Raw genomic sequence first — 56662 nt, forward strand, 5'->3', positions numbered from 1 at the left:
GACACGCCCGACCAGGTCGCCGCGCATGCGCAGGGCGTCTACCAGCAGACGGTGGTGACCAAGATCATGCCGATGAACAACTCGACCGGCATGACCGATGCCGAGCGTGCGCTGATCGCGAAGTGGTTCGAGGGCGGCGCCAAGACCAACTAGCCCGTGCGGCCCTCGCGGCGGGCCGTGGACAATCCGGGCAACGGAGACCGAATGCAATGAATCCATCCAAAGCCCTGCCCGATCCGCACGCCGCGCCGCGCGATTTTCTCGAACAGCTCTACCGCATCGCAGTCCGGCGCGCGCTGCCGCTGGACAGCATGGGCGCCTATCTCCCGCAGCCGCCCAAGGGCCGCACGCTGGTGCTCGGTGCCGGCAAGGCCGGCGGCTCGATGGCACAGGCGCTGGAGGCGCTGTGGCCGGCCGATGCGCCGCTCTCGGGGCTGGTGGTCACGCGCTACGACCATATCCCGCCGCGGCCCGAGGGGCTGGCACAGCGCATCGAGATCGTCGAGGCCGCGCATCCGGTGCCGGACGAGGCAGGCCTGAAGGCCGCCGAGCGCATCCTCGCGCTGACGAAGGGCCTCACGGCCGACGACCTGGTGCTGTGCCTGATCTCCGGCGGCGGCTCGGCGCTGCTCACGCTGCCGGCCGAAGGGCTGACGCTGGCGGACAAGCAGCGCATCAACAAGCAGCTGCTCGAATCGGGCGCCCACATCGGCGAGATGAACTGCGTGCGCAAGCACCTGTCGCGCATCAAGGGCGGGAGGCTGGCCGCCGCCTGCGCGCCGGCGAAGGTGGTGACGCTCACCATCAGCGACGTGCCCGGCGACGACCCGGCCGTGATCGCCAGCGGCCCGACGGTGCCCGATGCGACGACCTGCGCCGATGCGCTGGCCATTCTGGATCGCTATCGCATCGAGGTGCCGCCTGCCGTGCGCGCGCAGCTCGAAGACGGCACGCTCGAAACACCCAAGCCCCATGACGCCGTGTTCAAGGGCCATGCCACGCACCTCATCGCCACCCCGCAGCAGTCGCTCGAGGCCGCCGCCGCCGCCGCGCGCGCGGCCGGCATCGAGGCCCACATCCTCAGCGACGAGATGGAAGGCGAATCGCGCGAGGTCGGCAAGGTGCATGGCGCGTTGGCTCGCGCCGTGGCATTGCGCGGTGCGCCCTTTGAGAAGCCCTGCGTCATCCTGTCGGGTGGCGAGACGACCGTCACCATCCGCCCGCGCCAGCCAGGGCAGGCGAAAGGACGCGGTGGCCGCGCCGGCGAGTTCTGCCTCGGCCTCGCGGGCGCACTGGCCGGCCAGAAGAACGTCTGGGCACTGGCGGCCGACACCGATGGCATCGACGGCGTGGAAGACAACGCGGGCGCCTTCGTCACGCCCGACACCCTGGCGCGCGCCGAAGCGGCGGGGCGCAAGCTGGCCGATCACTTGGATCGCAACGATGCCTACGGCTACTTCGATGCGATCGGCGATTTGTGCGTGACGGGGCCGACGCACACCAACGTCAACGACTTTCGGGCCTTGCTGGTGTTGTAGCCCACTGGCACCAAGCCAATCTACTGGCCCCCTCGACGCCCCGCACGCCTCGCCCGCCCCGCCGCCATGGGGAACAACGCCATCGCCTCTTCGCGTACGGCTTCCACCAGCCGCAGCCTGAGCGAGGCGCGTGACCAGATGAGCCCGACGCGCCGCGGCTCGAAGGGCAGGGGCAGCGGGATGCGTGCAAGCCTCAATCCTTCGGGCCAGGGCCGGATCCAATCCGGCACGAGCGAGACACCCAGCCCCCGGTCCACCATGACGGCGATCGGGCCCAGCGCGTTGAGCTCGAAGCGCTCGCGCGGCTTGATGCCGGCCTTGCGCAGGTACTGGTCGGCCAGCCGGCCACCCCACTGCGTGCGGTCGTAGCGGATCAGCGGCTGGTTCGCAAGCAGTTCGTGCGGATCGGCGTTGCTCCACCTGGCAGGCGCCAGCACCACCAGGGGCTCCTCGCGCAGCAGCTGCCAGCCCAGGGTCTTGGGCAGCGCTACCGGCGACTGCAGCACGATGGCGGCGTCGAGCTCGCCGCGCTGCACCGCCGGGTGCATATCCACCGAGTAGCCGGGCTGCACGTACACGTTCACGCCCGGATAGCGCTTCACCAGGCCGGCCAGTATGTCCGGCACCATGCCCAGCAGCGCGTTGGTGCCGGCACCCAGGCGCAGGTCGCCCGACAGCGTTGCGTCGTTGGCCACCGTGCGCAGGTCGGTCACCTGGGTCAGCAGCTCGCGGGCGCGCTCGACGATGCGGTCGCCCGACTCGGTGGGCGTCACGGTGCGGCCCATGCGCTTGACCAGCGGCGTGCCCATCTCGCGCTCCAGCGCACGCACCTGCTGGCCCACCGCTGCGGGCGTGAGGTTGAGCCGGCGTGCGGCTTCGGCCATGGAGCCGTGCTCGACGACGGCCACGAAGCTCCTGAGGAAGTCGGTGTTCAAGGCAGGCCCCCAAAGTAAAGAAAATCTTCCGTCTGAAGATAGCATCACACGGTTTTTCTTTTCGATGCCCACGCGCAGACTGTGCCTCAATTCTTGAGGAGAAAGCAGAATGCGCAGCAAGCTTTTCGTTCCCGGCTCCCGTCCGGAGCTCTTTGCCAAGGCGCTGTCGGGCCCCGCCGACGCCTTGTCCTTCGACCTCGAAGACGCAGTGACCGAGGAGCGCAAGAACGAGGCGCGCACCAAGGTCGGCGAACTGCTGCGCTCGCCCGCGGCGCGCGCCTCGGGCAAGACGCTGATCGTGCGAGTCAATGGCATTGATACGCCGCACTTCGAAGCCGACGTCGCAGCCGTGGCGTGCGACGGCCTGCACCTGTTGAACCTGCCCAAGGCCGAATCCGTCGAGCAAGTACGCGCCGCCGTGGCCGCGCTCGCAGCCGCCGAGCGGGCGAATGGCGTGACCCGGCCTGCGCGGCTCATGCTGAACGTGGAATCGCCGCGCGGCCTGCGCGAGGCCGCAGCGATGGCGCAGGCGGACGCGCGCGTGGCCGGCCTGCAGCTGGGCTTCGGCGACCTCTTCGAACCACTGGGCATCGTGCGCCGCGACGCGGCCAATGTGCATGCCGCGATGTTCGCGATGCGCATGGCGGCGGGCGAGGCCGGCGTCTTCGCCTACGACGGCGCCTTCGCCGACATTCACGACGCGCAGGGCTACGTGGCCGAGGCCCGGATGGCGCGGCGGCTCGGCTACCTCGGCAAGAGCTGCATCCATCCGAGCCAGGTGACCCTGGCGCACCAGGTGTTCCGCCCGCTGCAGGCCGAGATCGAGCGTGCGCAGCGCATCATCGAGGCGGCGCGCGACGCGCAGACCCGCGGCGTGGGTGCCTACATGGTCGACGGCCAGATGGTGGACGGCCCCTTCGTGCGCGGCGCCGAAGGCGTGCTCGCGGATGCGCGGCGGCTGGGGCTGCTGCCCGAGCGCGGCGCGTCGACCGCGATGCAAGACGCGACAAGCAAGTTGGAGACGACATGATCTTGCCCGGCCTGACCCGCGCCGCCCCTGTACGCCGGCGCCGCATCGCGGGTGCGCTGGCGACCCTGCTCGGTGCCGCGGCTTTCTGCGCCGGTGCACCGGCGCAAGAGGCCTGGCCCTCGCGCCCGATCACCATCGTCGTGCCCTATCCGGCCGGCGGCTCCAACGACGTGTTCGCGCGCGCGATGGGCCGGCGCCTGTCGGAGGTCCTGGGCCAGCCGGTGCTGATCGACAACAAGCCGGGCGCGGGCGGCACGCTGGGCACCGGCATCGTGGCCAAGGCGGCGGCCGACGGCTACACGCTGGTCGCGGTGTCCTCCAGCTTCGTCACGAATGCCGCGGTGCAGCCGCGCCTGCCCTTCGACCCCGTCAAGAGCTTCGCGCCGGTCGCCGTGATGGCGCAGGGGCCCTTCGTGGTCGCGGTGCGCGCCGATCTGCCGGCCAGGACGCCTGCCGAGCTGGTGGCGCTGGCCAGGCGGCAACCCGGCAAGCTCAACTACGCCTCCTCGGGCCCAGGCAGCACCAACCAGTTCGCGACCGAGCTGCTGAAGTCCAGCGCCGGCGTGTTCATCACCCACATTCCCTACCGCGGCATGGCGCCTGCCACCACCGACCTGATGGGCGGCACTGTCGACGTGCTGATCGCGAGCAGCTCCTCGCTGCAGCCGGCGCTGCGCTCGGGCAAGGCGCGCGCGATCGCCATCACCAGCGTGGAGCCTTCGGCCACGGCGCCCGAGCTGGTGCCGATGGCGCAGGCCGTTCCGGGCTACAGCTTCGGCATCTGGTGGGGCGTGCTGGCGCCCGCCGGCACGCCGCCTGGCGTGGTGCAGCGCCTCAACAGCGAGATCAACAGGATCATGGAGGGCCCCGAGATGAAGGCCTTCCTGTTGCGCGAGGGCGCCGAGCCCGCGGGCATGACGCCGGCGCAGTTCGCCGCGCAGATCCAGCGCGAGATCCCGTACTGGCAGAAGGTCGCCAAGAACGCCGGCATCTCGGCCGAATGATGGCGCGCGTGACAACGACGAACCAGGACGAAGAGGCGCAGCGCGGGCCGCTCACCGGCATCCGCGTGCTCGACCTCAGTGCCTACATCGCGGGGCCGTATGGCTGCACGCTGCTCGCCGACATGGGGGCCGCCGTGCTGAAGATCGAGCCGCCCACCGGCGACAACCTGCGAAAGTACCCGTCAACGCTGGAGGCCGAGAGCCGCGCCTTCATCGGCGTCAACCGCAACAAGAAGGGCCTCGCGCTGGACCTGAAGAAGCCTGAAGGCCTGGAGGTGCTGCACCGCCTGCTGGCGCAGGCCGACGTGCTGGTCCACAACTTCAGGCCGGCGGTCCCGCCGCGGCTGGGCATCGGCTACGAACAGTTGCGCGAGCGCTACCCGGCGCTGGTCTACTGCGCCGTCACCGGCTACGGCGAAGAGGGCCCGCTCAAGGACAGGGCCGGCTACGACCAGGTGCTCCAGAGCATGACGGGCATCACCGCCATGCAGGGCAAGCCGGGCGGGCCGCCGGAAATCGTCTACGGCTCGGTGGTGGACTACTACGCGGCCTCGATGCTGGCGATGGGTGTGAGCGCCGCGCTGGTGGAGCGCGCACGCAGCGGCCGGGGGCAGTACGTGGGCGTGTCGCTGCTGCGCAGCGCGTTGGCGATGCAGTCGGCGCGCCTGGTGTGGGCCGAGGGCGAGGGCCGCGAGGTGGGGCGCGACATGCGTTCCGGCGGCGTGACCGGGCTGCATCCCACGCGCGAGGGCTACCTGTACCTGTCGGCCAACACGGCGCATTTCTGGGCCGCGCTGTGCGAACGCACCGGGCTGCAGGCGCTGGCCACGGACCCGCGCTACGACTCCGTGCGCAAGCGGGCACGGCATGCGGCGGAGATCGTGCCGCAGCTGCGCAGCGCGTTGCAGCGGCACAGCGCGCTCGAGTGGGAGGCGATCTTCGGCGAGGCCGTGCCCTGCGCGGCGGCGCGCGCAGTCGAGGACATGTTCGTGCACGAGCAGGTGCTGGCCGAGGGCATGGTGTCGGACTTCAGCCATCCGGAGGTCGGGATCTATCGCGGCTTCGACAAGCCGGTCAAGTTCGGCAGCACGCCGGGGCCGAAACCTTTTGCTTCACCGGGCTTCGGGCAGCATTCGGCCGACGTTCTCGCGGCGCATGGCTATGAAGAAAAGGAGATTGCGCGGCTGCGTGCGCTGGAGGTGCTGCCGCAGCGGATGGCGTGAGGAGGGCTGCCGAGCCCCCGCATTCATCGGCGATGCGCCTTCGCCAAGGCCGCCAACCCGGCCAACACATAGCGCATCAGGTCCTCGAGCAGGCCCTCGCTGTCTTTCGCCATTGCCGGCAGCACCTTGCGGGGGATCTCCTTCGGCGCGACCAGCATCACGATGCAGGGCAGCACGGAGAACACCAACGCGCGTTGCACGGCGGGATGCTCCGGCGGCAGTTCCAGAATCTCTGCGAGCAGGCCGAGCAGCAGCTTCGCCTTGGGCTTGACCGCTTTCTCGACCAAGGCCGGTGCGAGCGGTCCCGGTGACATCATTTCCCGCAGCACCACGCGAAAGCCCCAGGGCGCGCTCCCGCGCGAAGAGGGGGCGAGCATGTGCCCGAGCAGTGCGCGCAGCTTGTCGCGCGGATCGCCGAGCGTGCGCGTCATCTCGACAAGTTCCTCCACGCTCACGATGTGGCGGTGCGCCTCGATCAGCACCTCCTCGTACAAGGCCTCGCGGCTGCCGAAGTGGTAGTTGACCGAAGCCATCGGCGTGCCGGCGCGCTCGCAGATTTCCTTGCTGGTGGCATCGGCATAGCCACGCTCGGCGAAGACCTGGCCGGCGGTCTCGAGCAGCAGCGCGCGGGTGGCGGATCCATCGGGGCGGGGTGCACGCACGGTACGCGTGGCAGGGGCCTTTTTTCTCATGGCAGTAGGCATGGCAAAGCAAAAGGTGCGCGCGGAACTCGGGATTGAGTTTGAATTTAAATTCAAATTCGCTAAGATCCAGTCTACTGCATCGACGACACCCCCGGCGCGAAAGCTCACCCATGAACAAGAAACCCCTCATCCTCGGCGGCATCGCAATCGTGGCGGCGCTCGCCGCGGCCGCGTGGTACTTCAACCGCAAGCCGGCCGATGCCGACAGCCTCGTGCTGTACGGCAACGTCGACCAGCGCCAGGTCTCGCTGGCCTTCAACGGCAGCGATCGCATCGGCAAGCTCAACGCGGAGGAGGGCGACCACGTCAAGGCTGGCCAGGTGCTCGGCGAGCTCGACACCCGCACGCTGGAGCTGCGCGCTGCCCAGGCCCAGGCGCGGATCGGCGTGCAGGAGCAGGCCCTGCTGCGCCTGAAGACCGGCAGCCGCCCGGAGGAAGTCGCGCAGGCCCGCGCCAGCGTGGCAGCCGCCCAGGCCGATGCCGAGCTGGCCGGCCAACAGCTGGAGCGCCTGCAGGGCATCCGCCAGACCACCGCCGGCCGTGCCGTCAGCCAGCAGGACCTGGACAGCGCTCTGGCCCGCCGCAAGGTCGCACAGGCGCAGCTGGAGAACGCGCGCAAGGCCCAGCAGCTGGTGGTGACCGGCCCGCGCAAGGAAGACATCGCGCAGGCCCAGGCCCAGCTCGAAGTGGCACGCGCCGAGCTCGCGCTGCTCGGACGCCAGCTCGAGGAAGCCGAGCTGCGCGCGCCCATCGATGCCGTGGTGCGCGCCCGCCTGATGGAGCCCGGCGACATGGCCTCCCCGCAGCGCCCCGTCTACACGCTCGCGATCACCGACCCGAAATGGGTGCGCGCCTATGTGGCCGAGGCCGACCTCGGCCGCGTCAGGCCCGGCATGACCGCCACGCTCTCGACCGACAGCCATCCCGGGCAGCCGCTCGCGGGCAAGGTGGGCTACATCTCGTCGACCGCCGAATTCACGCCCAAGACCGTGCAGACCGAGGAACTTCGCAGCAGCCTCGTCTACGAGATCCGCGTGCTCGCCGACGACAAGGAAGACCGCCTGCGGCTGGGCATGCCCGTCACCGTGCGCCTCCCGCTGAACGGCAGCGCGACGCCGGTCGCCGCGGGGCGCTGATGAATGCCGCCGTGCCCGCGCTCGTTGGCCACGGCCTGCACAAGCGCTTCGAGCTCAAGGGCGCGAAGCGCACGGTGCAGGCAGTAGCCGACGTGTCGCTGGAAATTCCCGCCGGCACGCTCAGCGCGCTGGTCGGCCCCGACGGCGCCGGCAAGACCACGCTGCTGCGCCTCGCGGCCGGCCTGATGCGCGCCGACGAGGGCACGCTGCAGGTGCTGGGCATCGACGTGGTCGCCCATCCGCAGGCCGTGCAGGACCGCATCAGCTACATGCCGCAGCGCTTCGGCCTCTACGAGGACCTGAGCGTGCAGGAGAACCTCGACCTCTACGCCGACCTGCACGGCGTCCCGAAGAAGGAGCGCACCGGGCGCTATGCGCGGCTGATGGAGATGACCGACCTCGGCCGCTTCACCGCGCGGCCCGCCGGCAAGCTCTCCGGCGGCATGAAGCAGAAGCTGGGCCTGGCCTGCACGCTGGTGCGTTCGCCGCAGCTGCTGCTGCTCGACGAACCCACCGTGGGCGTGGACCCGCTGTCGCGTCGCGAGCTGTGGGAGATCGTGCGGCAGCTGGTCGACGAGGAGCGGCTGAGCGTGATCGTCAGCACCGCCTACCTCGACGAGGCGGAGCGGTGCGGACGGGTCTTCGTGCTGCACGAGGGCCGCCTGCTGGCGCAGGGCACGCCGCAGCAGCTTCGCGACGAGGCGCGCGATCTCTGCTTCATCGCGAAGCCGCCCCATGGCATGCCGGCGCGCACGCTGCAGGCGAAACTGCTGGACGCGCCGGCCACCATCATCGATGCGGTGCCGCAGGGCGGCGAGGTGCGCCTGATTCGCCAGCCCGGCACCGACGGCGAGCTGCTGGCCGCGCTGCTCGACGGCGCGCCTTGCGAGCCCGTGCCGTCGCGCCTGGAGGACGGCTTCATGGTGCTGCTGCGCGCTCAGCAGCAGAAGACCGCGGCACCGAGCGCGACCGCCGCCGGCGTGACAGTCCCCGGTGCTGCGGGCGAGACCGTGATCGAGGTCAAGGACCTGGTGCGGAAGTTCGGCGACTTCACTGCGGTGGCCAGCACCAGCTTCAGCGTGCGCCGCGGCGAGATCTTCGGGCTGCTCGGCCCCAACGGCGCGGGCAAGACGACCACCTTTCGCATGCTGTGCGGCCTGCTGCCCGCCAGCAGCGGCTTCCTGCAGGTGGCGGGCGTGAACCTGCGCCATGCGCGGGCGCAGGCGCGCGCACGCATCGGCTATGTCTCGCAGAAGTTCGCGCTCTACGGCAACCTGACAGTGCAGGAGAACCTCGAGTTCTTCGGCGGCGCCTACGGCCTGCGCGGCGCGCGCCTGCGCGAGCGCATGCACGCCGTGCTCGACCAGTTCGATCTCAGCAGCCAGGCGCAGTCCGCCAGCGGCCTGCTGCCGGGCGGCTTCAAGCAGCGCCTGGCGATGGCCACCGGCCTCCTGCACGAGCCCGAGATCCTGTTCCTCGACGAGCCCACCAGCGGCACCGACCCGCTGGCGCGGCGCGAGTTCTGGCGCCGCATCACTGCGCTGGCGGAGGCCGGCGTCACGGTGATCATCACCACCCACTTCATGGAAGAGGCCGAGTACTGCGACCGCATCGTGATCCAGGACGCCGGCCGGCTGCTCGCCATCGGCACGCCGCAGGAGGTGCGGCAGCAGGCGGGCCGTGCGCCGGACATGGAAGAGGCCTTCATCGGCATCGTGACCCGGTCGCGCGAGCGGAGGGCTGCAGAATGAGCGGCTTCCGCTCCAGGCTCGCCGCCCTCACGCGCAAGGAAGCGCGCCAGCTGCTGCGCGACCCGAGCAGCCTCGCGATCGGTGTCCTGCTGCCCATCATCCTGATCCTGATCTTCGGCTTCGGCCTCTCGCTGGACGTGAAGAACGCGCCCCTGGCCGTGGTGATGGAGGACAGCTCGCCCACCGCGATGGGGGCCGTTGCGGGCCTGCAGCTCACGCCCTACATCTCGCCCGTGATGCTGGGCTCGATGCACGATGCCGAGCTGCTGATGCGCGAGCGCCGGGTCGACGGCATCGTGCGCGTGCCCGGCGACTTCTCGCGCCGGCTGGCGGCCGGCGATGCGCGCATCCAGGTCGTGGTGCACGGCGCCGATGCCGGACGCGCCAGCATCGTGCTGCGCTATGCGACGGCGGCGCTGCAGCAGAACGCGCAGCGCCAGGCCGATCGCGTCCAGCCCGGTGCGGCGATCGGTCGCGTGAGCGTCGAGCAGCGGCTGTGGTTCAACACCGCCAACACCAGCACCTGGTACCTGGTGCCGGGCCTCATCGTGCTGATCATGACGCTGGTCGGCGCCTTCCTCACTGCCTTGGTGATGGCGCGCGAATGGGAGCGCGGCACGCTGGAGGCGCTGTTCGTCACCCCCGTGCGGCCCGTCGAAATCCTGCTGGCGAAGATCATTCCGTACTTCGGCGTCGGCATGGTCGGCCTGGCGCTGTGCCTGCTGGCCGCGCGCTTCCTGTTCGAGGTGCCGATGGTCGGATCGCTCGCGCTGCTGGTGCTGTGCGCCATGCTCTACATGCTGGTGGCGGTGGGCATCGGGCTGGTGATCTCCGCGGTCACGCGCAACCAGTTCCTGGCCAGCCAGGTCGCGCTGCTCGCGAGCTTCCTGCCCTCGCTGATGCTGTCGGGCTTTCTCTTCGACCTGCGCAACGTGCCCGTCGCGGTGCGCGTGGTGGGGCAGGCGCTGCCCGCGACCTACTTCATGGAGCTGATCCGCACGCTCTTCCTGGCGGGCGACGTGTGGCCGCTGGTGCTGCGCAATGGCGCCATTCTCATCGCCTATGCCGTGCTGCTGCTCGGCGTGGCCCGCGCGACCACGCGCAAGACGCTCGACTGAGCCCGGCCGCCATGAATGCTTCCTCCATCGACACCGTGCTGCGCATCCTCAACCTGTGCCGCAAGGAGTTCCTCGCCGTGCTCAAGGACCCGGCCAGCCGCGTCATCCTGATCGTGCCCGCGCTCATGCAGAGCCTGCTGTTCGGCTATGCCGCCACCTACGACCTCAACCAGGCCGACTACGCGCTGCTCGACCGGAGCCACAGCGCGGCATCGACTGCGCTGGTGGCCAAGCTCGACGGCACCGGCGTCTTCCACCGCGCCGCCACCTTGCGTACACCGGCCGACATCAAGCCCGTCATCGATGCGCAGGACGCGCTCTTCGTGATCCACATCGGCCCGCGCTTCGAGCAGCAGCTGCAGGCCGGCGAAGAGGCCGCGGTGCAGCTCGTCGTCGACGCGCGCAACTCCAACACCGCCGGCTCCGCTGCCGGCTACGTGAGCGCCCTGGTGGCCGACTTCAACGCGCAGTGGCGCGCGCAGCACGGCGGGGCGCCGGCGCCGGTGCGCATCGACTCGCGCGCCTGGTTCAACCCCAATCTCGAGACGCGATGGAACCTGATGCCCGGCATGATCGCCGCGCTCAGCATGCTGCAGACCCTGCTGCTCACTGCACTTTCGGTGGCGCGCGAGCGGGAGCAGGGCACCTTCGACCAGTTGCTGGTCACGCCGCTCACGCCCACCGAAATCATGATCGGCAAGGCCGTGCCGCCGGTACTGATCGGGCTGGTGCAGTCCACCATCGTGCTCCTGGTCACGCTGCTGTGGTTCGAGGTGCCGATGGCGGGCTCCCTCGTCACGCTCTATGCGGGGCTGGCGTGCTTCACCATCGCCAGCGTGGGCATCGGGCTGTCGATCTCGGCGGTGTCGGCCAACATGCAGCAGGCGATGCTCTACACCTTCGTGCTGATCATGCCGCTGATGCTGCTGTCGGGGCTGACCACGCCGGTGCGCAACATGCCCGAGGCGCTGCAGATCGCGACGCTGGCCAATCCGCTGCGCTTTGCGATCGACCTGGTGCAGCGCGTCTACCTCGAGGGCGTGGGCCTGCTGACCGTCTGGCACAACCTGATCCCGCTGGTCGTCATCGCGGCTGTCACGCTGCCGCTGGCGGCCTGGCTGTTCCGCAACCGTCTTGTCTGAAAGAGCGCGACATGAAGAACCCGCAACGCTCCTCCTCGTTCCTGTTCCGCTGCGCCCCCTGGATGGCGGCGCTGATGCTGGCCGGCGGCTGCGCGGTCGGGCCGGAGTTCAAGGCGCCCACGGCCGAAGCGCCGGCCGATTTTTCGGTTTGGCACGGTGGCTCGGCGGAGCTGCTCGATGTGCAGGCCCGCGATGCAGCGGGCACGCCCATCGGCTGGTCCGCGTTTGCCGATCCGGTGCTCGATGCACTGATGGCGAAGGCGCTCGAGGCCAACCACGACCTGCAGACCGCCGCGCTGCGCTTCGCCCAGAGCCGCGTTCAGCGGCAGCAGGCGGAGGCCCAGCGCGGGCCGCAGCTCAACGCGAGCGCGGGCGTGGCGCGCCAGCGGCAGAGCGAGTTCGGCTCAGGCACGCGGCTGATCGATGCGCTCAATCCGTCGAACCGCGAGCAGCTGATCGGCGCGTTGAGCGAGCCGCACAGGCTCTACCAGGCCGGCTTCGATGCCTCGTGGGAGCTGGACCTGTGGGGCCGCGTGCGTCGTGCCATCGAAGCGGCCGATGCCGATGTCGCCGCGTCACGGGCCATGCTGGCGCAGGTGCAGCTGGCCGTGCAGTCGGAGCTGGCGCGCAACTACTTCGAGTTGCGCACGGCGCAGCGGCAATTGCGCATCGCGCGCGCCGACATCGCTGCGAGCGAGGAGACGTTGACGCTCGTGCGGGCACGCGCCGACGGCGGCATGACCACCGACCTCGATGTGCGGCGGCAGGCCGCCCAGGCCGCGGATCTGCGCGCGCGCCTGCCGCAACTGCTGGCGCAGGAGGCGCAGGCGATCAACCAGATCACGCTGCTGCTCGGCGAGCGGCCCGGCGCGCTGCAGGCGCAGCTCGCGGCGCCCGCCGAGGGCCCCGCGAGCGCCTTGCCCGACCTGTCGCCGGGCCTGCCTTCCGAGGTGGCGCTGCGCCGTCCCGACATCCGGCGCGCACAGGCGCAACTGCATGCGGCCACCGCGAGCATCGGCGTGGCGATGGCCGACCTGTACCCGCGCATCACGCTCGGTGCTAACTTCGGCTTCGAATCGGTCGGGAGCCGCAACTTCGGCGAGTGGGGGAGCCGGCAATGGTCCGTCGGGCCCAGCCTGCAGCTGCCCATCTTCGATGGCGCAAGGCGCCGCAGCACAGTGACCTTGCGCGAGCTGCAGCAGCAGGAAGCCGCGGTGGCGTACCAGCAGACCGTGCTGAAGGCCTGGCACGAGATCGACGATGCGCTGAGCGCCTATGCCGCGGAGCGTCAGCGGCACCTTCAGCTCGTCGACAAGGAGCGGCAGAGCAGGGATGCCTGGGAGCTGGCGCGGGTGCGGTACGAGCATGGGCTGACCGACTTCCTGGTGCAGCTCGATGCGCAGCGCACGCTGCTGCAGGCGCAGCGCGACCAGGTGGACAGTGGAGGGCGGCTGGCGATGGATCTGGTGATGCTGACCAAGGCGCTGGGCGGGGCCGGGGGGCCGAACACCGCGCTGCCCTAGCGCGATCGGGTCTCTGGCATGCTGGCTCCTGCATGAACCTGGACCCTTTCGTCAGCGTCGATGGAATCCCCTTCTCGGTCTCGCGCGAGGAGATCGTGAAGATGCGAGGCCGGCCCGTGAGTACAGGCCGGAACGCCGTCGGACTTAACGAGCTCGACTACCAGTCGGTGGTCTACCGGTTCCAGGACGGCGGGAGGCTGGAAGAGATCACCCTGGAGGCGCGGGTGGTCAGCTTCGGCAATGTGGCTGTGCCCTTCGATGCGCTGGCGTCCTTCGTGCGGCGCGAGGATCCGGAGGTGTTCGAGCGGGCGGGCTTTGTCGTCAGCCCCCGCTTCGGCCTGGCCTTCGACCCCGATGAGCCGCCGTGGGTGACGGCGCTTGCGGCGCATTGCCTCGATGAGTGGCGGGCTCTGTGAAGTGCGCTCTCTGGCAGGATTTGCGGCTACCTGGTCCTTGCGTTGCGGAGGGATCATTCGTAGGCTCCCAGACTTTCTCGATTGAAAGGAGAAATTCATGGGTACCAATACAGTCAGACTCCATCGAGTCATTGCCGCGAAGCCGGAAAAGGTCTATCGGGCGTTCATCGACGCCGACGCCAAGGCGCGGTGGCTGCCGCCCAATGGCTTCACCGGCAAGGTCCACAGCATGGATGCCAAGGTGGGCGGCAAGTACAAGATGTCCTTCACCAACTTCACCACGGGCAAGAGCCACTCCTTCGGCGGCGAATACCGCGAGCTCGTGCCCAATGAGCGGGTGCGGTACACGGATGTGTTCGACGACCCGAACCTGCCCGGAGAGATGCACGTCACGGTCACGCTGAAGCAGGTCCTGGTCGGGACCGAGCTGAACATCGTCCAGGAAGGCATTCCCGATGCCATCCCGTTGGAAGCGTGTTACCTCGGGTGGCAGGAGTCGCTGCTGAACCTGGCGCGGCTGGTCGAGCCGGAGATCAACGACTAGCCGTTTGGGGTGATGAATCCCTCGCCCATGACGGGAGTTGCCCATGACACCGGCTGATCTCTCCGCCCTGTACCTCGAGTACATCGCTTGCCTCAACCAGCAGGATTGGGCGGCGCTGGGGCGCTTCGTCGACGATGAGGTGAGCCACAACGGCCGGCAGTTCGGGCTGTCCGGCTACCGGCAGATGCTCGAGAGAGATTTCCGGGAGATCCCCGATCTGCATTTCAGCGTGGCGTTGCTGGTTGCCGAGCCACCTCGTGTCGCGAGCCGGCTGGAGTTCGCATGCACGCCGAAGGCAAGCTTTCTGGGGCTCCCGGTTAACGGCAAGAGAGTCTCTTTTGCCGAAAACGTGTTCTACGAATTCCGGGGACGGAAGATCTGGCGAGTCTGGTCGGTGATCGACAAGGCTGCGATCGAAGCGCAGCTTTGATGGGTGCTGTCCGCGACCCAATCTGGTAGGTCCGCAAGAGATCCATTGAAAGGAGATGACCGCCAGATTCGCGCGACAAAAAGCCAGTCTTTATTTGCGGGAGGCTCGACTACAGTCCGCGGCACCCAAAAAGAAACGAGCTTCCCGAATGAATAAGAAGACCGCTGCATTGCCAGCGTATGCATCGAGATCGCATGCATCGATGCCGTCCCATCGCCATGTGTTCACGCGGATGTTGAGCCGCACAGTTCTCGCCGCTGGTCTGTGCGCCGTTGCTCTCGCAGTCCATGCCGGTTCGGTGAGCTACAGCTACGACGCGCTGGGCCGCCTGGCCAGTGCCGTCTACACCGACGGTAGCGTCACCACCACCATCACCTACAGCTACGACGCCGCAGGCAATCGGACCTCGGTGGCGACCACGTCGCCATAGCGTCGGCGCGCTGTCGCAGCCTGGCCCGGGAGGGCAGGGCTGCTCGCTTTCTTTCCATCAAAACAATCGGGGAGTTTCCATGTCCAAGCTCGCGCGCGCGTGCGCCGTTGCCGTGGCCGTTGCCACATCGCTTGCAGGCGGCATCGCTGCTGCGCAGATCCAGGGAGGTGTTGCGCGCAAGGCTGCACCGGCCGCCATCGCCCTCGGCGTTCCCGTTGCCAAGGCCACTGTCAACCAGCGATCGTCCGCGTCCGCTGGCTCGGGCAGTCCATTGAGCTTTGCCAGCGGCCAGCCCGCGCTGCGCTACCAGGCGGTGGACCTGCCCAGCAGCAAGGACCCCGTGCGGCGCGAGGCCGTCAAGGACGGCGCCAAGGAAGCCAATGTCTCTGCTCGCGGTGCCAGCACAACTGCCGGCGCCGCCAACGCCACCGGCGAGTTCGCCCCCGCCCCCGGCGTCCTTCGCGCCAACATGCCCCCGGTCACCTTTGCCGATGCCCAGCGCATCCTCAAGTCCAGGGTGCTCCCCGCCAACCTCAACCAGGGTGTCACCGCGGCTCCCAAGACCGCCAAGACCTCCACCTTGGCCACCAGGATGAAGATCGCCGGCGACGCCGCCGCCTCCGGCCCCGCCTCCATCGCCGAGCTCGCCCGCGCCTTGCGCCACCACCCCGACCTCATCTACCAGTACGTCCGCAACAACGTCGAGTACTACCCCACCTTCGGGCTGCAAAAGGGCGCGCTCGGCGCCGTGCTCGACAACCAGGCCACCGCCCACGACCAGGCCACCCTGATGGTCGAGCTGCTGCGCGCCTCGGGTCTCGAGGCCAACTACGTGCGCGGCATCGCCAGGCTCAGCGCCGCGCAGTTGGGTGAGTGGTGGGGCGTGAACACCGCCAATGCCTGCGGCGTGCTGTCCCTCCTGGGCCAGGCGCAGATCCCCGTCTACGAGATCAACGCCACCACCGCCGGCAGCTGCCCCGGCACCGTGGCCGCCTTGACCGATGTCTCCATCGAGCACGTCTGGGTCAAGACCCGGATCAACGGCAGCTGGTACGTCTTCGACCCCAGCTACAAGCCCCACACCTTCAAGGCCGGCATCGACCTCGCCAGCTGGAGCGGCTACAACGCCGCCAACTACCTGGCCTCGGCCCAAAGCGGCGCCACCGTCGGCACCGACTACGTCCAGAACATCAACCGCAACAACATCCGCTTCAACCTCGAGAAGTACGCCGGCATCCTCGCGGGCTCCCTGCGCACCTTGAAGCAAACCGCCACGCTCGATGACGTACTCGGCGGCAAGACCATCACTCCCTTCTATGGCGCCTTGCGCCAGACCTCGCTGCCGTACCAGAACACCGCCTGGGGCAGCGAGGAGCTGGCCGAGCTGCCGGGCTACATGAAGCCCACCCTGCGCGTGCAGTACCAGGGCATCGACCAGACCTACACGTCCGATGCCATCTACGGCAAGCGGCTGACCCTTACCTACAACGGTGCGAACCAGCCCATCCTCAAGCTCGATGGCGTTGCCGTCGGCAGTCCGGGCACGGCCGTGACACCAGGCGCCTCGACCGCCGTCACCTTCACCGTCACCCACAACGCCTACGTCTCCACCTGGGCCAACCACAGCTTCACGCAGAAGATCCGGGGCGGCGGCACCAACACCTTCCTGATCGCCAACGGCTGGGGCCCGGCAGGCCGCGGCCCGGCCGAGAACTACCGAAGAGTGCTCAGCGACCTCAAGGCCTCCGGTGCCGCAGACGCCTCCGAGCCGCTGCTGGGCTCCACCCTGGCCGTGATCGGCGCCCAGTGGATCGCCCAGAACACCCATGCCGGCAGCATCACCGAGCGGATCGCCGACACCACGCTGCTGCACCAGCACCAGGTCGGCATCGTGGGCTACACCGGCAGCGCCTACGTGGACCTGCCCAGCAATGTGCTGGCGGTCGCCAACCTCGCGGGCAGTGTCGACAAGGAGAGCGCGGCATTCGCCAACTGGGCCATGCACCTGAGCATCCTGGAGTCCACGGCGGTGCAGCAGACGACCGGCGTGCCGGCGGTGTCCACGGTCAAGCTCATCGACATCGCTTCGGCGGCCGGGCAGCGCATCTACAACGCAACCGCTGCCAACTACACCAGCGCCGTGCAGCCCAACCTGGTGAACTGCGGGGCGCATCTCGGCAACTTCAGCAGCTATCTCAACTCAGGCCTGCGCCTGATCCTCCCGGCGCGCTGCGACATCGCCGAGAACAGCTGGGCGGGTGCCGGCTACTTCACAGTGGGCTCCGGGCTCTACCTGGGCTCCGTCATCAGCGACGGGCTGTCGGGTGGCTTCGCCACGTATCCTCAGTCAGAAAAGATGCTCCCTGAGGTCGTGGTCCCGGCCTCCCGAGAACCACTCACCCTGATCCAAGCCGGCCTGCAACTCCTCGGCGACCCCATCGACATGGTGCAGGGCCACTTCCTCTACAACCACGAGGACCTCAACGTCGGCGTCGGCAGCTTCCCGCAGAGCCTGGGCTTCCAGCGCCTGTACAGCTCCGGCATGCGCAACCAGAACGGGCCTCTTGGCAGGGGCTGGACCCACAACTTCAGCGCCACCGCCGCTGTCAACTCCGACGGCTTCCAGGCCATGGGCGAGGACTCCGCGCTGGATGCCGTGGGCACCATCGTCGAGCACAAGGCGTCCTTCGACCTCCTGATGGACCCGGCACGGCCTCTGGCCAAGCTCGTCACCGCCAGCCTCGGCCAGCGCTGGTTCGGCGATCAGCTGATCAACAACACCGTCGTCGTCACCCAGGGCCTCAACGCCGAGGTCTTCGTCAAGCTGCCTGACAGTACCGGTCGCTACAACCCGCCGCCCGGCAAATCCGGCAGGCTGACGAAGAGTACCGACGGCACCTACGCCTACGAGGCGCTCAACCGCGCAGTGTTGAAATTCAACGCCGCCGGCAAGGCCGAGACCTACACCGAGCCCAGCGGCGTCCAGGCCAAGTTCACCTACTCCGGCAACGACCTCACGCAGGTGCAGAACAGCCTGGGCCGCACGCTGACCTTCACCAACACCAGCGGACGCATCACCCAGGTGAGCGATGGAACCCGTTCCGTGAGCTTCGGCTACGACGCGGATTCGAACCTCGCCACCTTCACCAACACACTGGGCCAGAGCACGACGTTCTCGTACGCCCTGCCCGGGCAGATCCGCAGCATCTACAACCCAGCATCGCCTTCGACGGCCACCCTCACCAACACCTACGACAGCCTCGGGCGCGTGAAGAACCAGGTGAATGCGCGGGGCAAGAGCTACGACTACTACTTCGCCGGGTCGCGAACCGAGGAGATCGGCCCGGGCGGCACGGCCCGCACCAGCTACCTCGACGGGCAGGGCAATGTCCTCCAGTCCAGCACGCCCGCGGGCAACTGGACCCTCAACACCTACGACGGCCAGTCGCGCCTCATCCGCAAGCAGCTGCCCGAGGGCAATGCCACCGAGTACGCCTACGACGACGCCACCTGCACCATCCCGGCGTTCCGCTGCACGCACAACGTCCAGAGCATCACCGGCATTGCCAAGCCCGGCAGCGGCCTGGCCAACCGGGTGCAGCGCTTCTACTACGAAAGCGCCTTCAACAAGATCGAAAGTGCCTACGACGCGCGCAACCAGCTCACCCGCTACACCTACACCGCGCAGGGCCTGCCGCTCACCATCACGGCACCGGCCGATGCCGCCGGCGTGGCGCCGCAGACCACCTACGCGTACACCGCCTTCACGCCCAGCGGCTATCCGAGCTTCTACCTGCCGAGCGCGCAGACCGTCAAGACCAGCGCCAGCAACAGCGTGGTGACCGCCACCACCTACAACGCCGCCAACAAGTACGTGCCGCAGACCAGCACGGTCGATGCGGGCACCGGCAAGCTGAACCTGACGACCAGCTTCACATATGACGTGACCTGCAACCTCACCGGAGTCGATGGGCCGCGCACCGATGTGGCCGACTCCATCGTCACCAGCTACGACGCCGAGCGCCGGCCCACGCAGGTCACCGATGCGATGGGCAAGCAGACCCGAATGGCCTATGACGCCGATGGCCGCCCGGTCAAGAGCGCGGCCCAGCAGGGTGCCCAGTGGCTCGTGAGCTGCAGCCGCTACAGCGAGACCGGCAAGGTCACCCGGGCCTGGGGGCCGGCGCTCACCAGTGCGGCCACCACCTGTCCTGCCGAGGCTGCTCCGGTCCCCATCACCGACACCGCCTACGACGACCTCGATCGGCCCTCCCGCGTCACCCAGTCACTACCTGCGGCCGACGGCGGCAATCGCGTCACCGAGACCGTCTACAACGCCGACGACACCGTGCAGGCCGTCAACAAGGCCGTGGGCACCGCCCTGACCCAGACCTACATCACCTACACCTACACGCCCAACGGCAACGTCGATTCGGTCAAGGACGCCAAGAACAACCTGACCGTCCACACCTACGACGGCTTCGATCGGCTCGCCAGGACGTACTACCCGCTGCCGGCTACCCCTCTGTACGCCAATGCGAACGACTACGAGGAGAACGCCTACGACGCGAACGGCAACATCACGGGCCTGCGCAAGCGCAATGGCCAGACCGTCACCCAGAGCTGGGACAACCTCAACCGGCTGACCGCCCGGTCCTATCCGAACACCGCCGACAACGTCCAGTTCGGCTACGACCTGCGAGGGCTGCGCACCTCGGCCCAGTTCGCCAACGGCACGCACGCCATCAGCTACGCCTGGGACAACGCCGGGCGGCTCGCGAGCACCACAGCCGGCGGCAAGACCCTGAGCCACCAGTACGACGCCGCGGGCAACCGCATCCGCACCACCTGGCCCGATGCGTTCTACACGACCACCAGCTACGACGCGGCCAACCGGCCGAGCGCCATCCAGGAGAACGGCAGCGTCAACCTGGCCAGCTACGCCTACGACGACCTGGACCGGCGCACCACCGTGACCTTGGGCAACGGCACCACCATCCGGCATGCCTACGACAACCAGGGCGCACTGGCCATGCTGAAGAACTTCCTCGCCTCGCCGTCGCAGGAGGTGCAGTACAGCTACGCGCGCAACCAGCTGCGCGAACTCAAGAGCGTCTCCTGGACCAACAACCTGTACCAGTGGAACGGGGCCACGCCGGTCACGAAGAGCTACACCAGCAACGGGCTGAACCAGTACACCGCGGCGGGCGGGGCAGCGCACGCCTATGACGGCAACGGCAACCTCACGGGCGACGGCACCTGGAGCTATGGCTACGACCTGGACAACCGGCTGAAGACGGCGAATAAGGCGGGGACCGCGGCGAGCTTGAGCTATGACGCCGAGGGAAGACTCAGGCAAACAGCCATCGGATCAGCCACGACGAGCCTGCTGTACGACGCCGCGAACCTGATTGCCGAGTACGACGCGCCGGGCACGACGCTGCAAAGACGCTACGTGCACGGCCCCGGCACCGACGAGCCGATCGTCTGGTACGAGGGATCAGGCACCACCGCCAAGAACTGGTTCTATGCGGACCACCTCGGCAGCATCGTGGCCACGGCCAATGCGACAGGCGCCTCCACGGGCATCTACAGCTACGGGCCTTACGGCGAGCCGAACACGACAACCGGCCCGAGATTCAGGTACACCGGCCAGCAGCTCATCGGTGAGCTGGGGCTGTACCACTACAAGGCGCGCTTCTACTCGCCGGGCCTGGGTCGGTTCCTGCAGACGGACCCGATCGGCTACAAGGACGACGTCAACCTGTATGCCTACGTGGGCGGCAACCCCGCGAACCGGACTGACCCTTCTGGATTGATCGCCCGCGAAGCTGTGGAACTGGCCGCTGGTCTCGGAGGCGCCATCAGGGACGGCTGGAGCGCTTCAGTGGCAGCGTTCCAGAATGAATCTCTGGGGGACATGGCGCTCAAGACCGTGGAAGGACTTAATCCGACTGTGGGTGCCGCTGCGGGTGCCGGTGTTAAATTGCTGGGCGCAGCGAAGGAAGCAACGCCACTCGTGAATGGCGCAATCAGGATAACTGAGAAAGGCATGGCGCACGTCGTTGAGCGACATACCGTCAACGACATTGCGAAGTTCGCTGGCAAGAGTAAGTTCAACGAAGGTGAGAGCTTGCCAGCTCTGATCACTTCGGGGGCGCAGCAGCAGACAGTTCAGCAGGCCAATGGTAATTTCGCCCGCACGTGGGATGCTGGTCGCTCCATCGGGATCGATCGTGGCACTGGTCAGCAAACCTCAGTCATGACCGTAATTACCCGTCCGAATGGCGAGTTGGTCACAGCGTTCCCCGGTCGCCCGTAGGAGGTTCTATGTCTCTCGATTTTGCGATTCTTGGTCAGAACGGAGCACCAGAGAAGACCGTGTCGCTGGGTGTCGATCTGCACCATGAACTGATCACCGCCGCCGCTGCTCGTGCGCTTGGTCGCTTCCAGGACTTCGAGGACTACTACGAAGATGCGGAGATTGCCGCCGATGATCTTCCGGAGTTGGCTGAACAGGTTCAGTTACTTCGTGCCGAAGTCGCGTCGATTGATCTACAGCGGTTCCTCGACGGATTGAGCGAGTTAGTAGCGGACGCAATCGCCGATCACAAGGCGCTTCATGCGATAGCGGACTAATCCCATTTGGCAAACATAAACCATTCACTCTGCAAACCCGCGATGAGACTTTCTCTGTTCCTGGTCATCTTTACCCTCATTCTGTCTGGCTGCGCCAAACCTCAGAGGTATTTCATAGGTGACTCGCAGAGCCTGAGCCACGAGCAAGCTGTAACAGCTCTTAAGAAACAGTCCATCTCGTGGAAGGGTCCGCTTGAACTGGACCAGCCAACTCAGATCGTGCACGCCGTGCCATCCCCGTATCCGCGCGAGGCAATACGAGCAGGACTGGAGGGAAGAGTCATTGTCGAAATGGAAGTGGACGAGCGCGGAAACGTTGCGCGTACAACGATCATCGGCGAGTCACCCAAGCTGCTCGTAGACGCAGCGGTCAGCGCCGTCAGTCAATGGAAGTTCCGGCCTCACACCTATCGCGGCGCACCAGCCAAGGTACGGCTTCGTCAGCCAATCACTTTCCAGCTGGAACCGCGGGAGGACCCCGCACCCACCCAGTAACAGAGCCGAACCCGCCCATTCCCCACGCCTCTACCCCAACACATCATTCACCTGCGCATTGAACTCCGCCTGCCCCAACGCCACCCCGATCTCCCTCGGCAGCGCATCCCTCACCGAAAACACCCCCAGGATCTTCGTCCCCGACACCAGCGGCAGGTGCCGGAACCCGCGCTCGAGCATCAGCACCACCGCATCCGACACCAGCGTCTCCGGCGACACGCAGATCGGGTTAGGCGTCATCACCTCGCGCACGGCCGTGCGGTCCGGATCGAGGCCTTTGGCCAACACTCGCGTCATCAGGTCGCGCTCGGTCAAGATGCCCAGCAGGATGTCCGGCGGCTCCATGACGAGCACGCTGCCGCAGTTGGCGCGGGTCATCGCGCCGGCGGCGTCGCGCGCGCTGGCATGCGGCCCGAGGCTCAGCACGTGCTTGCGCGATATGGACTGAAACACAGTACGTTCTTCCGCCATGGTGCGCCCTCCAGCAAAAGCGCGATGTTGCGACGGGCCGGCGCTCAGCGCAAGGAGGCGTTGAGTTTTTCCAGCGCCGCCGCGCCCGGGCACAACTCGCCAGGCCCCAGCTGATTGAGCGGGCGGGCACTGGTGTTGAGCGCCGTATGCAGGTCGGTGGCCAGCGGATCGACGTACAGCAGCCCGGTCACGACCTCGCCCATCTCCTGGTGCCGCTGCATGTGCGCCATGGCAGCGTGGCGGTCGCCGGGGTTGTAGCCGGCGTGCAGGCTGCGCAGCCGCAGCAGGGTGCCGTCGTGCTGGCGCACGTCCATCACCTCTCCGGGCGCCATGTCCACGCTGATCTCCTCGCGGCTGTGAATGAAATCGATGCGGCTCACCGCCTCGTTGTGTTCGCGCACGTAGTCGTAACTCTTGGTGCTGCCCGGATGGTTGTTGAAGGCCACGCAGGGGCTGATCACGTCGATGAAGGCGGCCCCGCCGTGGCTGATGGCGCCCTTGATGAGCGGCACCAGCTGTGCCTTGTTGCCCGAGAAGCCGCGCCCGACGTAGGTAGCGCCCAGTTGCAGGGCCATGGCCACGAGGTCCACCGGGCTGTCGGTGTTGATCGCGCCCTTCTTGCTCTTGGAGCCCTCGTCGGCAGTGGCGGAGAACTGGCCCTTGGTGAGGCCGTAGACGCCGTTGTTCTCGACGATGTAGGCCATGCGCACGCCGCGTCGCATGGCGTGAGCGAACTGGCCGAGGCCGATGGAGGCCGAATCGCCGTCGCCCGAGACGCCGAGATAGAGCAGGTCGCGGCTGGCCAGGTTGGCGCCGGTCAGCACGCTGGGCATGCGGCCATGCACGGTGTTGAAGCCGTGCGAGGCGCCCAGAAAATAGTCCGGCGTCTTGGAGCTGCAGCCGATGCCCGAGAGCTTGGCAACGCGGTGCGGCTCAATGTCCAGCTCCCAGCAGGCCTCGATGATGGCCGCCGAGATCGAGTCGTGGCCGCAGCCGGCGCACAGGGTGGAGATCTTGCCCTCGTAGTCGCGCCGCGTGTAGCCGACCTTGTTGGTGGCCAGGGTAGGGTGGCGCAGCTTGGGCTTGGCGAGATAGGTCATGCGGTTTCCCCCTTCACATGCGCAGCGATGGCGCCGGTGACGAAGCGCGCCGTGATGGGCGTGCCGTCGAAATGCAGCACGCGCACCAGCCGGGCCGGGTCGATGTCGAGTTCGTTGATCAGCAGGCTGCGCATCTGCGCGTCGCGGTTCTGCTCCACCACGAAGACCTGGTGGTGTTCGGCCAGGAACTGCACCACGCTCTGCGGGAAGGGAAAGGCGCGCAGCCGCATCGCGTCCAGGTGGATGCCGCGGGCCTCGAGCGCTTCCAGCGCTTCATGCATGGCCGGGCTGGTCGAGCCGAAATAGATCACGCCCAGGTCCGTCGCCTGCGCAGCCGGCCTCAGCACGGGCTGCGGCACCATCGTGGCGGCGGTCGCGAACTTCTTCAGCAAGCGCTCCATGTTGTAGATGTAGTCGGGCCCGCGCTCCGAGTAGCGTGCGTAGGCGTCGCGCGTGGTGCCGCGCGTGAAGAAGCTGCCCTTGGTCGGGTGCGTGCCGGGCAGAGTGCGCCAGGGGATGCCGTCGCCGTCCACGTCCTTGTAGCGGCCGAAGTCGCGGCCGGCCTCCAGCTCCTCGGCCGTCATGACCTTGCCGCGGTCGTAAGTGCGGCTGTCGTCCCATTCGAAGGGCGCGCACAGGCGCTGGTTCATGCCGATGTCCAGGTCGGTCATCAGGAACACGGGGGTCTGCAGGCGATCCGCCAGGTCGAGCGCGGCAGCGGCATGCTCGAAGCACTCGTGCGGGTCCTCGGGGAACAGCAGCACGTGCTTGGTGTCGCCGTGGGACGCGTAGGCGCAGCACAGGATGTCGGCCTGCTGGGTGCGCGTGGGCATGCCGGTGGAAGGCCCGCCGCGCTGCACGTTGATGAGGGTGACCGGGATCTCGGCGAAGTAGGCCAGGCCGATGAACTCGGTCATCAGCGAGATGCCCGGGCCCGAGGTCGCGGTGAAGGCGCGCGCGCCGTTCCACCCGGCGCCGACCACCATGCCGATGGAGGCCAGCTCGTCCTCGGCCTGCACGATGGCGAAGCGGTTCTGGCCGGTGGCCGGGTCTACGCGGAACTTGGCGCAGTACTTCTGGAAGGCCTCGGCGACCGACGAGGAGGGCGTGATCGGGTACCAGGCCGCGACCGTGGCGCCGCCATACACGCAGCCCAGCGCCGCGGCGCTGTTGCCGTCGACGAAGATGCGCTCGCCCACGCGGTCGGCCCGCCGCACCTGCAGCCCCACCGTCTCGCGCAGGTGCTCGCGCGCGAAGTCGCAGCCCAGGTGCAGCGCCTGCACGTTGGAGGCCAGCAGCTTCTCCTTGCCCCTGTACTGCTCGCCGAGCAGCTTCTCGACCACCTGCGGCTCGATGCCGAGCAGCACGGCGAGCGCGCCTACGTAGACGATGTTCTTGAACAGCTGCCGCTGGCGCGGATCGTGGTAGACCGCGTTGCAGATCTCGGTCAGCGGCATGCCGATCACGCGGATGTCGTCGCGGAACTTCGAGGGCGGCAGGGCGCGCGTGCTGTCGTAGAACAGGTAGCCGCCGGGTTCCAGCTCGGCCACGTCGGCGTCCCAGGTCTGCGGGTTCATCGCCACCATCATGTCGGTGCCGCCGCGCCGCCCCATGTAGCCCTGCTCGGAAACGCGCACCTCGTACCACGTCGGCAGGCCCTGGATGTTGCTCGGGAAGATGTTGCGCGGGCTCACCGGCACGCCCATGCGCAGGATGGCCTTGGCGAACAGCTCGTTGGCCGACGCCGAGCCCGAGCCGTTGACGTTGGCGAACTTGATGACGAAGTCGTTGATTGCCGTGATCGCAGGCGTGGCTCCCACGTTCACCGAGGGGACCGGCGCGCCTTTGGGCGGAAGTGTTGCGCTCATCGGACAACCTCCGCGCCATGCGCTGCGGTGCCAATCGACCTGGGAGCGGCCCGGCGTCTCATGCCGGCACCCCCTGCTTCGGCGCAAGCTTCGCATCGCGGCATGCGGGACCCGCCTGCGTCGTTGTCAGCAGGAACTTCTGCATGTCCCAGGCCCCCGTGGGGCAGCGTTCGGCGCACAGGCCGCAGTGCAGGCACACGTCCTCGTCCTTCACCATCACGCGGCCGGTCTTCAGCCCGCCGGACACGTAAAGGTCCTGCGCCAGGTTGAGCGCGGGCGCCTTCAATCGCTGCCGCAGATCCGCCTCCTCGCCGTTGGCGGTGAAAGTGATGCAATCCATCGGGCAGATGTCCACGCAGGCATCGCACTCGATGCACGCGACCTCGGTGAAGACGGTCTGCACATCGCAATTGAGGCAGCGCTCGGCTTCCTTGAAAGCGGTGGCGGCGTCGAAGCCCAGCTCGACCTCGACCCGGATGCTGGCCAGCGCCGTCTCCGCCTTGGCCCAGGGCACCTTGTAGCGAAGGTCGTTGGTGATGTCGTTGTCGTAGCTCCACTCGTGGATGCCCATCTTCTGCGACATCAGGTTGGTCATGGGGTCAGGGCGCAGCTTGACCGACTCGCCGTGCAGCAGCCGGTCGATCGACACTGCGGCCTCGTGCCCGTGGGCCACCGCCTCGATGATGTTCTTGGGCCCGAAGGCCGCGTCGCCGCCGAAGAACACATTCGGCACTGTGGACTGGAAGCTGCTCTTGTCGAGCACCGGCAGGCCTGACGAGTCGAAGGCGATGCCGCAGTCGCGCTCGATCCAGGGGAAGGCGTTCTCCTGGCCCACCGCCACCAGCACGTCGTCGCACTCGAAGAAGGCCTCGGGCTCGCCGGTGGGGACCAGCGAGCGCCGGCCCTGTGCGTCGTACTGCGCGCGGACGATCTCGAAGCGCATGCCCACCAGCCTGCCGCCTTCATGGACGAAGGCCTTGGGCACATGGAAGTTGATGATGGGGATGCCCTCGTGCTGCGCGTCCTCCTTCTCCCAGGGCGAGGCCTTCATCTCCTCGAAGCCGCTGCGCACGATCACCTTCACGTCGCTGCCGCCGAGGCGGCGCGCCGACCGGCAGCAGTCCATCGCGGTGTTGCCGCCGCCCAGCACGATCACGCGCTGGCCGATGCTGGTGATGTGGCCGAAGGAGACGGAGGCCAGCCAGTCGATGCCGATGTGGATGCCGGCCGCGGCTTCGCGGCGGCCGGGCAGGTCGAGATCGCGCCCGCGCGGTGCGCCGCAGCCGACGAAGATCGCGTCCCAGTCCTGCGCCATCAATGCCTTCATCGACTCGATGCGCTCGCCGCTGCGGAACTCGACGCCGAGATCCAGGATGTAGCCGGTCTCCTCGTCGATCACCGACTCGGGCAGGCGGAAGTGCGGGATCTGCGTGCGCATGAAGCCGCCGGCCTTGGCTTCCTCGTCGAACACCGTCACCTCGTAGCCCAGCGGCGCCAGGTCGCGCGCGACGGTGAGCGAGGCCGGCCCGGCGCCCACGCAGGCGATGCGCTTGCCGTTGCGCGGCTCGAGCGTCGGCATGCGCGCGCGCACGTCGCCCTTCATGTCGGCCGCGACGCGCTTGAGCCTGCAGATCGCCACGGGTTCAGGCTTCTGCGAATTGCTTTCCTCCACCCGCCCGCGCCGGCAAGCCGGCTCGCAGGGCCGGTCGCAGGTGCGCCCGAGGATGCCGGGGAAGACGTTGGAGGCCCAGTTGATCATGTAGGCGTCGCTGTAGCGGCGCTGCGCGATCAATCGGATGTACTCTGGGACGGGGGTGTGCGCCGGACAGGCGTACTGGCAATCGACGACCTTGTGGAAGTAGGCCGGGTTCGCGATATCGGTTCGCTGCAAAGCTTGTCTCCTTGCTGCCGCCCGGGGGCCCTCGTGGGTGGGCCGATACGGGCTTTTCCGCCAGTATGCGCCGCATGCGGCGCAAAGGGGGCTCGGTGAAAGCCCTCAGCGCCTCATGGTCCCGCCGCGGGCCGCGTCAGCCCCGTGCCGCGGCCCGCGTCTCGGCGAAGGCGCTGCGGCCCAGCCAGCGCCAGAGATCGCGGGCATCGCGCGCCCCGCCCGTCATGCGCACCCGCCGCTCGCGGATCGCGTCTTCGGCTTCGCGGTCGCCGGTCCAGATCTCGGTCAGCGCGAGCACGGTGCATTCGACGATCAGGGTCGGCTCGTCGCCGGGGTTGTCGCGGCAGAGATCGGCGGTGCCCTGGTCGATCACCAGCCACCAGCGCCGCTCGCCCTCGGGCGCATCGGTGAAGCGGAAGTGGACCACGATGCAGCGCCCGGGCGGGCATTCGTCGAGGTGCACGAAGCGGCGGATGTCCCACATCAGGAAGCCCGCGTCGAGCTGGCCGCGCTTGAGGCGGCTGCCGATCCAGCGCGCGCCCCAGTGGCCCAGCGCCATCACGATCGGGCGCAGCTCCTCGCCGGCGCCGGTCAGGTGGTATTCGGCCGAGCTGCCCGTGCCCTGGACGCGCTTGACCACGCCGACTTCCTCGAGCTTGCGCAGGCGCTGCGCCAGTAGCGAGCCCGACATGCGCGGCACGCCGCGCCGGATGTCGTTGAAGCGCGTGCTGCCGCACATCAGTTCGCGCACCACCAGCGGTGTCCAGCGCTCGCACAGCACCTCGGCGCCTCGCGCGACGGTACAGAACTGGCCGTAGTCGATCATGGCGCCAATCTAGCGCCTCCGAGGCCAGGACACCAGTACAGATACTGGACTGGCGCGGCGACCCCGGCGCGGCCATCCTTGTGGCATCAGTTCACCACCAGGAGACGCACCATGAGCACTGTCGCCACCCCGCCGGTCTTCGACGCCGCTGCCTTCAAGACCACCACCCGCGCGCAATGGCAGTCCGCGGCCGAGGCCTGGCACCGCTGGGGACCTTTCCTCGGCCGCTGGCTCGGCGCCGCGACCGACACCATGTTCGAGCTGGCGCGCATCGGGCCGGGCTCGCGCGTGCTGGACATCGCGGCCGGTGCCGGCGAGCAGTCGATCGGCGCCGCACGGCGCGTCGGTGCGTCGGGCCATGTGCTCGCCACCGACATCGCGCCCGCGCTGCTCGAACGCGCCGCCGCCGACGCCCGGGCCGCGGGGCTGACGAACCTCGAGGTCCGCGAGCTCGACGGCGAGGCGCTCGACACCCTGCCGGCGGCAAGCTTCGATGCCGCGATCAGCCGGGTCGGGCTGATCTATTTTCCCGACCAGCAGCGCGCGCTGGCCGGCATGCGGCGGGCGCTGCGGCCGGGCGGGCGCATATCGGCGGTCGTGTACTCGACGCCCGAGCGCAACGCCTTCTTCTCGATACCCGTGAAGATCATCCGCGAGCGTGCGGGGTTGCCGCCGCCGCTGCCGGGGCAGCCCGGGCCTTTCTCGCTGGGCGGGGAGGGCGTGCTCGAGGCCACGTTCGCCAAGGCCGGGCTCGGCGAGATCGAGGTCCGCAGGGTGCCGTCGCCGGTGCGGCTGCCGAGTGCGGCCGAATGCGTGCGCTTCGAGCGGGAGTCCTTCGGCGCGCTGCACCAGATGATGATCGGCCTGGACGAGGCGGAGCGGGCGCGGACCTGGGAAGCGATCGAGGAGGCGCTGCGGCAGTTCGAGACCGGCAATGGCTTCGAGGGGCCGTGCGAGATGCTGGTGGGGGCAGGGACGGTTTCGTGATCGAGCCGCTGCCCGTGCAGGTTCAGCTCGCCAAGCCGGCCTTGCGCAGGCCCGCCACGAACCGGTCCAGCGGCGCGGGGTCGCTGTAGGGCAGCACCCGCAGCGTGAGCTCGATCGCGTAGCCGGGATGGAGGGCCATCAGCTCGCGCCAGATCCGGCCGGCCTCGTCGGGGCGGCCGGTATGGCCGTAGAGCGAGGCCAGGTAGGCGCGTGTGACGTCGGATCCCGGCATCTGGATCAGGCGGCGCTTGAAGTTCACTTCGGCCTCGGCGTACTGCCCGAGGGCGAACTGGGCGCGCCCCTGCGCGTGCCGCCAGAGGCTGAACTGCGGGTCGAGGCGCAATGCCTGCCCGAGCAGTTCGACCGCCTCCTCGTGCCGTCCGGCGAAGTCCATGATGATGCCCAGCGTCCCGTGGCCCTCCGCGGAATTCGGTTCGAGCGCGAGCGAGCGCCGCGCCGCGCTCTCGGCCTCGTCCAGCCGGCGCAGCCACATGAAAGCGTTGGACAGCGCGTGATACGCCATGGGCTCGGCAGGGTCCGCCTCGCAGGCCTTGCGTGCGATCGCGAGGCTCTCTTCCAGGTCATGCTCCGTGCGGCCGTTCCAGGCGTTGGCGTATTCCACGCCGCGGGCGATCGCCAGGAAGGCGTAGGCCTGCGCCATGTCCGGGTCGATGGTCAGCGCGCGCTCCAGCATCTCGCGCGTCTCGGCCAGGGCCGGTTCGGTGAACTGGAGGATGCAGCTCTTGGCACGAAAGAGGTAGTCGTAGGCCTCGCCGTTGACCTTGCCGCGCTCTTGACGGCGTGCCTCCTCGTTGCCGGTGAGCCGCACCTCGAGCGTCTGCACGATCTTGCGCGTGACCTCGTCCTGCACCAGGAAGATGTCCTCGAGCTCGCGGTCGTAGCGGTCCGCCCAGACGTGTCCGCCGGATTCGGCATCGATGAGCTGCACGTTGATGCGCACCCTCATCCCGTGGCGCCGCACGCTGCCCTCGAGCACGTGCCGCACGCCCAGCCTGGCGCCGACATCCTTGATGTCGACGTTCTGTTTCTTGAAGGTGAAGGTCGAGTTGCGCGCGATCACGAACAGGCCGGAGATCTTCGAGCAGTCGGTGATGATGTCCTCGGTGATGCCGTCGGCGAAGTACTCCTGTTCCGGGTCTCCGCTCATGTTGGTGAAGGGCAATACCGCCAGCGAGGGCCGGTCGGGTGGGCGCAGGGCCCGCGTCGGCGGAGGTGCCGGCTCGGCCGGCTTCAGCTGAAAGGCGTGGACCAGGTGCGCGATGTTCTTCATGGGCTGCTCGCCCTGGTCGACGAAGCTGGCGACGATCCTGTCGCGCACGGCCCCGTGCACCGCGTCGGACACGACGATGCCGCCCGCCTCGGCCACCGCGCACAGGCGCGAGGCGATGTTCACTCCGTCGCCGTAGACCGTGCCGTCCGCCTTCTCGATCACATCGCCCATGTGGATGCCGATGCGGAAGTGCATCCGCCGATCCTGCGGCACGGCAGCGGCGGACGCGCTCAGTTCCTGCTGGACGGCGATGGCGGCCGTCACCGCGCCGGCCGCCGTCTCGAACACGGCGAGTACCGAATCGCCGGCCATGTCGATCACGCGGCCGCGACCGGCCTCGATGCGGCTGCGGAACACTGCGCGCGCAGCATCGAGCGCGGCCACGGTGCCGTGCTCGTCGCGCGCCATCAGGCGCGAATAGCCGACTGCGTCCGCCGCCAGGATCGCCAGCAGGCGCTGTCTGAGATCAGCCGAGTTCACCGACGCCAACTCCCAACTCCACAGGGAACACCCAGAGCCGGTGCATATTACCCTCGTCGCGGGCGCGGAGGGATGCTCGAAACGCATCCGCCGCGGCCGCATCATTTGCGCCGGCCTACAGAGTCGGAGCGTCTTCGACGACGCCGCGCAGCCGGCATGGCCTTAGGCTTCGATGCATCCAAACTGCACAGCCGGAGTCGACGACATGGCCGCCAACGCGATGGTCAAGGGAGAGGTGAATTACCGGGCCGGAGACGGCCCCATGATCCGGATCCCCGAGGGGCCGGTCGAAGTGGACCTGGCTGCCGACAGCGCGGTGCTCAGCTGGGGCGACGCCGGCAACACGCAGAGCGCCGCGTTGCCGATTGCCGAGTACGAGCGCTATGTGCGCGACGGCCTGATCGCGCCGAAGGCCTGACAGCGCGCCTGGCGCGCCAGCACTGCAGCGCCAGTGTGAAGCCCGCGGCCAGCTCGGTCGAGGTGCCGCCGCTGCGCGGCGCAAAGGGTCACCCGCGTTCCGCGCCTTTGTCCGTGTCCGAGAGCCCCGCCAGGTGCTTCACCAGCAACCCGGCTGCCGCAGACAGGTTTTCTCCCGTCTTCGTCGCCATCAGCAGCCGCCGCACCGCCCACGCATCCTTCAGCCGCAGCACGCGCAGGTCCAGCACGCTGACCTGCGCCGAGCAAGCCGCCAGCGGCACCACACCGATGCCCAGGCCCGCGGCGATCATGTGGCACATCGCGTCGAAGCTGCGCACCTGCACGCGCAGCCGCATCGGGACGCCGGCCTGCTCCGCGGCGCGCGAGGTCAGCTCCAGCAGCGAGCTGCTGCGATTCAGCCCCACGAACTCGTAGGCCAGGCAGGTCTTGAAGTCCACCCGCTTCAGCCGCGCCAGCGGATGCTGCCGCGCGCACAGCACCACCAGCTCGTCGGTCTGGAAGGGCGCGATGTCCAGGCCGTAGGCGGGCGTGTTCTCGGCGAACACGCCCACGTCGGCCAGCCCGTCCACCAGGGCGCGCACGATGTCGCCGCTCAGCTGCTCCTCGACCTCGACGCGGATGTCGGGATGCCGCTCCAGGAAGGTCGCGAGGGCCGCGGGCAGGAACTCGGTGAGCGCCGACATGTTGGCCCACAGCCGCACGTGGCCGCGCACGCCGCTCGCGTAGTCGCCCAGTTCGCTGCTGAACTGCTCGAAGCCCTGGAACAGGCGCATCGCGTGCTGCATGGCCACGTGGCCGGCCGGCGTCAGGGCAATGCCCTGGGCGCTGCGCTCCAGCAGCTTCGAGCCGGTGGCGGTCTCGAAGTCCGAGAGCCGCCGGCTCGCCGCCGAGAGCGCGAGGTGGCAGGCTTCTGCACCCTTCGTGATGCTGCCCGTCTGCGCCACCGCGCAGAACAGACGCAGCGTGACGAAGTCCACTCGAGCCGGGTTGATGGTGCGGGCCATGCGCGAGATTCTAGAGAGGGCCTTCGCATTCTGCGAAGGCCTGCTGCCGTCAAAGCAATTCCGCTGGCAGCGCCCTGTTCCTACAGTGGAGGCCATTCCACTCAAGAGACAACGCAACGCCATGAACGCACTCGAAGGCCTCAAAGTCCTGGAGCTGGGCCAGCTCATCGCCGGCCCCTTCGCCGGCAAGACGCTGGCCGAGTTCGGCGCCGACGTGATCAAGGTCGAGCCGGCCGAGGTCGGCGACCCGTTGCGCAAGTGGCGCATGCTGCGCGACGGCACCTCCGTGTGGTGGGAAGTGCAGTCGCGCAACAAGCGTTCGGTCTGCCTGGACCTGCGCAGCGCCGAAGGCCAGGAGGCGGTGCGTGCCCTGGCGCTCGAGGCCGACGTGCTGATCGAGAATTTCAAGCCCGGCACGATGGAAGCGTGGGGCCTGGGCTGGGAGCAGCTGCATGCGCTCAACCCGAAGCTGGTGATGCTGCGCATCTCGGGCTACGGGCAGACCGGCCCCTACCGCGACAAGCCCGGCTTCGGCGTGCTCGGCGAATCGATGGGCGGGCTGCGCTACCTCAGCGGCGAGCCTGGCCGTGTGCCGGTGCGGGTGGGCATCTCGCTGGGCGACACGCTGTCGGCGCTGCACGGCGTGATCGGCGTGCTGATGGCGCTCTACCACCGCGCGGCCCATGGCGGCGAAGGCCAGTTCATCGACGTGGCGCTGTACGAGTCGGTTTTCAATGTGATGGAGAGCCTGCTGCCCGAGTACGACGCCTTCGGCGCGGTGCGAGAACGTGCCGGCAGCGCGCTGCCGGGCATCGCGCCCACCAATGCCTACCGCTGCAACGATGGCCACTACGTGCTGGTGGCGGGCAACGGCGACAGCATCTTCCGCCGGCTGATGCGCGCGATCGACCGGCCCGACCTCGAGAACGACCCGGCGCTGCGCCACAACGACGGCCGGGTGCAGCAGGTCGAGATGCTCGATGCCGCGATCGAAGCCTGGACCGTGCAGCGCAGCCGCGACGAGGTGCTGGCCGCGCTCGACGCCGCCGGCGTGCCGGTCGGGCGCATCTACACGGTGGCCGACATCGCACGCGACCCCCAGTACCTGGCGCGCGAAATGATCGTCGAGGCACCGACCTCCGACGGCCGCACCCTCAAGGTGCCTGGCATCGTGCCCAAGCTCAGCGCCACGCCAGGCCGTATCGCGCATCCGGCGCCCCGCCTGGGCGAGCACGACGATCAACTGCGGTCCGGCACCGGCTGGCCCGTGCGCACACGCTGAAAGGACTCGACATGAACACCGGCAATGGCACGCGCCTGCACATCAACGAGGTGGCCACCCGAGACGGCTTCCAGATGGAAAGCCGCTTCATTCCCACCGAGGACAAGATCGCGCTGGTCGATCGCCTGAGCGGCCTCGGCTACGCGAAGATCGAGGTGACCTCCTTCACATCGCCCAAGGCCATCCCGGCCCTGCGGGACGGCGAAGAGGTCATGGGCCGCATCGCGCGCCGCCCCGGCGTGGTCTACACCGCACTGGTGCCCAACCTGCGCGGCGGCGAGCGCGCGCTCGACAGCCGCGTCGACGAGTTCAACGTCGTGATGTCGGCCAGCGAGACCCACAACCTGGCCAACCTGCGCATGACCCGCGCGCAGTCGTTCGCGCAGCTCGCCGAGGTGATCGCGCTGGCGCGCCAGGCAAAGGTGCCGGTGAACGTCTCGCTGTCCTGCGTGTTCGGCTGTCCGATGGAAGGCGAGGTGCCGCTCGATGGCGTGCTGGGCTGGATCGACCGCTTCGCCGAGCAGGGTGTCGCCGGCATCACGCTGTGCGACACCACGGGCATGGCGTATCCCACCCAGGTGCAGCAGGTCTGCGCGGGTGCGCTCGCGCGTTTTCCGGCGCTGGACTTCACCGCGCATTTCCACAACACGCGCGCCATGGGCCTGGTCAACACGGTGGCGGCGGTCGAGTCGGGCGTGCGCCGCCTCGACATGTCGCTGGGCGGCATCGGCGGCTGCCCGTACGCGCCCGGCGCGACCGGCAACGTGGCGACCGAGGACGTGGTCCACATGCTGCAGTGCATGGGCTACGACACCGGCATGGACCTCGACGGCCTGGTCGGCGCGGCGGCACAGCTCCAAGCGCTGGTGCAGCACGCGCTGCCGGCCCAGGTCTCTCGCGCCGGCCATCGGCTCACCCGCCACGCACCGCCGGCCGATTTCGCAGAAATCGTCGAGCGTGCGAAGGCGCGAGACAAGGGCACAAAGGAGCTGCAGACATGATCGACCACCTGGACCACCTGGTGCTCACCACCGCCGACGAGGCCGCCTGCGTGCGCTTCTACGTCGAGGTCATGGGCATGACGCTCGAGACCTTCGGCCAGGGTCGCAAGGCTTTCCGCTTCGGCAACCAGAAGATCAACCTGCACGTGAAGGGCCACGAGTTCGAGCCCAAGGCGCAGCTCCCGGTGCCCGGCGCGCTGGACCTGTGCTTCATCGCCGCCGTGCCGCTCGACCAGGTGATCGCGCGCCTTGCCGAGAAGCAGGTGCCCATCATCGAGGGCCCCGTGCTGCGCACCGGCGCGGTCTCGCGCATCCGCTCGGTTTACGTGCGCGACCCGGATCTCAATCTCATCGAGATCTCGGAATTGAAAGCCTGAGCAGCACACCCCATTCGTATTGACACAAGGAGACAGACATGAAACTCGCCCCCCGCCTGTTCGCGGCCTGCGCCGCATTCGCCGTGATGGCCTCGCATGCCGACAACTGGCCCTCGAAGCCTATCACCTTCATCGTCCCGACCGCGCCCGCCGGTTCCACCGACATCATGGCGCGCATGGTCGGTGACCCGCTGTCGCGTGCACTCGGCCAGCCGGTGGTGGTCGACAACAAGCCCGGTGCCAGCGGCAACATCGGCACCGAGGCCGTGGCCCGCGCCGCGCCTGATGGCTACACGCTGCTCATGCAGTACTCGGGCTACCACGTGGGCAACCCGGCGCTGTTCCAGCAGATCAAGTGGAACCCGACCAAGGACTTCGTGCCGGTCGCGCTGGTGATGCGCGCGCCGCACGTGGTGGCGGTCAGCGGCAAGCTGCCGGTGAACTCGATGAAGGAGCTGATCGAATACGGCAAGAAGAAGGGCGACGGCGGCCTCAACTACGCCTCGTCCGGCAACGGCTCGATCCAGCACATCGCCGGCGAGCTGCTGTCGCGCCAGGCGAAGCAGCCGATGACCCACGTGCCCTACAAGGGCTCCGGCCCGGCGATCAACGACCTGATCGCGGGCAACGTCGACATGTTCATCACCACGCCGCCCTCGGTGATCGGCCACATCGCGAGCGGCAAGCTCAAGGCACTGGCCTATACCGGCACCCAGCGCCATCCGTCGATGCCCAATGTGCCGACTTCGGCCGAGGCCGGGCTGGCGGGCTACGAGGTGGATTCGTGGTTCGCGGTGTTCGCCCCGGCGAAGACGCCGCCGGAGGTGGTGAGCAAGCTCAGTGCCGAGATCCGCAAGATCGTCGAGAGCGAGAGCTTCCGCAAGAAGGTGGACGACCAGGGGGCGTTCGCCGTCTACATGGACCCGCCGACGCTGGGTAAGTTCGTCGATCAGGAACTGGTGAAGTGGTCGAAAGTGATCAAGGCGGCCGACATCAAGGCCGATTGATCGGCGCCGCCGTTGCGCGAATCAGCGAGCTGCCGCGGCGTCGGCGATGAACTTCAGCAGGTCGTGGTAGCCGGGGCCGAACTCCTGGGTGTCCACGCCGGCCAGCAGCCGCAGGCTTCTTGGGCGCGCATTGCCGACGACACCGCGCGTGGTGCGCACCGGCAGCTCGGCATCGAGGTCGCCGTTGTCATGCTCCGACATGCAGATCACGACGATCGAGCCGGCATGGAGGGCCAGGTCACCACGGCGGAACGGACGGCGCGCATCGGCCGGACGGAAAACCAGCCTCGGAGCGCGCCGGGTGGCGGTGGCGGGCGATTGCGCGGCGGTGGTCTTGGCCATGAAAGTGCTCGCAGGGCGTGCTGTTGCTGTGATGGCTGCAATCGTCGCGCAAAAATTGGTAGGCAGGCACTCGCCGCAGAGGAGAAGGCCACCGAACTGTGGCATTAGTCGCCACCGGGCGCAACAATTCGCCCCCCATAGGCCGCAGGCGCGGCGGGAAACCCCTCAGGAGCAGACGTACGAGCTCGCCACCCGCGGATCCCCGCCGCTGAGCGTGGCCTTGGTCGGATACATGCAGATGGGCCGCGAACTGGCCGGCGCGCTGCCGGTAGCCGGCGCCGAGATGTCGATGCGCTCGGGTGAATTGCCTTCTTCCACCCACAGCGTCAGCGCCAGGTAAAGCTGCGCATTGGTCGGCAGCGGCGGATTGGCGGCCGGGTTGGTGGTGCCATTGCTGAAGCCGTGGCCCATGCCCGGGACGAGGAACAGCCGGTAGAAATTGCGCGCCACCACATCGCCGCCGACCCGCGACGCCAGGCGCGTGTAGTAGTTCACGGTGCCCTGCGGCGGGATCAGCGTATCGGCGAGGCCGTGATAGACCAGCATCTTGCCGCCTCGCGCGGCGAAGCGGTCGATGTCAGGATCGTCGGTGTTGATGTTGGCAAAGGCGGGCTGCAGCGCAATGCCCTGATCGAAGGCGTTGGAAAGGTCCGCATAGGACAGGTTCCTCCACCGGTTCGCGCCATTGCCGGTCGCATTGATGAAGGAGGGCGTGGCCCAGGTCGGGTCCTGCAGTTCCAGCGCCACCATGTCGGTCGCGATGGTGAAGGGCGTGGGCCCGGCCAGCCCCGTGGGGTTGGTGCCACGCGTCAGCCCGTACCAGCGCTGGTTGGCCGCTGTGGCCGGCGTGGTCGCGAAGCCGTTGTCCTCGGCGGGCGACGGCACGGAGCCGTCGCTGGTCTGGCCGTACCAGATCTTGTTCATCGCCAGCGCCTGCGCAGAGGTGACGCAACTGCCGGCCGGCCCCGTGCCGCCGCTGCTCGGGCACAGCACGGAGACATCCAGCTGCGGGTCGTAGCGGCATTGCGAGGGATCGGGGATGTAGCCCAGGTGCTGGTTGTTCACCACGTCGCAAGCGTTGATGGCGGCATTGCCCATCAGCGTCAGCTGGGCCGCCGTGAGCGGCACGCCGGCCAGGTCGCGCTGGTAGACGATCTGCGGGTACAGCTCGGCGGTGATGAATTTCGTCCAGTTGATGGCCGGCGCGCCCGCCAGGATGCCGTCGAAGTCGGCCGGGTTCGCCTGCGCCTCCATGTGGCCTTGCCGCCCGCCGGTGGCGAAGCCGTTCCAGTAGGAGAACCTCGGCGCGGAGCCGTAGAAGGCGGTGGCCAGCGCCTTCGTCTTGACCGCCATCTCGTGGATGCCGCGCTGGGCGAAGTCGTTCCACAGCGGACCGTTGACGGTGCCGTCGGGCCTCATCGCGAAGGAGCCGCCGTTGGCGGTGTTGGCGTGCCCGGTGTCGGTGCTGGCCGAGACCGCGCCTTCCACCATGGCGGTCTGTGCCGGCGAGCCCGCGCTGCCGCCGGTGACGCCGGCCAGCGCCGTCAGCGAAGTGTGCACCCCGCCGGCCCAGCCATCGCCGCCCTTCACATGCACCCGGCGGTTCCACTTGGCTTCGCTGGGCAGCCAGACTTCGATGCCGATGCCGGCCGAGGTCGAGGACGCGTCCGCGGGGCCGGAGTTGCCCGGGCCCACCAGCAGCTTCACGACGCAGACGTCGGTCGTCGCAGTGGGCGTGGATGGCGTGGGCGTGCCCGTCAGCAGCAGCGGATCGCCGGTCCGGAAGGACTTGACCAGCAGCACGCTGGTGTCGGCATCCGGCTTGAAGCCGCTCTTGATCGAGTCGTCGCAGCTCAGTTTGGCCTGGCCCGGAGGAGGCGGGACCACGACGCCGCCGCCATGTCCGCCGCCGCCACCACCGCAGGCCGCAAGTGCGGCTGCCGCCGCGATGCAGGCCGCGCAGGCCCGTGTCTTCATCCATCTATCCGTCCAGCAGTCTGCACGCATGATGTCCCCCTTGCCCTGGCTGCTTCCCGCGGCCGCGCGGCTGGGCGCCAGAGGGTCATGCATCCCGTGCGGGCCGCACCAAGTAGGACGTGCCGCCGACTACCGGGCGGCGGCGGCCTACAGCGCCCGTGGCTCTCACTAGAATCGCGGGTTTCTCCTGGAAGGTGCCTGGCGTGAGATGGTGGTTGGGGTGCTTCGGTCTGCTGTCTGCCGGCGTGGCGGCCGGAGCCGCATGGTTCACGGTCGCGGGTAGTCCGGACGACCCTGCGGCCGACACGGTCCAGGTCGATCCGGTCGCGGTCACGGCCGCGGGCGAGCGCAGGACGATGAATCTGCGCGTGAGCCGATCGCAGGATCGCGCGAACTGGGAGGGCGTGCCCTACCGTTCCTACGAGGCCCGCGTCGCCTTCGATTGCCGCGCGAAAAAGGCCGAGTACCGCTTCGCGCGCTTCTACATGGCGCCGCTGTGGCAGGGCGAGGCGCACAAGACGACCGACTATTCGAACAACCCGCGGCCGATGCGCTTCCTCGACATGGCGCCCAATCCCACCGACCGCATCATCCGCGCGGCCTGCCACGGCACGGCGCAATAGCCGCCTGCACCCGGCCGTTGCCGAGCCGCGAAGTCGTCCGACCTGCCCCCAGGGCACCGGCCGCCGCCGCGCGAACGCACGGCGCGCCACCATTGCCGGCAATGGCCGTTCCGAAAAGGAGAAGCGCATCGCCGCAGCGCATCGCTCACGACGTGCTCGAGCGCGTAAGCACCCTGCAGGATCTCGGCCTGGGTTACCTCCCGCTGGACCGCAGCTTGGCGAGGCTCAACAACATTGCGTAGGTTTCGCGATCGCCTGGATCGCAATCGGAGTAACCTCCAACGCTATCGGATTCGGGTGTTTCCTCCAGCGGAAAGCCGCGGGGTCTGGCTCTGACCATCGAATCATCAGAGGGAATCCAAATGGCAATCCTGGGAATGCTTGTCAACCTGCACACCTTCGATTCGGAAGATGCCGGAACCGACGATGAGATTTATATCGGGATGTGGGGCAACGCCGGCGGGCGAGAGTTCCCGCTGTCTTCGAAAGATCACGAAGACTTCGACCGCGGGGCCAACGATTTTTACCTGCTGGGAGTGGACCCGGGCTTTGGATTCCCGCTGATTCGATCGGACCGATCGGCCCCCGGCGAGCCCAACGACCCTGCGCTGCTCCCGGTCGATCTCGCCAGCATTCAATACCTCTACGTGCGAAAGCAAGCTTACGGGCGGCAGAGGGACGACGACGCCTGGCGCCTCGAGTCGGTGATCGCACTGCTCTACGACGACGCCGCCGTTCCGCTGAGTGGCTCGCGGCTGTTTTCTCTCTTTGCGCGCAAAGGTCTGTGGTTCGGAAACGAGCACGGTCATCAGGCGTGGCTCTCCGAGGCCCGCTTCTCCGGTGTGCACAGTTTCATGAATCAACTCGACGCGAAGGCTGCTCGCACGGGATAGCCTGGGGTCGCGGGTCCTGCTGCACAGGAGGGTACGAAATGAGCCTGTACTACAACCCCGTCCTTTACGGTCTCAATGACGTGACCATTCCCGAGAACGGTGGTGGCACTTTCGGCGCGAGGATCTACTATCCCTCGGAGGAGGAGGAAGTGCGCGATGTCGCCGTCCGCGAAGGCATCTATCCGCTTATAGCCTTTGCTCACGGGGACCGCAGCTTTGAGCCTCACCTTTGCCCCGCCGACCGGAGCGAAGACTACAAGAAGTGGGGTGCAGTGCTCCACCTTCTGGCCCGTTGCGGTTTCGTCGTCCTTTCGCCGGCGGTCCATGATGTGATCTCCGACTCGGAACGAACGGCAGTCCGCCTGGAGACGGCCATAGCTTGGGCACGAAAGACTTGGCCCCACCGCCGCGTCTTGCATCGGCCTCCCGTCTTCTATATGGACCCGGATGTGATGACAGCCCAGGCCATGAAAGCGAAGCAAGGTTCCTATTCGACCGGCGGCCGTTCGTTCGTCCTCGGCGCAGGCGTCGGTTTCGAGGTGGGGGCGTTCCTCGGTCCTCCCACCAGCCTCGGCCTAGTGGGCCATTCCTGGGGAGCACGAGCCGCAGCCCGAGTAGCAGCGCGAGGAAAGGTGGTGCAGGTCAAGACCATTGCTTCGATCGCCGGATCATGGGACGAGAACGCCGCCATCCAGGCGCTCATCGGTGCCCACGTGCCGACGCTGATGGTGGCCGGCACGGACGACTTCCTCAATGCTTCCTATCTCGCAGGATTGTGGAACTCCCTGGCGATTCCAAAGCATCAGGCCGCCCTGCAACGCATCGGTCATTGGGACTGGTTCGGCCCGTTTGGTGGCATAGAACCCTGCGACGAGCAGGCGCCTCGCCCCGCTTGTCCTGTTGCTTGGCAGGCACTGTCCGAACTGCTGCTCGCCTTCTCCACCAAGTACCTGTACAACATGTGGTGGCGGCCCCCCTACCTGCTTGGCAGCCCAGGCGGTCGGCCACCCTTTCTCGATTGGTTCGATCCCAACGGCCCGTGTTCGCTCAAGGTACGTTGGAACGACCCGACGGCAACGGGTGCGCAGGGACCGGTCGGCGAAGTCACTCTCGGAAACTGGACAGCACAGAACCCCTGGTAGCAGGGGGCAGGCCGCAAGCAGGTGGCTCTTGCCTACTCGCAGAGCCGCCGGATCTCCGGCGGGATCGGCACAGCGCGGATGCCGCCGCCCTCGCGCTTCGCAGCGAAGATGCGCACCTCCTCACACTCGAGGATCAAGTCCTCGCCGCGCTTGACGCGGTAGGTCTGCAGGAAGCTCTTGTCGCGCCACTCGGGGATCGCCACCGCGATCGCCAGCGTGTCGCCGTAGCTTGCGCTCTTGACGAAACGCGTGTGGGTGTCGACCAGCGGCGTGCCGATCACGCCCAGCGTCTGCGCCGTCTCTTCCCAGCGCGGCACGCCGCGCTCGGCGAAGAAGTGGCGCGAGGCCGCATCGATCCAGCGGAAGAAATTGGGAAACCAGACGATGCCTGCCGGGTCGCAGTCGCCGAATTCGACGCGGACGGTGTAGACGACTTTTTCGCTCATTCGATGATCAGTCCGCCAGGATCTTGCGTTCTCGGATGATGGCACCGAAGCGCGCCGAATCGGCCATCACGCGCTCCTGGAAGGCCGCGGGCGTGCCCGGCACGGGCTCGCCGCCCAGGTTGGCGATGCGCTCCTTCACGGCCGGCGTCGCCAGGATGCGGTTGATCTCGCTGTTGAGCCGGTTCACGATCTCGGGCGGCGTGCGCGCGGGGGCGTAAAAGCCGAACACCGTGTCCGCATCGAAGCCCTTGAGACCCGCCTCGTCGAGCGTCGGCACATCCGGGAACTGCGGCGACCGCTTGGGGCTGCCCACCGCCAGCAAGCGCAGCTTGCCCGCGCGCACGTGGGTCAGGCCGATGCCCGGGTCGAAGTAGAAGTCGAGCTGGCCGGCCAGCAGGTCCTGCAGGGCAGGCGCCGCGCCGCGGTAGGGCACGTGCACCGCGTACAGGCCAGCCTGGCTCTTGAACATCTCGCCGGCCAGGTGCGGCGAGCTGCCGGTGCCGGGCGAGCCATAGGAGAGCTTGCCGGGGCGCTCCTTCACGTAGGCGATGAAGTCCTTGATGTTCTCGGGCGGCAGCGAGGGCCTGGTCACCAGGAACACCAGCACGCGCGCTGCCGCGGCCACGGGTACCAGGTCCTTGGTGGGGTCGAAGGACATCTTCGGGTACAGGTGCGGATTCACCGACACCATGCCGCCCGAACTCATCAGCAGCGTGTAGCCGTCGGGCTGCGCGCGCGCCACGTTCTCGCCGCCGATGTTGCCGTTGGCGCCGCCGCGGTTCTCGATCAGCACCGGCTGGCCCAGGGCGTCCTGCAGCGGCTGCGAGATCGCGCGCGCGATCGTGTCGGCCGCGCCGCCCGGCGGGAAGTTCACCACCACCTTGATGGGCTTGGCGGGCCAGTTGCCCTGGCCTTGCGTGCCTTGCGCATGCGCGGAGGGCAGCAGCGTCGCGGCACCCCCCAGCACCAGGGCGAGCAGCGCGCGGCGCAGCGGGGCAGGGCGGCGGCTTTCGGGTCTTGTTGTCATCGGCGGTCTCCTTCTCTGTTGTTCATGGGCTGCTCGCGGGCCGGCGCTTCATCCAGCGGATCGGCTGCGCCACGACCGGCCGCGCCGGCGCGCCGTGCCGCACCAGCGCCGCGTCGAGCGCCTTGCCGGCATCGTCGGCCAGCGCCGCCTCGCGTGCCGCAGCGATGGCATCGGCGCGTGCCGCGGCGGAAGCGCCGGGCAGCTCGGCCAGGTGGCTGACTACATGCAGCAGGTTCTGCTTGCCGCGCTCGTTGGTGCTGCCGTAGCCCTTGATGAGCCGGCCGCACAGCGCGATCTCATGGCCCAGCCGCCAGTCGCCGCGCGTGCCCTGCAGCACGGCCGCGAGCCAGCGCTCGATCAGCGCCTGCTCCTCGGCGAAGCGGCTGCCGCGCCGGCGCAGCCAGCGCAGCGAGGCCAGCATCCGCAGCGAGGCCATGCCGAAGACCGAGTGGCTGCCGACCTTCAGCGGCAAGGCCCAGGGTGCCTTGCGGCGCCGGTCCCAGGCGGTCAGGCGATGGGCGATGGAAGCCGGCAGCAGCGCCGCGAACTCGGGCGTGCCCGGCTTGAAGTGGTCGTAGACCTTGACGATGTCCTCGTCCCCGGCGCGCACCTCGCGCCGCACGCGCGCCGCGCGGCTTCGGCGGCTCTTGAGCTCGGCCACCCGAACGATGTCGTCGAAAGCCATCCACAGCGCGAGCCAGCGCGCCATCTCGTGGGTGATCGCGTAGCCGTGGGCACCGGCCGGGTCGGCCGCGCGCTCGGCCGCCAGCACCTGCTGCAGCCGCTCGATGTAGAGCCGGGCGTAGGACGCGTCCTGGTAGTCGAGCACGCGTGCATGGCCCAGCGCCAGCAGGCCCTGCACCTGCGGCGGGAACAGCTGCGCGACCGAGTGCGGCAGCGCGTGCGACGCGGGCTCGTCCTGCGCGGTCGTGGCGAGCAGCCGGCTCACCATCGCGGCCTGCTCGCGGGGCGTGTGCACGGTCTCGAAGGCCAGCGCGAAGCCGCGCAGGCTGGCTGCGGCCATCTTGCCTGCCTGCTCGGGCGCGCTGCCGCCGCGCACCACGTGCTCGTAGACCTCGCGCGGAAACGGGAACAGCCCGCTGCCCGCGACCGCACCCAGCATCACCGCGCTGACCACCGTGCCGGCCTCGCGCGCCATCGTCCCCATGTCGAACACGTGGTGCTCGCGGCTGAAGGCCTTGATCACCTCCAGCAGCCGCTCGCTGTCGGCGCGTCCGTCGCCCAGCGTCATTCGCTCGGCCGTCGTCAATGTGCGCCCCGAGGAGCTGATGACCAGCGTGCGTGCGGGCGCGCTCATGCCGTTGCCGATCTGGCGCGCCGTCTCGAGCAGCTCGGACGAGACGATCGCATCCAGGGCCCCCGGCACCGGGCTCAGGCTGAACACCGGCCGCCGTCCGCCGAGTTCGGCCAGCGGCACCGGGAACACCTCGATGTAGTAGGTCGTGGCCCCGGTGCGCTGCGCCACCCCGGGAATGGACGTGCTCTGCGCGGCATAGCCGGCGTGCCGAGCCGTCTCCACCAGCCATTCGGTGAGCACCCCTCCCCCTTCGCCGCCAAGCGCGCAGACCAGCAGGGTGATCGGTTGTGTCGTATGGATATTCATCGTGTCAGCCAATTCATTCGTGGCGCAGCATCCGCAGAACAGCGGTGGCCTTTGCAGGGTCTCCGGAAGCCTCAAGCAGGCTGCAACGCGCGCACGACCGCCCCCCGCAGCGAATGCATCAGCCGCTCGTGCCACTTCGGGTTCTGCACCACCTCGGCCCGATAGAAGCTCGGACACAAGGTGGCCGCATGCGCGTTGGCACCGCACAGTCCGCAGCCCACGCAGCCGTCGATCACCACCGCCACGGGGTCGACCTTCAGCGGGTCCGGGTTGTCCTTGATCGTGAGCGTGGGGCAGCCCGACAGCCGGATGCAGGCGTGGTCGCCGTTGCACACGTCCTCGTCCACGCCGTACTTCACCCGCACCACGCGCTCGCCCTTCTTCAGCAGGCCGGCGATCCACGGCTTGATGCGGCGCTGCCGCTCCAGCTGGCATTCGCCCTCTGCCACGATCACCTTGAGCCCGTTGAAGTCGGTCGTGAAGGCCTCGTTGAGCGTGGCGCGCATCTTGTCGACGTGGTAGGTGTGCACGGTGCGCAGCCACTGCACGCCCAGGCCTTTCAGGGTCGACTCGATGGTGTTGTTCTTGTCGACCAGGCTCTGCTGCTTGTCGACCGCGCGTTCCTTCACCTCGTCGTCCGGCGTGGAGATGATGTCCTGCGTGCCGGTGGCCGAGGTGTAGCCGTTCTTGAAGATCAGCAGCACCGCGTCGTCGCCGTTGAAGAGCGCACTCTGCACACCGGTGAGCAGCCCGTTGTGCCAGAAGCCGCCGTCGCCCATGATCGACAGCGCCCTGCGCTGCATCATCGGCGACACGCCTGCGCGGCTCGCCAGGCTCATGCCGTAGCCCAGGATCGAGTGGCCCATCGAGAAGGGTTCGAAGGTGCCGAAGGCGTGGCAGCCGATGTCGGCGGCAATGTGCACCGGCCCGCTGTCCTGCTGCGCCAGCTTGAGCGCCGCGAACACCGGCCGCTCGGGGCAGCCGATGCAGAAGCTCGGCGGGCGCGCCGGCAGCGGCGCCTCCAGCTTCGTTGCCACCGCGGCGCGGCGATCCCGGTTGCCCGCGAGCCAGGCCTGCGCCGAGTCCTGCGCATGCTGCGGCAGGTAGCGCTGCGCGAACTGCGCCAGGCCGGCGGCCAGCACTTCGACGCCGTACTCGCCCGCTGCGGGCAGCAGGTCGCAGCCGTGCAGCGGCGTCTGGATGTCGCGCCGGCGCAGCAGGGTGGCGATCTCCTGCTCGATGTACTCGGGCTGGCCTTCCTCCACCACCAGCACCGCGCGCTTGCCCACGCAGAAGTCGGCGACCTGCTCGGGCACCAGCGGGTAGGTGACGTTGAGCACCAGCAGCGGAATGTCGGTGGCGCCGAAGGCATCGGCCAGACCCAGCTGCTGCAGGCCGCGGATCAGCGCGTTGTACAGGCCGCCCTGCACGATCAGGCCCAGGTCCTCGTGCTTGCCGGGCACCAGCTCGTTCAGGCCCTGCTCGGCGATGTAGCGCCGCGCGGCGGGAATGCGCTCCTCGCCCTTGAGCTTCTCGTGGCGGAAGGTCACCGGCGGATGCGCGAGCCGCATGTAGTCGAAGCCGGCCGGCTCCTCCATCAGCGCGCGGGTGGAGATCGCGGGCGGCAGGTTGTCCCGACATTCGAAGCTGCCGCGCACGTGGCAGGTGCGGATGCGCAGCTCCATCATGCAGGGCATGTTGGAAGTCTCGGAGAGGCGGAAGCCGTGCTCGACCATGTCCACCATCCGCCCCAGCTCGGGCCGCGGATCGAGCAGGCACATGCCGGACTTCAGCGCGTAGGCATGCGTGCGCTCCTGGATCACGCTGGCGCCTTCGCCGTAGTCCTCGCCCACCACGATCAGCACGCCGCCCTTGACGCCCGGCGACGAGAGGTTGGACAACGCATCGGCCGCCACGTTGGTGCCGACGATCGACTTCCAGGTCACCGCGCCGCGTAGCGGGTAGTGGATGGAGGCGCCGAGCATGGCCGCGGCCGAGGCCTCGTTGGAGCAGGCTTCCACGTGCACGCCGAGCTCGTCCATGTAGGGCTTGGCCTGCACCATCACGTCGAGCAGGTGCGAGACCGGCGCGCCCTGGTAGCCGCCCACGTAAGCCACGCCCGACTGCAGCAGGCCCTTGGTGATGGCGAGGATGCCCTCGCCGTGAAAGGTGTCGCCGGCACCGAGGCGCAGGGCCTCGATCTCCTTGCTGAATGAAACTTCCAAGACTTTCTCTCTGTTTACTTCGTGGGGGCCTGAACCGGGAAGCGCGCCAGGTAGTAGGCGAGGGTGTCCAGGTCTTCGTTCGCGACGGGGCCTACCGCCTCCGCCATGGCCATCGTGTAGCCCACGCGCTTGCCGGCCTTGAACTCGCGCAACGTCATCTGCAGGTAGTCCTCGCGCTGCCCGCCAATGCGCGGCACCTGCTGGCCGCCGCTGAAATCGGCGCCGTGGCAGAACACGCACTTGTGTTGCTGCGCCAGGGCCTGGCCCTTCTTCATGCGCGCGGCATCGGGCGGTGTCGACGGTGCCGGCGCCGGCACCGGTGGCAACGTGGCGATGAAGTCGGAGAAGCCGCGCATGTCATCGTCCTTCATGCCCTTGGCCACTGCGCTCATCGCCTCGTTGGCGCGCCGGCCCTCGCGGAACAGGAACAACTGCGTGATTGCATAGAAGGAATGCTGCCCCGCCAGCACCGGCGTGTTCGGCATCTCGCTGCGGCCGTCGGCGCCGTGGCACGAGGCGCACAGCTGCGCGAAGCGCTGCGCGTACACGCCCGCGCCGCCCTGGGCCGGCGCAGCCTTGCTGCCCTGGGCGCCGGCCGGCGCCGCGAGCCCGAAGCACGCTGCCGCCGCCGTGATGAATGCGAATGCGCGTGCGCTCCTCATCATTTGCCGTAGCTGATGCGGTAGATCGCGCCCGCGTGGTCGTCGCTCACCAGCAGCGAGCCGTCCTTCATCACCAGGAAGTCGACCGGGCGGCCGAGGTACATGTTGTTCTCGACGAAGCCGGTCATGAAGGGCTCGACCCGCGCGCCGCCCTTGCCGTCGGGCCAGGCGACGGACACGTCGGCGTACTTGACGGTGCGGTTCCACGGGCCGTGGCGTGCGATGAACATGGCGCCCTGGTACTTGGCCGGGAACATCTTGCCGGTGTAGAACTTCAGCCCCAGCGAGCCGGCGTGCGGGCCGAGGAACGCTGCGGGCTTCTGGTAGTCGCTGCACGACTTGCCCCAGCCGAACTCCGGATCGGGGATGTTGCCCTGGTGGCAGTACGGATAGCCGAAGTGCTGGTTGGGCCCCGTGACGACGTTGAGCTCGTCGTTGGGAATCTCCTCGCTGAGCCAGTCGCGGCCGTTGTCGGTGAACCAGAGCCGGTCTGTCTTGGGGTCGAAGTCGAAGCCCACCGTGTTGCGCACCCCGCTGGCCACGGTCTCCATGCCGCTGCCATCGAGGTTCATGCGGTAGATCTTGGCGTACTCGCCCGGATCGCAGATGTTGCAGGGCGCGCCGATCGCGAAGTACAGCTTGTCCTTGTGGATGCGGATGAACTTCCAGCTGTGGTCCTCGCCGCCGGGCAGCTTGTCGTAGAGCACTGCCGGCTGGCCGGGGTTGTCGAGCTTGGAATCGATGTTGTCGTAGCGCAGGATCTGCTTGTGCGTGGCCAGGTAGAGGCTGCCCTTGTGGTACTCGATGCCGGTGGCCTTCTCCATCTTGTCGATGACGGTCTTGACCTCCCGCGTGTTGCCCTTCGGCGCGACCGCGTAGACCTTGTTGCCGACGAACAGCGTGCTGACGAACACCGTGTCGCCGGGCCCCTGCCGCAGGCTGCGCGCGTCGAGCACGCCCGAGGCCCAGGTCTCGACCTTGAAGCCCGGCGGCAGCTTGAACTTGGTGGTGGGCAGCTTGTCCGGCGCCGTCGGGATCGGAAAGGCCGGCACCGGCGCCATGCGCTGGGCAGCTTCGGTCTTCGGACGGCCCTTGGCCCACCCCGGCTCCTCGGCGGGTGGCTGTTGTGCCCACGCGGCCGTGGCGGCGCAGAGCAGGGCGGCGAAAGTGGCATGCAGGCGGAACTGGGGCATGGTTGTCTCCGTTTATTTGGAAGTTCCCGAGAGCGACGCGTGCAGGCTTGCGTGCCCATGCGGCGCCGGTTGGCAGTGTGCGAGCCCGGGCGTCAGGCATCAATAAAATATTCGTGCTATCCAATATGAATGCCATGCATATCGACGCCATCGACCTGAACCTGCTGCGCCTCTTCGACGCCGTCTACCGCGCGCGCAGCGTGAGCCGGGCGGCCGATGCGCTGGGCCTCACCCAGCCGGCTGCCAGCCATGGGCTGGGGCGCCTGCGGCTGTTGCTGAAGGACGCGCTCTTCACCCGCGCGCCGGGCGGCGTGGAGCCCACCCCGCGCGCCGAGCGGTTGGCGGCCGCGGTCCAGTCCGCGCTCGGCACGCTGGAGGAGGCGCTCAACGAGTCCGACCGCTTCGAGCCCGCTGCCTCGCGCAAGACCTTCCGCATCCACATGAGCGACATCGGCGAAAGCCGCTTCCTGCCCGCGCTGATGGCACGCCTGGGCGCGCTGGCGCCCGGCGTGCGGCTGGAGACCCTGCCGTTGGCGCCCGACGAGGTCGCTCCCGCGCTCGACAGCGGCCGTGTCGACTTCGCCTTCGGCTTCCTGCCCAAGGTGCGCGACACGCAGCGCATCCTGCTGCTGAAGGACCGCTATATCGTGCTGCTGCGCAAGGGCCACCCCTTCACGCGCGGTCGGCGCAGCGGCCAGGCGCTGCTGGAGTCGCTGCAGAAGCTGGAGTACGTGGCGGTGCGCACGCATGCGGAGACGCTGCGCATCCTTCAGCTGCTCAACCTGGAGGACCGGGTGCGCCTGACCACCGAGCACTTCATGGTGCTGCCGGCCATCGTGCGCGCCACCGACCTGGCGGTGGTGATGCCGCGCAACATCGCGCGCGGCTTTGCCGAGGAGGGCGGCTACACCATCGTCGAGCCGGCCTTCCCGTTGCGCGACTTCGCGGTCTCGCTGCACTGGAGCAAGCGCTTCGAGGCGGACCCGGCGAACAGCTGGCTGCGGGGCCTGATCGGGGAGCTGTTCTCGGAATAAGCAGTACCGACGTTCTATATCGCTTGTGTAGTCCCAAAGACTACCGCGCGGGATAACAATCGACGCTGTCTCATCGGCTGACAACCGGATTCAGTCATGCCAGCTGCCGGCAGGGAGTACGTCTTGCGGCTCAGGAAGATATCGTTCAGGTTGCTCCTGCTGTGCGTCGCCAGCCTGCTCGCGGCGCCACCGGCATGGGCGCAAACGGCCAGCATCGTCGGCATCGTCGAAGGCGGCGCCACGCTGATCCGGCAGACCACGCGCCATACGCTCGCCGAAGGCGTGGCCTTGCAGGAGCAGGACATCATCGAGACGGCGCCCGGCGCCTTCGTGCAGGTCGAGCTCCCCGGCCCCGTGCTCGTGGGCATCGGCGAATCGACGCGGCTCATGTTGCGGCCGCGCGTGGGCAAGGGGCTGGCGGCGCCGCCGCTGTACCTGCTCCAGGGCTGGGTCAAGACCAGCAGCAGCGGCGCCTTCAACTACACGAGCCCGGCCTTCGAGATCGCGGCGCAGGCCGCCAGCACGGTGGTCTACACGACCGGCACGCAGTACGAGGTGTTCGTCGAAAGCGGCACCGCCAGGCTGACCCTGCGCGACAGCCCCCCTTCGAGTTCGCAGCTGGCCGCCGGCGATTTCGCGCAGCGGCGCGAGGGCGCCACGCCTACGGTCGCGCGGCGCGCGCCGCCCGAGTTCCTTGCCAAGGTGCCGCGCCAGTTCCGTGACCGCCTGCCCGCGCGCGGCGAGCAGTTTGCCAAGCGCCCCGTCGCCCCCAAGCCCATCGGCGAGATCGCCTACGCCGACGTCGCCGCCTGGCTGCGCACCGAGCCGGCCTTGCGTCTCCCGCTGCTGCCGCTGTGGCGGCCACGCGCAGCGGCCGATCCGGCCTTCCGCGCGGCGGCCAAGGCCGAGCTGCCGCGGCACCCCGAGTGGGAGCCCTATGCAGACCCCGAAGGCTATGCGCGGCGCCTGGCCGAAGAAGCCGAGCGCCGCCGCGCCCGCGAGGCAGAGCGCCGTCGCGCCCGCGAAGCCGCCGCAGCTGCCGCAGCCGCCGCCGCGGCGGGTACCGGCGGCGGGACGGGTAAACCTTGATGAACCGTCACGCCTCCTGCTGCAACTCAGCGTCACTGACAGCCAGGACTGGAGAACCCCATGCGCCTTCTATTCAAGTTCAATCTGATCTTCCTGGTGGTATTCATCGCGGGAGTGCTCGGCGCCGGCAAGGTGTCCTATGACCTGCTGCAAAGCAATGCCAAGGAGGAAGTGCTCAACCATGCGCGCCTGACCATGGAAAAAGCGGCGGCGGTGCGCACCTACACCAACGACCAGATCCGCCCCCTGCTCGAGACGCAGATGAAGTACACCTTCCTGCCCCAGACGGTGCCGGCCTATTCCGCCACCGAAGTGCTCGCGACGCTGGCCAAGACCTTCCCCGACTACACCTACAAGGAAGCGACCCTGAATCCGACCAACCCGCGCGACCGGGCCGCCGACTGGGAAGCCGACATCGTGAATCGCTTCCGCACCCAGGCCGACAAGAAGGAGTTCGTCGGCGAGCGCGAATCGGGCACCGGGCGCTCGCTCTACATCGCCCGCCCGCTGCGCATCACGAACGCCGCCTGCCTGGCATGCCACAGCACCGTCGAGGCGGCGCCGCGCACGCTGATCGACAAGTACGGCCCGGCCAACGGCTTCGGCTGGCAGCTCAACGAAGTGATCGGTGCGCAGGTGGTGTCGGTGCCCATGGCGGTGCCGCTGGCGCGGGCCGAGCAGGCGTTCAAGGTGTTCATGGCCTCGCTCATCGGCATCTTCGTCGCGATCGGCATCGTGTTGAACGTGATGCTCTACCTGCTCGTCATCCGCCCGGTGACGGCACTGTCCAAGCTGGCCAACCGCGTCAGCCTGGGCGAGCTCGACGCCCCGGAATTCAAGACCCATGGCCATGACGAGATCGGGATGCTGGCGCAGGCGTTTGCGCGCATGCGCCACAGCCTCGATCACGCCATCAAGATGCTAGAGACCTGAGGTTCACCCCTGCGATGTCCGCGCCCGTCCCTTCCCATGTCGGCCCCTACCCGATCCGCGGCGTGGTGGGCTCGGGCGCGATGGGCATGGTGTACCTGGCGCACGACCCGGCCATCGATCGGCCCGTGGCCATCAAGACGATCCACCGCCGCCTGCTCGAATCGAGCGACGACGACCCGAGCGTGGTGGCGCGCTTCCGGGTGGAAGCCAAGGCGGCCGGGCGGCTGACGCACCGCAACATCGTTCCGGTCTACCAATTCGGCGAAGACACCGACCGCGCCTATATCGTCATGGAGTACGTCGCCGGGCGGAACCTGCGCGACTACATCCACGCGCCGCGCAAGCTCGAGGTGCCGCAGGTGCTGTGCCTGATGCTGCAGCTGCTCGACGGCCTGCACTATGCCCACGAGCGCGGCATCGTGCACCGCGACATCAAGCCGGCGAACCTGCTGGTTGCCGACGACGGGCGCCTCAAGATCACCGATTTCGGCATCGCGCGAACCGAATCGTCGAACCTGACGCGCGGCACTTCCGTCATCGGCTCGCCCGGCTACATCGCCCCCGAGCAATACACCAACAGCGACGTCGACCGGCGCGTCGACGTGTTCTCTGCGGGCGTGCTGCTCTACCAGATGCTGAGCGGGACGACGCCCTTCGTCGGCACGGACGAGGCGATCATGTACAAGATCGTCTACGAGCCGCACAGGCCGCTGAGCGAGGTGACGAACGACCCCGCGCTCGAGCCCTTCGACGCGGTGCTCGACCGGGCGCTGGCGAAGGACCCGGCGCAGCGTTATGCGACCGCCATGGCGATGCGAAGCGCACTGCAGGCGCTCGCCACCGAGACGGTGCCTGATGTGCTCCCGCCCGACATCGTGCTCGCACCCCGGCTCAAGGGCGTCGAGACAACGCCGGCGGCCGGGAAGGAACGCGACCCGACCGCGCCCTCCAGGCCGGGCGCGGCATCGGTGCCGCCGGCCATCGACGCTGCGACGACGCCCCTGACGCCCTCCAAGCCGCTGCCCGCCACCAGCCCGCCGTCGGTCCCCGTGCCCACCGGATGGGACAGCGCGGCCCTCGCCGAGATCGAGCGCGAGCTGGCCCAGCATGTCGGCCCGGTGGCGCGCGTGCTGGTGCGCCGCGCCGCGCGTGGGTTGACCTCGCTGGGGGCAGTGCGCCAGGCCGTCGCGGGTGCGATCGACGATTTCGAAGCGCGCGAGCGCTTCCTGGCCAAGGCCGGTGCGCCCCCCACCCGCACCGGTACCACGGTCCCGTCGGTGGGCACGCAGGTCCACCCCACGCAGGGCGGGGGCGAAGCGCCGATCGGCGTGCCGCTGCGCGAGGGCGACGTCGACAAGGCGGCCGCTGCGCTCCTGTCATCGCTGGGGCCGATCGCGCGCGTCGTCGCCAAGCGCTGCGCCGCCAGGTCGCAAACCCGCGAGCAGTTCGTCGCCCACGTCGTCGAGCAGCTCACGCCGGGCATGGATGCTCGCCGTGTGCAAGCCGACCTGTGGCGCGCGCTCGGCTGAACCGGAGACGCCGCCGTGATCGCGCTGCGTGTCACCCGCCGCCCCGGCGCCACCGAACCCGATGCGACGGCGCTTCCCATGCCGCCCGAGGGCCTCACCATCGGCCGCTCCGTCGATTGCGCGCTGGTGCTGGCCGACCCGCTGCGCCTGGTGTCGCGCCAGCACGCCCAAGTGATTGCGGTCGGCCAGGGCGCGCGCGTGCGCTGCATCAGCAGCACCGCGCCCTTGTGGGTGAACGGCATGCAGCTCGACCCGGGCGGCGAACGGGCCCTGCTGGTGGGCGACCGCTTGCGCATCGGCGGGTTCGAGCTCGCCGTCGAGCCCGCGGCGGCGACGGCCGTGCAGCGCTCGCGCCTGGATCGCTGGTTCGACCTGGAAGACGCGCCCGATCCGCTCGCGGCCGGATCCCCGTTGCCGGCCCTTGCAGCGGCGGCCGAGGAGGAGGAGGCAGGGGCACCCAGCGCGGTGGTGTCGTGGCAGACCAGCCGGCATGTCGTGCGCACCGGCACGCCGATGCTGCCCAGTGCGTCCTCGATGCCACTTGCACCGCCACCGCCACCGCCGTCTCAGGCCGCCGGCGCGGCAGCCGCTTCGACAGCGCCGGCGCCTCTTTCGGAAGCGCCGCCGCCGGCAGTCGCGAGGAGGGGCGATCGTCGTCCGGCGGACCTGCCTCCCGAACTGCACGAGCTCGCAGCTGCTTTCGGCCGCGGCGCCGGGTTGGGCGCCGACGTGGCGCCGCTCACGCCCGAATGGATGGAACACCTCGGCGCGTTGCTGCGGGCCACGGCCGAGGGCACGCTCGCGCTGCTGCAAAGCCGCGCCATCACGAAGCGCCAGATGCGCGCCGAGGGCACGCGCATCGCGCCGCGCCAGAACAACCCCCTGAAGTTCTCGCCGGATGCGACGGAAGCGCTGAGTCGAATGCTGCAGCGCGAGGCGAGCCCCGGCTTCCTCGACCCGGTGGCGGCATTGCACGACGCGCATCGCGACCTGCTGGTCCACCAGGTTGCGATGGTGGCCGGCATGCGCGCGGCGGTGTTCGAACTCTTCTCCCGGCTCGGTCCCGAGGCCGCCGAGAACGGCGAGGGCCCGGCGCACGGCATTTCAAGAATTCCCTTGTTCCGCGCCGCAGCCCTCTGGCACCGCCACCGCATGCAGCATGCCCAGTTGCTCGAGCACCTGGACGACGACTTCCAGACCATCTTCGGACGCGAATTCCTGCGCGCCTACGAGGCCCAATCGCGCCTGAACCCCGACGCCGGCCCTGACGCCGGCCGCGACACCGGTCGCGACCCGGGCCCCACATCGCCGGAGGCGCCATGGCCGGGCGCGCGTTGACCGTCTCGCTCGCCGCGCTGTCGCAGACCGGGCAGCGCGAGTGCAACGAGGATGCCTTCGGCTATTGGGAAGGCTCGGGTTCCCTGGTCGCCGTCTTGTGCGACGGCGCAGGCGGCCATGGCGGCGGCCAGACGGCATCGCGCGCCGCGGTGACGCATGTGCTGGAGGCCTTCGCGCTGCACCCCGAGGTCAGCGTGAACGCGCTGCAGTGGCTGGTGCAGGGCGCTAACGGCGCCGTCGTCGCGCAGCAGGTCGCCGGCACCCTGACGGCCGACATGCGCACCACCATCGTGGTGCTGCTGCTCGATCTCCAGAGCGGCGCGGCGCTCTGGGCGCATGCCGGCGACTCGCGCTTGTACCGCTGGCGCGACGCCCGCTTGCTCGGGCGCACGCGCGACCAGAGCCTCGAGCAGCGCCTGCGCGACGCCGGCCTGAGCGCGGCGGGCGCCGCATCGGGGCAGTTGACATCGGCGCTGGGCTCGCCCGAAGGCTTCGACTTCGAGACCCTGGAAGCTCCGCAGGTGCTCGCTTCAGGCGATGCGCTGCTGCTGTGCACCGATGGTCTCTGGTCGGCTTTCGACGATCTCGCGATGGCGCGCAGCCTCGCCGGCTGCAGTGGTGTCCAAGCCTGGCTCGATCGTCTTGAAGCGGGTGTGCAGCAAGCCGGGCGCAGCGATCAGGACAACTATTCGGCGCTCGCGGTGTGGTGCGCGGCGGGTTGAATCGTCCGGGGGGCTCTGTCCAGATCACACGGCTTCCGCGCCTGCTTGGCGATCGTGCCCATTCAGATATTGGAGCCATGGCGCCTGCGCAGCGCGCTGAGGATCGCCGAGTCCATCAGCGAGCGCCTCGCGCGGCTCGTTGCGACATGCACGAGGCGGTCTCGCCAGATTCGCGCGACAAAAAGCGAGTATGTGTTTGCGAGACTGCCCGAATGACGTCGCTCCGCTCCCGATCACCGACACGGCCTACGACGACCTGGACCGTCCCTTCCAGACCACCCAGCATCTGGCTGCCGGCGAAGGCGGCAACCGCGTCACCGAGACGGTCTACAACGCCGATGACAGCGTGCAGGCCGTCAACAAGGCCGTGGGCACGGCACTCGCCCAGGCCTATGCCAGCTACACCTACACGCCCAACGGCAATGTCGATTCGGTCAAGGACGCCAAGAACAACCTCACCGTCCACACCTACGACGGCTTCGATCGGCTCGCCAGGACGTATTACCCGCTGCCGGCCACGCCGCTGTACGCCAACGCGAACGACTACGAGGAGAACGGCTACGACGCCAACGGCAACGTCACGAGTCTGCGAAGGCGCAACGGCCAGACCATCACGCAGAGCTGGGACAACCTCAACCGGCTGAGCACGCGCAGCTATCCGAACACCGCCGACAACGTCCAGTTCGGCTATGACCTGCGAGGGCTGCGCACCTCGGCCCAGTTCGCCAACGGCACGCACGCCATCAGCTACGCCTGGGACAACGCAGGGCGTTTGATGAGCACCACTGCGGGCGGCAAGACCCTCAGCCACCAGTACGACGCCGCGGGCAACCGCATCCGCACCACCTGGCCCGACGCGTTCTACACGACCACCAGCTACGACGCGGCCAACCGGCCGAGCGCGATCCAGGAGAACGGCAGCGTCAACCTGGCCAGCTACGCCTACGACGACCTCAGCCGGCGCACCACCGTGACGCTGGGCAACGGCACCACCGTGCAGCGTGCCTACGACAGGCGGGGGGCACTGGCCACGCTGAAGAACTTCCTCGCCTCGCCGTCGCAGGAGGTGCAGTACGCGTACACGCGCAACCAGATCCGCGAGCTCAAGAGCGTGAGCTGGACGAACAACCTGTACCAGTGGAGCGGGGCCACGCCGGGCACCAAGAGCTACACCAGCAATGGGCTGAACCAGTACACCGCGGCTGCGGGAGCAGCGCAGAGCTACGACGCCAACGGCAACCTCACGGGCGATGGCACCTGGAGCTACGGCTACGACCTGGACAACCGGCTGAAGACGGCGAGCAAGACGGGCACTGCGGCGACCTTGAGCTATGACGCCGAGGGGAGGCTCAGGCAAACAGCCATCGGAACAACCACGACGAACCTGCTGTACGACGTCACGAACCTGATTGCCGAGTACGACGCCGCGGGCACGACGCTGCAAAGGCGCTATGTGCACGGACCCGGCACCGATGAACCCATCGTCTGGTACGAGGGATCAGGCACCACCGCCAAGAACTGGTTCTACGCGGACCACCTGGGCAGCATCGTGGCCACGGCCAATGCGACAGGCGCGAGCACCGGCATCTACAGCTATGGACCCTACGGCGAGCCGAACACCATGACAGGCGCGAGGTTCAGGTACACCGGCCAGCAGCTCATCGGCGATCTGGGGCTGTACCACTACAAGGCGCGCTTCTACTCGCCGAGCGTGGGCCGGTTCCTGCAGACGGATCCGATTGGCTACAAGGACGACGTCAACCTGTATGCCTACGTGGGCAA

At 68.4% G+C, this 56662-nt stretch carries 50 protein-coding genes (2 of these 50 only partly in view); 33 read left to right on the forward strand and 17 right to left on the reverse strand.

Annotated features, from left to right (window positions below; translation table 11 throughout):
* Both ACMGEZ_RS09240 and ACMGEZ_RS09245 read left to right on the forward strand, forming a co-directional pair.
* Window positions 1–153 carry the end of a urate hydroxylase PuuD gene (locus tag ACMGEZ_RS09240; RefSeq protein WP_436821964.1) on the forward strand. Its footprint begins 1056 nt before the window's first position, so only the last 153 of its 1209 coding nucleotides appear in the window; its start codon lies beyond the left edge, outside the window; its stop codon occupies window positions 151–153.
* A 56-nt stretch (window positions 154–209) separates the two neighbouring features.
* Window positions 210–1538, forward strand: a complete 1329-nt coding sequence (locus tag ACMGEZ_RS09245; protein ID WP_436821965.1) for a glycerate kinase type-2 family protein — start codon at window positions 210–212, stop codon at window positions 1536–1538.
* 20 nt (window positions 1539–1558) lie between these two features.
* On the opposite strand, the gene ACMGEZ_RS09250 is transcribed toward ACMGEZ_RS09245, so the two are convergent.
* Window positions 1559–2473 carry a LysR family transcriptional regulator gene (locus ACMGEZ_RS09250; protein WP_436821966.1) on the reverse strand — a complete coding sequence of 305 codons (915 nt, stop codon included), beginning with the start codon at window positions 2471–2473 and terminating at the stop codon, window positions 1559–1561.
* Between the two features lie 109 nt (window positions 2474–2582).
* On the opposite strand from ACMGEZ_RS09250, the gene ACMGEZ_RS09255 reads away from it, so the two are divergent.
* From ACMGEZ_RS09255 to ACMGEZ_RS09265, 3 genes are read left to right on the forward strand one after another with little or no spacing between them, the layout of a single operon-like run.
* Window positions 2583–3503, forward strand: coding sequence for an HpcH/HpaI aldolase/citrate lyase family protein (locus ACMGEZ_RS09255; RefSeq protein ID WP_436821967.1), 921 nt, complete (start codon window positions 2583–2585; stop codon window positions 3501–3503).
* On the forward strand, window positions 3500–4507 hold the full coding sequence (locus tag ACMGEZ_RS09260) for a tripartite tricarboxylate transporter substrate binding protein (RefSeq protein ID WP_436821968.1): 1008 nt from the start codon (window positions 3500–3502) through the stop codon (window positions 4505–4507). The genes ACMGEZ_RS09255 and ACMGEZ_RS09260 overlap by 4 nt, the downstream gene beginning before the upstream one ends.
* Before the next feature lie 8 nt (window positions 4508–4515).
* On the forward strand, window positions 4516–5730 hold the full coding sequence (locus tag ACMGEZ_RS09265; protein WP_436821969.1) for a CaiB/BaiF CoA transferase family protein: 1215 nt from the start codon (window positions 4516–4518) through the stop codon (window positions 5728–5730).
* Between the two features lie 23 nt (window positions 5731–5753).
* Here the strand turns inward: ACMGEZ_RS09265 and ACMGEZ_RS09270 are convergent, their stop codons facing one another.
* Complete coding sequence (locus ACMGEZ_RS09270; RefSeq protein ID WP_436821970.1) at window positions 5754–6422, reverse strand: TetR/AcrR family transcriptional regulator; 669 nt, start codon at window positions 6420–6422, stop codon at window positions 5754–5756.
* A gap of 122 nt (window positions 6423–6544) precedes the next feature.
* Between ACMGEZ_RS09270 and ACMGEZ_RS09275 the strand changes: the two genes are divergently transcribed.
* From ACMGEZ_RS09275 to ACMGEZ_RS09330, 12 genes are all read left to right on the forward strand, one after another.
* Window positions 6545–7570 (forward strand): HlyD family secretion protein, encoded by a 1026-nt coding sequence (locus ACMGEZ_RS09275; protein ID WP_436821971.1) that lies wholly within the window; start codon window positions 6545–6547, stop codon window positions 7568–7570.
* A complete protein-coding gene (locus ACMGEZ_RS09280; protein WP_436821972.1) occupies window positions 7570–9321 on the forward strand; it encodes an ATP-binding cassette domain-containing protein in 1752 nt (583 codons plus the stop codon). The genes ACMGEZ_RS09275 and ACMGEZ_RS09280 overlap by 1 nt, the downstream gene beginning before the upstream one ends.
* Complete coding sequence (locus ACMGEZ_RS09285; RefSeq protein WP_436821973.1) at window positions 9318–10439, forward strand: ABC transporter permease; 1122 nt, start codon at window positions 9318–9320, stop codon at window positions 10437–10439. The genes ACMGEZ_RS09280 and ACMGEZ_RS09285 overlap by 4 nt, the downstream gene beginning before the upstream one ends.
* Before the next feature lie 11 nt (window positions 10440–10450).
* Window positions 10451–11581 carry an ABC transporter permease gene (locus ACMGEZ_RS09290; protein WP_436821974.1) on the forward strand — a complete coding sequence of 377 codons (1131 nt, stop codon included), beginning with the start codon at window positions 10451–10453 and terminating at the stop codon, window positions 11579–11581.
* A gap of 11 nt (window positions 11582–11592) precedes the next feature.
* Entirely contained in the window at window positions 11593–13104 is a 1512-nt protein-coding gene (locus tag ACMGEZ_RS09295; RefSeq protein ID WP_436821975.1) for an efflux transporter outer membrane subunit, read from the forward strand.
* Window positions 13105–13136: 32 nt separating this feature from the next.
* Entirely contained in the window at window positions 13137–13520 is a 384-nt protein-coding gene (locus ACMGEZ_RS09300) for a hypothetical protein (RefSeq protein ID WP_436821976.1), read from the forward strand.
* A 97-nt stretch (window positions 13521–13617) separates the two neighbouring features.
* Entirely contained in the window at window positions 13618–14064 is a 447-nt protein-coding gene (locus tag ACMGEZ_RS09305; protein ID WP_436821977.1) for an SRPBCC family protein, read from the forward strand.
* A gap of 43 nt (window positions 14065–14107) precedes the next feature.
* Complete coding sequence (locus ACMGEZ_RS09310; RefSeq protein WP_436821978.1) at window positions 14108–14494, forward strand: ester cyclase; 387 nt, start codon at window positions 14108–14110, stop codon at window positions 14492–14494.
* A gap of 148 nt (window positions 14495–14642) precedes the next feature.
* Entirely contained in the window at window positions 14643–14924 is a 282-nt protein-coding gene (locus ACMGEZ_RS09315; RefSeq protein WP_436821979.1) for an RHS repeat domain-containing protein, read from the forward strand.
* Window positions 14925–15003: 79 nt separating this feature from the next.
* A complete protein-coding gene (locus ACMGEZ_RS09320) occupies window positions 15004–21246 on the forward strand; it encodes an RHS repeat-associated core domain-containing protein (RefSeq protein WP_436821980.1) in 6243 nt (2080 codons plus the stop codon).
* A gap of 8 nt (window positions 21247–21254) precedes the next feature.
* On the forward strand, window positions 21255–21563 hold the full coding sequence (locus ACMGEZ_RS09325) for a hypothetical protein (RefSeq protein WP_436821981.1): 309 nt from the start codon (window positions 21255–21257) through the stop codon (window positions 21561–21563).
* 42 nt (window positions 21564–21605) lie between these two features.
* On the forward strand, window positions 21606–22058 hold the full coding sequence (locus tag ACMGEZ_RS09330) for an energy transducer TonB (RefSeq protein WP_436821982.1): 453 nt from the start codon (window positions 21606–21608) through the stop codon (window positions 22056–22058).
* Between the two features lie 30 nt (window positions 22059–22088).
* Here ACMGEZ_RS09330 and ACMGEZ_RS09335 read toward each other — a convergent pair whose 3' ends face one another.
* From ACMGEZ_RS09335 to ACMGEZ_RS09355, 5 genes are all read right to left on the reverse strand, one after another.
* Window positions 22089–22529, reverse strand: a complete 441-nt coding sequence (locus tag ACMGEZ_RS09335) for a CBS domain-containing protein (protein WP_436821983.1) — start codon at window positions 22527–22529, stop codon at window positions 22089–22091.
* 44 nt (window positions 22530–22573) lie between these two features.
* Window positions 22574–23629, reverse strand: coding sequence for a 2-oxoacid:ferredoxin oxidoreductase subunit beta (locus tag ACMGEZ_RS09340; RefSeq protein ID WP_436821984.1), 1056 nt, complete (start codon window positions 23627–23629; stop codon window positions 22574–22576).
* The gene (locus tag ACMGEZ_RS09345; protein ID WP_436821985.1) at window positions 23626–25497 is read right to left on the reverse strand and encodes a 2-oxoacid:acceptor oxidoreductase subunit alpha; all 1872 of its coding nucleotides are present in this window, start codon (window positions 25495–25497) and stop codon (window positions 23626–23628) included. Before ACMGEZ_RS09345 ends, ACMGEZ_RS09340 begins: the two co-directional genes overlap by 4 nt.
* 58 nt (window positions 25498–25555) lie before the next feature.
* Complete coding sequence (locus tag ACMGEZ_RS09350) at window positions 25556–27388, reverse strand: FAD-dependent oxidoreductase (RefSeq protein WP_436821986.1); 1833 nt, start codon at window positions 27386–27388, stop codon at window positions 25556–25558.
* A gap of 136 nt (window positions 27389–27524) precedes the next feature.
* On the reverse strand, window positions 27525–28214 hold the full coding sequence (locus tag ACMGEZ_RS09355) for a winged helix-turn-helix transcriptional regulator (RefSeq protein ID WP_436821987.1): 690 nt from the start codon (window positions 28212–28214) through the stop codon (window positions 27525–27527).
* A gap of 111 nt (window positions 28215–28325) precedes the next feature.
* Here ACMGEZ_RS09355 and ACMGEZ_RS09360 point away from each other — a divergent pair, with 111 nt between their 5' ends.
* Complete coding sequence (locus tag ACMGEZ_RS09360; RefSeq protein WP_436821988.1) at window positions 28326–29201, forward strand: class I SAM-dependent methyltransferase; 876 nt, start codon at window positions 28326–28328, stop codon at window positions 29199–29201.
* A 22-nt stretch (window positions 29202–29223) separates the two neighbouring features.
* On the opposite strand, the gene ACMGEZ_RS09365 is transcribed toward ACMGEZ_RS09360, so the two are convergent.
* Window positions 29224–30972 carry an adenylate/guanylate cyclase domain-containing protein gene (locus ACMGEZ_RS09365; protein ID WP_436821989.1) on the reverse strand — a complete coding sequence of 583 codons (1749 nt, stop codon included), beginning with the start codon at window positions 30970–30972 and terminating at the stop codon, window positions 29224–29226.
* A gap of 262 nt (window positions 30973–31234) precedes the next feature.
* On the opposite strand from ACMGEZ_RS09365, the gene ACMGEZ_RS09370 reads away from it, so the two are divergent.
* Complete coding sequence (locus ACMGEZ_RS09370; protein WP_436821990.1) at window positions 31235–31390, forward strand: hypothetical protein; 156 nt, start codon at window positions 31235–31237, stop codon at window positions 31388–31390.
* An 88-nt stretch (window positions 31391–31478) separates the two neighbouring features.
* Here the strand turns inward: ACMGEZ_RS09370 and ACMGEZ_RS09375 are convergent, their stop codons facing one another.
* Window positions 31479–32414, reverse strand: a complete 936-nt coding sequence (locus ACMGEZ_RS09375; RefSeq protein ID WP_436821991.1) for a LysR family transcriptional regulator — start codon at window positions 32412–32414, stop codon at window positions 31479–31481.
* A 121-nt stretch (window positions 32415–32535) separates the two neighbouring features.
* Here ACMGEZ_RS09375 and ACMGEZ_RS09380 point away from each other — a divergent pair, with 121 nt between their 5' ends.
* The 4 genes from ACMGEZ_RS09380 to ACMGEZ_RS09395 are packed head-to-tail and all read left to right on the forward strand — an operon-like array spanning window position 32536 to window position 36081.
* On the forward strand, window positions 32536–33696 hold the full coding sequence (locus tag ACMGEZ_RS09380) for a CaiB/BaiF CoA transferase family protein (protein WP_436821992.1): 1161 nt from the start codon (window positions 32536–32538) through the stop codon (window positions 33694–33696).
* 11 nt (window positions 33697–33707) lie between these two features.
* The gene (locus ACMGEZ_RS09385) at window positions 33708–34697 is read left to right on the forward strand and encodes a hydroxymethylglutaryl-CoA lyase (protein ID WP_436821993.1); all 990 of its coding nucleotides are present in this window, start codon (window positions 33708–33710) and stop codon (window positions 34695–34697) included.
* Window positions 34694–35074 carry a VOC family protein gene (locus ACMGEZ_RS09390; protein WP_436821994.1) on the forward strand — a complete coding sequence of 127 codons (381 nt, stop codon included), beginning with the start codon at window positions 34694–34696 and terminating at the stop codon, window positions 35072–35074. Before ACMGEZ_RS09385 ends, ACMGEZ_RS09390 begins: the two co-directional genes overlap by 4 nt.
* 38 nt (window positions 35075–35112) lie before the next feature.
* A complete protein-coding gene (locus ACMGEZ_RS09395; protein WP_436821995.1) occupies window positions 35113–36081 on the forward strand; it encodes a Bug family tripartite tricarboxylate transporter substrate binding protein in 969 nt (322 codons plus the stop codon).
* 21 nt (window positions 36082–36102) lie between these two features.
* Here the strand turns inward: ACMGEZ_RS09395 and ACMGEZ_RS09400 are convergent, their stop codons facing one another.
* Together ACMGEZ_RS09400 and ACMGEZ_RS09405 are read right to left on the reverse strand one after the other, a co-directional pair.
* Window positions 36103–36423 (reverse strand): hypothetical protein, encoded by a 321-nt coding sequence (locus ACMGEZ_RS09400; RefSeq protein ID WP_436821996.1) that lies wholly within the window; start codon window positions 36421–36423, stop codon window positions 36103–36105.
* A gap of 165 nt (window positions 36424–36588) precedes the next feature.
* Entirely contained in the window at window positions 36589–38400 is a 1812-nt protein-coding gene (locus ACMGEZ_RS09405; protein WP_436821997.1) for a tannase/feruloyl esterase family alpha/beta hydrolase, read from the reverse strand.
* A 203-nt stretch (window positions 38401–38603) separates the two neighbouring features.
* Here ACMGEZ_RS09405 and ACMGEZ_RS09410 point away from each other — a divergent pair, with 203 nt between their 5' ends.
* The 3 genes from ACMGEZ_RS09410 (at window position 38604) to ACMGEZ_RS09420 (ending at window position 41058) form a co-directional block, all read left to right on the forward strand.
* Window positions 38604–39023, forward strand: coding sequence for a surface-adhesin E family protein (locus tag ACMGEZ_RS09410; RefSeq protein ID WP_436821998.1), 420 nt, complete (start codon window positions 38604–38606; stop codon window positions 39021–39023).
* A gap of 362 nt (window positions 39024–39385) precedes the next feature.
* The gene (locus ACMGEZ_RS09415; protein ID WP_436821999.1) at window positions 39386–39916 is read left to right on the forward strand and encodes a hypothetical protein; all 531 of its coding nucleotides are present in this window, start codon (window positions 39386–39388) and stop codon (window positions 39914–39916) included.
* A gap of 38 nt (window positions 39917–39954) precedes the next feature.
* The gene (locus ACMGEZ_RS09420; protein WP_436822000.1) at window positions 39955–41058 is read left to right on the forward strand and encodes a hypothetical protein; all 1104 of its coding nucleotides are present in this window, start codon (window positions 39955–39957) and stop codon (window positions 41056–41058) included.
* Between the two features lie 32 nt (window positions 41059–41090).
* Here the strand turns inward: ACMGEZ_RS09420 and ACMGEZ_RS09425 are convergent, their stop codons facing one another.
* The 6 genes from ACMGEZ_RS09425 to ACMGEZ_RS09450 form a co-directional block, all read right to left on the reverse strand.
* Window positions 41091–41504 carry an acyl-CoA thioesterase gene (locus tag ACMGEZ_RS09425; RefSeq protein ID WP_436822001.1) on the reverse strand — a complete coding sequence of 138 codons (414 nt, stop codon included), beginning with the start codon at window positions 41502–41504 and terminating at the stop codon, window positions 41091–41093.
* A 7-nt stretch (window positions 41505–41511) separates the two neighbouring features.
* Entirely contained in the window at window positions 41512–42531 is a 1020-nt protein-coding gene (locus ACMGEZ_RS09430; RefSeq protein WP_436822002.1) for a Bug family tripartite tricarboxylate transporter substrate binding protein, read from the reverse strand.
* Between the two features lie 22 nt (window positions 42532–42553).
* On the reverse strand, window positions 42554–44155 hold the full coding sequence (locus ACMGEZ_RS09435) for an indolepyruvate oxidoreductase subunit beta family protein (RefSeq protein WP_436822003.1): 1602 nt from the start codon (window positions 44153–44155) through the stop codon (window positions 42554–42556).
* A gap of 71 nt (window positions 44156–44226) precedes the next feature.
* Entirely contained in the window at window positions 44227–46380 is a 2154-nt protein-coding gene (locus tag ACMGEZ_RS09440) for a thiamine pyrophosphate-dependent enzyme (protein ID WP_436822004.1), read from the reverse strand.
* A 14-nt stretch (window positions 46381–46394) separates the two neighbouring features.
* Window positions 46395–47042, reverse strand: coding sequence for a c-type cytochrome (locus tag ACMGEZ_RS09445; RefSeq protein WP_436822005.1), 648 nt, complete (start codon window positions 47040–47042; stop codon window positions 46395–46397).
* The gene (locus ACMGEZ_RS09450) at window positions 47042–48235 is read right to left on the reverse strand and encodes a PQQ-dependent sugar dehydrogenase (protein WP_436822006.1); all 1194 of its coding nucleotides are present in this window, start codon (window positions 48233–48235) and stop codon (window positions 47042–47044) included. The genes ACMGEZ_RS09445 and ACMGEZ_RS09450 overlap by 1 nt, the downstream gene beginning before the upstream one ends.
* Before the next feature lie 125 nt (window positions 48236–48360).
* Here ACMGEZ_RS09450 and ACMGEZ_RS09455 point away from each other — a divergent pair, with 125 nt between their 5' ends.
* The 7 genes from ACMGEZ_RS09455 to ACMGEZ_RS09485 form a co-directional block, all read left to right on the forward strand.
* Window positions 48361–49269: a LysR family transcriptional regulator gene (locus ACMGEZ_RS09455; protein ID WP_436822007.1), complete on the forward strand. Its 909-nt coding sequence runs from the start codon at window positions 48361–48363 to the stop codon at window positions 49267–49269.
* Between the two features lie 96 nt (window positions 49270–49365).
* Window positions 49366–50358, forward strand: coding sequence for a FecR family protein (locus ACMGEZ_RS09460; RefSeq protein WP_436822008.1), 993 nt, complete (start codon window positions 49366–49368; stop codon window positions 50356–50358).
* 60 nt (window positions 50359–50418) lie between these two features.
* Window positions 50419–51291, forward strand: coding sequence for a Tll0287-like domain-containing protein (locus ACMGEZ_RS09465; RefSeq protein WP_436822009.1), 873 nt, complete (start codon window positions 50419–50421; stop codon window positions 51289–51291).
* Between the two features lie 14 nt (window positions 51292–51305).
* A complete protein-coding gene (locus tag ACMGEZ_RS09470) occupies window positions 51306–52820 on the forward strand; it encodes a serine/threonine-protein kinase (protein WP_436822010.1) in 1515 nt (504 codons plus the stop codon).
* Between the two features lie 15 nt (window positions 52821–52835).
* Entirely contained in the window at window positions 52836–54158 is a 1323-nt protein-coding gene (gene tagH / locus ACMGEZ_RS09475; RefSeq protein WP_436822011.1) for a type VI secretion system-associated FHA domain protein TagH, read from the forward strand.
* A complete protein-coding gene (locus tag ACMGEZ_RS09480) occupies window positions 54140–54880 on the forward strand; it encodes a PP2C family protein-serine/threonine phosphatase (protein ID WP_436822012.1) in 741 nt (246 codons plus the stop codon). The genes tagH and ACMGEZ_RS09480 overlap by 19 nt, the downstream gene beginning before the upstream one ends.
* A gap of 190 nt (window positions 54881–55070) precedes the next feature.
* Window positions 55071–56662: the 5' portion of an RHS repeat-associated core domain-containing protein gene (locus tag ACMGEZ_RS09485; protein WP_436822013.1), read on the forward strand. The gene runs 589 nt beyond the window's last position; the window shows 1592 of its 2181 coding nt (coding positions 1–1592); it begins with the start codon at window positions 55071–55073; its stop codon lies off the right edge, out of view.

The sequence above is a fragment of the Variovorax stachyos genome (assembly GCF_051400855.1).
GTDB lineage: Bacteria > Pseudomonadota > Gammaproteobacteria > Burkholderiales > Burkholderiaceae_C > Variovorax.

Bases quoted from the DNA above. Each gene is read 5' to 3' on its own strand.
- ACMGEZ_RS09245 (WP_436821965.1), top strand. From the start codon at position 210: ATGAATCCATCCAAAGCCCTGCCCGATCCGCACGCCGCGCCGCGCGAT.
- ACMGEZ_RS09255 (WP_436821967.1), top strand. From the start codon at position 2,583: ATGCGCAGCAAGCTTTTCGTTCCCGGCTCCCGTCCGGAGCTCTTTGCC.
- ACMGEZ_RS09260 (WP_436821968.1), top strand. From the start codon at position 3,500: ATGATCTTGCCCGGCCTGACCCGCGCCGCCCCTGTACGCCGGCGCCGC.
- ACMGEZ_RS09270 (WP_436821970.1), bottom strand. From the start codon at position 6,422: ATGAGAAAAAAGGCCCCTGCCACGCGTACCGTGCGTGCACCCCGCCCC.
- ACMGEZ_RS09275 (WP_436821971.1), top strand. From the start codon at position 6,545: ATGAACAAGAAACCCCTCATCCTCGGCGGCATCGCAATCGTGGCGGCG.
- ACMGEZ_RS09280 (WP_436821972.1), top strand. From the start codon at position 7,570: ATGAATGCCGCCGTGCCCGCGCTCGTTGGCCACGGCCTGCACAAGCGC.
- ACMGEZ_RS09285 (WP_436821973.1), top strand. From the start codon at position 9,318: ATGAGCGGCTTCCGCTCCAGGCTCGCCGCCCTCACGCGCAAGGAAGCG.
- ACMGEZ_RS09290 (WP_436821974.1), top strand. From the start codon at position 10,451: ATGAATGCTTCCTCCATCGACACCGTGCTGCGCATCCTCAACCTGTGC.
- ACMGEZ_RS09295 (WP_436821975.1), top strand. From the start codon at position 11,593: ATGAAGAACCCGCAACGCTCCTCCTCGTTCCTGTTCCGCTGCGCCCCC.
- ACMGEZ_RS09300 (WP_436821976.1), top strand. From the start codon at position 13,137: ATGAACCTGGACCCTTTCGTCAGCGTCGATGGAATCCCCTTCTCGGTC.
- ACMGEZ_RS09305 (WP_436821977.1), top strand. From the start codon at position 13,618: ATGGGTACCAATACAGTCAGACTCCATCGAGTCATTGCCGCGAAGCCG.
- ACMGEZ_RS09310 (WP_436821978.1), top strand. From the start codon at position 14,108: ATGACACCGGCTGATCTCTCCGCCCTGTACCTCGAGTACATCGCTTGC.
- ACMGEZ_RS09315 (WP_436821979.1), top strand. From the start codon at position 14,643: ATGAATAAGAAGACCGCTGCATTGCCAGCGTATGCATCGAGATCGCAT.
- ACMGEZ_RS09320 (WP_436821980.1), top strand. From the start codon at position 15,004: ATGTCCAAGCTCGCGCGCGCGTGCGCCGTTGCCGTGGCCGTTGCCACA.
- ACMGEZ_RS09325 (WP_436821981.1), top strand. From the start codon at position 21,255: ATGTCTCTCGATTTTGCGATTCTTGGTCAGAACGGAGCACCAGAGAAG.
- ACMGEZ_RS09330 (WP_436821982.1), top strand. From the start codon at position 21,606: ATGAGACTTTCTCTGTTCCTGGTCATCTTTACCCTCATTCTGTCTGGC.
- ACMGEZ_RS09335 (WP_436821983.1), bottom strand. From the start codon at position 22,529: ATGGCGGAAGAACGTACTGTGTTTCAGTCCATATCGCGCAAGCACGTG.
- ACMGEZ_RS09340 (WP_436821984.1), bottom strand. From the start codon at position 23,629: ATGACCTATCTCGCCAAGCCCAAGCTGCGCCACCCTACCCTGGCCACC.
- ACMGEZ_RS09345 (WP_436821985.1), bottom strand. From the start codon at position 25,497: ATGAGCGCAACACTTCCGCCCAAAGGCGCGCCGGTCCCCTCGGTGAAC.
- ACMGEZ_RS09355 (WP_436821987.1), bottom strand. From the start codon at position 28,214: ATGATCGACTACGGCCAGTTCTGTACCGTCGCGCGAGGCGCCGAGGTG.
- ACMGEZ_RS09360 (WP_436821988.1), top strand. From the start codon at position 28,326: ATGAGCACTGTCGCCACCCCGCCGGTCTTCGACGCCGCTGCCTTCAAG.
- ACMGEZ_RS09370 (WP_436821990.1), top strand. From the start codon at position 31,235: ATGATCCGGATCCCCGAGGGGCCGGTCGAAGTGGACCTGGCTGCCGAC.
- ACMGEZ_RS09375 (WP_436821991.1), bottom strand. From the start codon at position 32,414: ATGGCCCGCACCATCAACCCGGCTCGAGTGGACTTCGTCACGCTGCGT.
- ACMGEZ_RS09380 (WP_436821992.1), top strand. From the start codon at position 32,536: ATGAACGCACTCGAAGGCCTCAAAGTCCTGGAGCTGGGCCAGCTCATC.
- ACMGEZ_RS09385 (WP_436821993.1), top strand. From the start codon at position 33,708: ATGAACACCGGCAATGGCACGCGCCTGCACATCAACGAGGTGGCCACC.
- ACMGEZ_RS09390 (WP_436821994.1), top strand. From the start codon at position 34,694: ATGATCGACCACCTGGACCACCTGGTGCTCACCACCGCCGACGAGGCC.
- ACMGEZ_RS09395 (WP_436821995.1), top strand. From the start codon at position 35,113: ATGAAACTCGCCCCCCGCCTGTTCGCGGCCTGCGCCGCATTCGCCGTG.
- ACMGEZ_RS09400 (WP_436821996.1), bottom strand. From the start codon at position 36,423: ATGGCCAAGACCACCGCCGCGCAATCGCCCGCCACCGCCACCCGGCGC.
- ACMGEZ_RS09405 (WP_436821997.1), bottom strand. From the start codon at position 38,400: ATGAAGACACGGGCCTGCGCGGCCTGCATCGCGGCGGCAGCCGCACTT.
- ACMGEZ_RS09415 (WP_436821999.1), top strand. From the start codon at position 39,386: ATGGCAATCCTGGGAATGCTTGTCAACCTGCACACCTTCGATTCGGAA.
- ACMGEZ_RS09420 (WP_436822000.1), top strand. From the start codon at position 39,955: ATGAGCCTGTACTACAACCCCGTCCTTTACGGTCTCAATGACGTGACC.
- ACMGEZ_RS09425 (WP_436822001.1), bottom strand. From the start codon at position 41,504: ATGAGCGAAAAAGTCGTCTACACCGTCCGCGTCGAATTCGGCGACTGC.
- ACMGEZ_RS09430 (WP_436822002.1), bottom strand. From the start codon at position 42,531: ATGACAACAAGACCCGAAAGCCGCCGCCCTGCCCCGCTGCGCCGCGCG.
- ACMGEZ_RS09435 (WP_436822003.1), bottom strand. From the start codon at position 44,155: ATGAATATCCATACGACACAACCGATCACCCTGCTGGTCTGCGCGCTT.
- ACMGEZ_RS09445 (WP_436822005.1), bottom strand. From the start codon at position 47,042: ATGAGGAGCGCACGCGCATTCGCATTCATCACGGCGGCGGCAGCGTGC.
- ACMGEZ_RS09450 (WP_436822006.1), bottom strand. From the start codon at position 48,235: ATGCCCCAGTTCCGCCTGCATGCCACTTTCGCCGCCCTGCTCTGCGCC.
- ACMGEZ_RS09455 (WP_436822007.1), top strand. From the start codon at position 48,361: ATGAATGCCATGCATATCGACGCCATCGACCTGAACCTGCTGCGCCTC.
- ACMGEZ_RS09460 (WP_436822008.1), top strand. From the start codon at position 49,366: ATGCCAGCTGCCGGCAGGGAGTACGTCTTGCGGCTCAGGAAGATATCG.
- ACMGEZ_RS09465 (WP_436822009.1), top strand. From the start codon at position 50,419: ATGCGCCTTCTATTCAAGTTCAATCTGATCTTCCTGGTGGTATTCATC.
- ACMGEZ_RS09470 (WP_436822010.1), top strand. From the start codon at position 51,306: ATGTCCGCGCCCGTCCCTTCCCATGTCGGCCCCTACCCGATCCGCGGC.
- ACMGEZ_RS09480 (WP_436822012.1), top strand. From the start codon at position 54,140: ATGGCCGGGCGCGCGTTGACCGTCTCGCTCGCCGCGCTGTCGCAGACC.